The organism is Streptomyces sp. NPDC051684 (genome assembly GCF_044453445.1).
In the GTDB taxonomy this organism is placed as follows: Bacteria; Actinomycetota; Actinomycetes; order Streptomycetales; family Streptomycetaceae; genus Streptomyces.
In genome coordinates this window covers 168,644-221,320 of the sequence record NZ_JBITCS010000011.1, presented here as the reverse complement: position 1 = coordinate 221,320, position 52,677 = coordinate 168,644, and the positions used below count along the sequence as shown (strand labels likewise).

Sequence of the window (52,677 nt, the reverse complement as noted above, 5' to 3'; positions counted from 1 at the left end):
CGACGACGCTCCGCGTCGCCTCCCTCCTCCGCCTTGCGATCGCACGCACCAGGCCCCGCTCCCTGATCCGGCCTGATCCAAACGACAAGCCCTAGTTGGTGACCATCACCTTGAGGGCGGCGCGCTCGTCCATCGCCTTGTAGCCACCGGGCACGCCCTCGATGTCGACCGTCATGTCGAAGACCGGCGACGGGTCGATGGACCCGTCCAGGACGTCGGGCAGCAGCTCGGGGATGTACGTGCGGACGGGCGCGACGCCGCCGCGCAGCGCGATGTTGCGGTCGAACATGACGCGCAGGTCGACTCCGGTGCCGCTGCCGTGCGGGACACCGACGAAGCCGATGGCGCCGCCGTCGCGGGTGATGTTCACGGCGGTGTTCATGGACTGCTCGGTGCCGACCGCCTCGATCACGGCGTGCGCGCCCTGGCCGCCGGTGAGTTCGCGGACCGCCGCGACGGCCGCCTCGCCGCGCTCCGCGACGACGTCCGTGGCACCGAAGCGGCGCGCGATGTCCGTACGCACCTGGTGGCGGCCGAGCGCGATGATCCGCTCGGCGCCGAGCCGGTGGGCCGCGAGGACTCCGCACAGGCCCACGGCGCCGTCTCCGACGACGGCGACGGTCGAGCCCTCGCGCACGCCCGCGCCGAGCGCCGCGTGGTGGCCGGTGCCCAGCACGTCGGACAGCGTCAGGAGGGCGGCCAGCAGCCGGTCGTCCGAGGCGGCGTCGGCCGGCAGCGCGACGAGCGTGCCGTCGGCGTACGGGACGCGCACGGCCTCGCCCTGGCCCCCGTCGTGGCCGACCGCCCCCCAGAATCCGCCGTGCTCGCACGACGTGGTCAGGCCCTCGCGGCAGTAGTCGCACACCCCGTCCGACCACATGAAGGGCGCGACGACCAGGTCTCCGCGCTTGAAGACGGACACCTCGGAGCCGGTCTCCTCGACGACGCCCAGGAACTCGTGCCCGATGCGCTGCCCGGCCTGTCGCTCGGCCTCGCCGCGGTAGGCCCACAGGTCGCTGCCGCAGATGCAGGCGCGCAGGACGCGCACCACGGCGTCCGTGGGCCGCGCGACGGCGGCGTCGGGAACGTCCTCCACGCGCATGTCGAACGGGGCGTGGATGGTGGTGGCGCGCATGGGGGTTCCTTTGTGCGGGTCCCGCAATCGATGCAGGTCAGTGAGCGATGCGCCGGGTCGCGGCGCGTCCTTCACCGTACGCCCGCGACGGCACGGCCCGCTCGCCGAGCACCCCGCACGCGATCAGGTACTGCGCCGCTACGTAGGTGCCCATGACCCAGAAGTCGGGGCGCGGCAGGGCAGGCCAGTCGGCGATGCCGGTGGCGATGAGGGAGTCCGAGAGCAGGAACAGTGCCCCGCCCACGCCCGCCGCCGCCCCGAGCCGCGAGGAGGCGAACGCCATGCAGGTCAGCAGCACGCTGTACGCGGCGACGGGCCCGCGCATGTCCGGCGGCAGATCGGGCCACAGGGCGACCACGGTCACGACGAGCGCGACGCCGTACGCGGCCCCGAGCAGCGCACCACGCGCGCGTACCGTCCCGTGCCGCTTGAACAGCACCAGGTAGCAGACGTGCCCGACGGCGAAGGCGCCCATCCCTGCGAGGAACACGAGGTCCTGGTCGAACAGGAGCAGCACGTCGCCGCACCACCCGAACAGCAGGGCCACGCACAGCAGCCGGGGGCCGCGGCAGGCGATCACGTAGGCCGCGAGCAGCGGCATGAGCAGCGGCTTGAGGACGACGTGCGCGCCGTCCGCGCCCAGGAGCAGCGCGACGAGGTCGGCGGCGCAGGCGCCGAGGAACAGCGCGCGCCACACCGGCGCGGAGGGCCTCACGCGGCCCCCTCCGTGACCTTCTGCGGGGCGTTCGGGGCCCCGGCGGGCTCCGGCTGCCACCCCGGCCCCCGGAAGACCCTCCCGGCCCGCTCGCGCCAACTGGCTGCCGCCCTGAGGTCCTTGGCGATGGCGGCGTACTCGTGGGTGGCGACGCGCAGCGGGTTGTACGTCGCGATGTTCTTGGTGAGCCCGAACTCGGGGCGCTCGACCTCCGCCACCCACGACCCGAAGAGCCGGTCCCACAGGATGAGGATCCCGCCGAAGTTCCGGTCCAGGTAGCCGCCTTGGGAGGCGTGGTGGACGCGGTGGTGGGAGGGCGTGTTGAAGACGAACTCGAACGGCCGCCACATCTTGTCGATGCGCTCCGTGTGGATCCAGAACTGGTACACGAGGTTGACCGACGAGCAGAACGCGAGCGCCGCGGGGTGCACGCCGAGCGCGATGAGCGGCACGTAGAACGGCCACACGGTCAGGCTCGTCCAGGGCTGCCGCAGCGCCGTGGTGAGGTTGAACCTGCGGCTGGAGTGGTGCACCACGTGGCACGCCCACAGGATGCGGATCACGTGGTGCCCGCGGTGCGACCAGTAGTAGAAGAAGTCCTGCCCGAGCAGCATCAGCGGGATCGTCCACCACAGGACGGGCACGCGCAGCGGCGTCAGTTCGTAGACCGCCGTGTAGATCGCGACGATCGGGATCTTCCACAGGAAGTCGAAGACCAGGCTTCCGAGCCCCATGGTGACGCTGGTCGCCGCGTCCTTGGTCTCGTAGCCGGCGGCATCCTCGTCGGGGTGGATCCGGACGCTGACGATCTCCACGATCGTGAGCAGCACGAAGGCGGGGATCGACCACAGCACGGCGTCGGGCAGGTTCGAGGACGGCATGCGTGCACCGTAAGCGCCCCGCACTGCCCCCGGCTATAGGTAGTTACCGACAAGTATTACCGCCGGTAGGGGGTCAGACTCCGGCGGCTCCCAACAAAGATCCCGCCGCATACGTGACGGCCATCGCGAGCGCTCCCCCGCCCACGTTGCGCCACACCGCGGGCCGCACCGCCGCGCCGCCCATCCGGGCGCTGCTGTAGCCGGTGAAGGCCAGCGCCACCAGCACGGAGCCGACCGTGACGGGCAGCCGCCACGCGGAGGGCGGCAGGACGATGGCGAGCAGCGGCAGCAGGGCGCCCGCCGTGAAGGCGAGGAAGCTGGCCCAGGCGGCGTGCCACGGGTTGGTGAGGTCGTCGGGGTCGATGCCTAGCTCCACGCGCGCGTGGGCGCGCAGCGCGTCCCGCTCGGTGAGCTGCACCGCGGCCTCGCGGGCCACCTCCCGGCTGAGCCCGCGCTCCTCCAACAGGTCGGTGAGCTCCTTCAGTTCGGCGTCCGGCTGCTCCTTCAGCTCGCGCTTCTCCATGGCGATGGCCGCCTTCTCGGAGTCGCGCTGCGTGGACACGGAGACGTACTCGCCGGCCGCCATGGACATCGATCCGGCGAGCAGCCCGGCGAGCCCGGCCGTGAGCAGCGCGGAGCGGTCGTCGGTGGCGCCCGCGACGCCGACGACGAGTCCCGCGGTGGAGACCACGCCGTCGTTGGCGCCGAGCACGGCGGCGCGCAGCCAGTTGAGCCGCGAGCCGAGCGCGCCGCCGTGGGATTCGTCATGGGTGGATTGCACTGCGGATTCCGTCACGCGGTGAGCATGACACCCGCGACATCAACGCGAAGAGCGTGACACCCGCCGGCGTCACCACACCCGTACCGACGCCCCCGGTGCGAACACCGGGCTGGTCGCGTCGGCGGGCGGCTCCTTCAGCGGCTCGTCGATCTCCGCGACCGTGGGGCCCACGCGGGCCGCGATGGGGTCGAGGAGGCCGAGGTCGAAGCCGTAGACCCGGGCCGCGTTGCCGCCGACCATCGCGGCGATCTCGTCCTTCGGGAGCCCCGCGTAGGCGATGCGCAGGCCCTCGCGCGTGTACGGGTGCGTCCCCTCGTCGTGCGGGTAGTCGCTGCCCCACATGATCTTGTCGAGGCCGATCCGGTCCCGCAACGGCACTTCGTGGGGGCGCATGAAACTCGCGCCTACGTAGCAGTTCTCGCGCCACACCGTGGAGGGCCCCTTGCCCATCGAATCGGCGAGCCCGGCACCGAACTTGGCCTCGGCCGTGTTCGCCTTGGTGGCCGCCCTGACCAGGCGCGCGTGGTAGTAGTCCAGCATGTCCAGGACGCCGGGGATCCAGCCCGAGCCCTGCTCCGTGAGGACGAGCCTGAGGTCGGGGTGCTTACGGAAGGCCCCTCCGAACACGAGGTGCCACAGGGCGCGGTGCGAGAACCACGTCGTCTCGACCATGAACACCGCACGGGCGGCCGGTTCCTCGCCGAGCGGCGGGGACGCGGAGCCCGCGTGGTGGTTGACCGGGACGCCGAGTTCGGCGCAGGTCCGCCAGATCGGGTCGTACGTCGAGGAGTACAGCTCGGGCAGTCCGGAGCCCGGCGGCGTGCCGGGCAGCAACAGGCCGCCCTTCAGGCCCGCTCCGGCCGCCCAGCGGATCTCCTTGACGGCCTCGTCGACGTCGTTGAGGAGGATCTGGAAGACGCCCGCCCTGCGGCCGGGGGCGGCGGCGCAGAAGTCCGCGAGCCACCGGTTGTGGGCGCGCAGCCCCGCCCAGCGCTGCTCGAACTCCTCGCGGGTGGGCGCGGGCGCCATCAGCGAGGCGGACGGGAAGAACGGCGGGATGGTGTTCGGGAAGACGACCTCGGCGACGATGCCGTCCTGCTCCAGCTCCGCGACGCGCCGGTCGGAGTTCCAGTTCCGGTCGGCGGTGTCGGCGAGCAGGTCCGCGTAGGGGTTCACATAGCCGGCGGCCCAGGTGTCGAACGCGTCGTGGTGCCGCGCCTCCAAGTACGGCTTGTAGTCGAGGAGATCGGCGCCAGCGTGGCAGTCGGCCGAGATGACGGTGTAGCGCTCGCCCTGTGTCGTCATGGCGTCACCCCGATGTGCGGGAAGTCGTTCTCCGTCAGCCAGTGCCGCCCCACCTCGCGCGAGCGCGCCCAGGACGCCTCCACGGCGCTCTGGTCGGCGTCCTGACCGAGGTCGGCCGGGGTCGGTCCGATGCGGGCGGCGAGCGGCGCCAGCTTCGCGGTGTCGAAGCCGAACACCTCGGCGGCGGACAGGCCGAGCATCCGCCGGGTCTCGGAGACCGGGATGTCGTGGAAGGTCTTCCTCAACCACGCGCGCGTGTCCGGCCAGGTCCCTTCGGGGTGCGGGAAGTCGCTGCCCCACAGGATGTTGTCGACGCCGATCTCGTAGCGCTGGGCGAGTTCGCGGCGCTTGGTATTGGTGGCGCAGACGAAGACCTGCCGGTCCAGGTACTCCGCCGGGGAGCGCTTCAGCTCGGCGAACGGGGACAGCTTCTTGCCGCCGTGCGCGCCGAGGTAGAGGCGGTCCATGAACCACAGCAGGTTCGGCAGCCACCAGCAGCCGGACTCGGCGACGCCGAACTTCAGCCCCGGATGCCGCTCGAAGGCACCCGACCAGAGCAGGAACCACAGGGGCCGGGCGGGCCACCACGTCACTTCACTGACGTAGATGCCCAGATGGTCGCCGTACTCGTGGCGCGGCGCCGCCCCGGAGTGCGTCACCACGGGCATCTCGCACTCGGCTGCCGCCGCCCACACGGGGTCGTAGCGGCGCGCGTGGTACGGGTCCTGGTCGACCCACATGGACGGGATCATCAGGGCGCCGAGCCCCGACTCCTTGGCGCGGTGGATCTCCGCGACGACCTTGTCCGGGTCGGCGGTGACCGGCAACAGGGCGACGCCGCAGTGCCGTTCGGGGTTCTGGGAGACGAACTCGGCGAGCCAGCGGTTGTGGGCCTGCGCGCCCGCCATGCCGAGCTCGGGGTCCTGGTCGCCGGAGAGCCCGAGCCCGACGCCGAAGGGCGCCGCCGTCTGGCTGTCCACGGCGTCCGCGTCGGGGAAGACGACCTCGGCGGCCACCCCGTCGCCGTCGAGCTCCTTGAGGCGCTGCGCGGAGTCCCAACCGCCGCGCAGGCCCTCCTCGTTGTCGTGGAACCACTTCTCGGCGAACGCGTCGTTGCGGATGCCGAGCCGGGTCGCCTCCTCGCGGCGCTTGTCCCGCTCGCCGAGGAACGCGTCGAACTCGCGATGGAAACGGCTGTCCAGGTAGGGCCGGTACTCCTCGGTGGGAAGGCCGGCGTGGCAGTCGGAGGAGATGATCAGGTAGGGGTCCTGGTTGCTCATGGTGCGTCCCTCCTCAGTCGAGAATGAAGCTCTCCAGGTACGCCGGGTTCGCCCGGTCCAGCATCGATCGGGACCGCGCCCGGATCTGCCGGTCGCTGTGCTCGCTCGGCGGAAGGATCCAGAACCGGTCCGCCGCGATGCCCTCGGCGACGAAGTCGGCGACCTCCTCGACGGGCGTGAACGCGATCTCCTTGCCGGCCTCCTTCATGGCGGCCTCCCACTGGTCGAGGCTGCGGTACGGCGTCTTGCGCGGCCGCTCCTTGGCGAACCGGTCGGGCCGGTTGCGGTGCGACTCCCACAGCCCGGTGCGCAGCATGTGGGGGCCGGGGAAGAGGACGGACGCGCCCACGCGCGCGTGCTCCGCCTTCAGATGCGCGTACAGCGACTCCGTCATGGTCACGACGGCCGCCTTCGTCACCGCGTACACGGACGCCGTCGGCAGGGGCGCGATGCCGCCGTCCCCGGAGGACGTGTTGACGATGTGGCCCGGCTCGCCGCCCTCGATCATGCGCGGCACGAAGGCCTGGATGCCGTGGAAGACGCCCCACACATTGACGTTGAACGCCCATTTCCAGTCGTTCGGTTCGTGCTGCCACATGCGGCCCTCGGCGCCCGAGCCGACGCCCGCGTTGTTGCACAGCACATGGCAGGCACCGAACGTCTCGTACGTGTCCGCCGCCAGGTCCATGACCTGCTCGCGCTCGCCGACGTCGACCACGCGCGCGTGCACGGTCGCGCCGGTGCGCCGCAGTTCCTCGGCGGCGCTCTCCAACGCGCCCTTCTCGACGTCCGCGAGCACGACCTTCAGGCCGTCCGCCGCGAACCGCCGCGCCATGGCAAGACCGATCCCGCTCGCCGCGCCCGTGACGACGGCGACCTGTCCCTCGCGCAGCTCCATGTCAGGCGCTCCCCTCGGGCGGCCCGTCGTGGATCTGCTGCGGATCGTCGTAGCGCTGATGGATGTACGGCAGCAGGGCCTGCGCGCTGACCCGCTCGACGACCTTGCCCTTCTGGTCGGTGGTCTTCTCGCCGATGGTGATCTCCACCAGGGTCCGCACCGGAAGGTCGGCCACCGGGTCGAACATGGACTCCCGAAGGACGACGTCCCCGGTGATCCGCTCCAGCTTCCTGACCTTCTCGTTGCGCAGGCAGTGCACGAGCACCGGCTCCGCGTCGAAGCCCGAACCGTCCACGCCGGGAAGGAACTTGAAGTAGAAGTCCGTCTTCTGGGAGGGCTCGGGCAGCGGCAGGCTCTCGCTGACGGCGCCGCGCACCTCCACGAAGGCGATGCCGTGCCGCGCGAGCGCCGCCGTCACGACGAGCCCTTCGCGCTCGACGGTGACCTCGCCCAGTTTCTTCGGTTCGCCGAAGACCTCGCGCCCGCCGATCAGCGCCCGCTCGTGGGTCATCGGCATGACGAGCGGATACCAGCCCTCCACTCCTCCGTGCTCGGCCGCGACGGCCACCGAGCCCGCGCCCAGCGGATAGCCCGGCAGGTCGACCTTGCTGATGTTGGCCCGCACCAGGGGCCGTCCGGTGGGCTTCAGCGGCGGCGGAAGCACCGCGGCCACCGCATCCGGGTCGGACTCCCACACCGCGACCACTCCGGTCGACCAGATGTCGGGAAGCTTGCTGCTCGCCGAGCGCGAAGCGGCGATCTCCGCCTCACTGCGCGCTCCGTACCGTACGCGTGCCATGTCGTACCACCCTTCGAACGAGACGTGATGGGGGTCGTTCGGTCGTGCGGTCAGTCGTGCGGTCGTTCCGCGAGGCGCCTGTAACACAGTTACACCGGAGGCGATGAAGGGTAAAGACATGTGCACAGGACAGGGACGGGGAGGCGCAAAGTGACCGCACGCGCACCGCTCACCCGCGAAGAGGTCGTCGAGGTCGCCGCCGACCTCGTCAAGCAGCACGGCCCGCAGGCGCTCACCATGCGCAAGCTCGCGGCCGAACTGGGCACGGCCGTCACGTCGATCTACTGGCACGTCGGCAACCGCGAGTCCCTGCTAGACGCCCTCGTCGAACGCACGGTCGCCGACCTCGGCGGCTTCCGGCCGCGCGGGGCCACGCCGCAGGACCGCGTCATCTCCGTGGCCCGCACGCTGCGCCGCCGGCTTCGCGCCCACCCGCACCTGATCGCGATGGTCCACGAACGCGGGCTCACCGAGCGGATGTTCCTGCCCGCGCAGCAGGCCCTGGTGCACGAGGTGCACGCCGCCGGGCTGCGCGGGGCGCCCGCCGCCGAGGCCGTGCGCGCGGTCCTCTTCCAGGTCGTCGGCCACGTCCTCGTCGAGCGGAACCGGGAGCGCGCTCCGGCCCAGCACCCGCGCGAGGAGGAACTGTGGGGCGCGCGCACCGCGGAGGAGGACCGGGTGCTCGCCCGCGCGCTCGCCGCGCCCGCCGACCCGGAGCGGATCTTCACCACATCCGTACGCGCCCTGGTGAAATCGCTCCTGGACCCGCCCACTTGAGCCGCGACGTGATCCGCGACACGGCTCGCGGGGCAGGCGCCGACGGGAGTGTCAGTCCCGGCCCGTATCCTCTGGGACCATGCTCGAAGACCATCCGACCGCAGCGTCCGCAGCCTCCTGGCCGGCCGCGTATCCGAAGGGATACGCGGTCGTCGACGTGGAGACCACCGGCCTGTCCCGGGACGACCGGATCATCTCCGCCGCCGTCTACCGCCTGGATGCGCGGGGCGATGTCGAGGACCACTGGTACACGCTGGTCAACCCGCAGCGCGACCCCGGCCCCGTGTGGATCCACGGCCTGACGACGGACGTGCTGACGACCGCCCCGCTGTTCTCGGACATCGCCGAGGAGTTCGCCGCCCGCCTCGACGACCGCGTCCTGGTCGCGCACAACGCCGTGTTCGACTGGTCGATGATCGCTCGCGAGTACGCGCGCGCGGAGCGCACCGCCCCGGTCCGCCAGCGCCTGTGCACCATCGCGCTCTCCAAGGAGCTGGGCCTGCCGCTGCCCAACCACAAGCTGGAGTCCCTCGCGGCACACTTCGGCGTCGTACAGGAGCACGCGCACAACGCGCTGGACGACGCGCGCGTGCTCGCGGAGGCATTCCGCCCGAGCCTGCGCACGGCGGCGGCGGGGAACGTGCGGCTGCCGCTGCTCGAATGCCGCCCGCTCACCGAGTGGTCGGAGGCCTCGGTGCCGCGGCAGCCCGGCTCCTCCTCCTACCGGGGAGGTGGCGGTGGCACCTGGCGCGCCTCCCGCAAGCGCCCCGCCTGCCCGTATCCGAACCCCGGCCGCTACGAGCCGGACAAACCGCTCAAGCAGGGCATGCGGGTGGCGTTCTCCGGGGACACGTCGGTCGACCGTGAGCTCCTGGAGGACCGGGCGATCGACGCGGGCCTCCATGTGGCGACGAGCCTGTCCCGGCTCACCAGCCTCCTGGTGACCAATGACCCGGACTCGTACACGTCGAAGGCCGTGAAGGCGAAGCAGTTCGGCACGCCGGTCGTCGACGAGGCGGCGTTCGGGCAGCTGTTGCAGGACGTGACCCCGGCGGACGCCAAGTAGGACGGGCACCCCGCCTTCGCGGACGCCAAGCAGGACGGGCATCCCCGCCTCCGCGGACTCCTCGCAGGAGGGGCAGACGGGTGAACGCGGGGCGACTCGCCCCGCCACCGCTCGCCCCGGCACCGCCCGGACACCCACCCTGTGGCGCATGGCACGTTGTGAGGTCTGCGGAAACGACTACGGCATGTCCTTCGAGGTGCACGCGCAGGGCGCGGTGCACGTCTTCGACTGCTTCAGCTGCGCCATCCACCGTATGGCGCCGATCTGCGAGCACTGCCGGTGCCGCATCATCGGGCAGGGCGTCGAGGTCGACGGGCACTGGTTCTGCGGGGCGCACTGCTCCCGCGCGGAGGGGAAGGTGGGCATCGTCGACAACGTCTGAACCCTTCGGCACACGCCCGCCGCAATCGGGCGCACCCCACTGAAAGCACCCCATGCCCCCCGCTGTACGGTCATGGGGTGTACCGCTTCCTGTTGACCCGGCAGTGGGTGATCCTCACCCTGGTCGCCCTCGTCCTCATCCCCACGATGATCCGGCTGGGCATCTGGCAGATGGACCGCTACCACGAGCGCGACGCCAGGAACCAGCTGGTCACGAACGCGCTCAACGCGAAGTCCGTGCCCGTGGAGGACCTGGCGTCCCCCGGACACGTCGTCAACAGCCACGAGCGGTACCGCTCGGTCACCGCGAAGGGCCGCTACGACACCGACGACGAGGTCGTGGTGCGGCGCCGCGTCAACTCCAACGAAGAGGTCGGCTTCCACGTCCTGACCCCGTTCGTCCTGAACGACGGCAAGGTCCTGTTGGTCAACCGCGGCTGGATCCCGGCGCCCGGCGCCCAGACCTCCTTCCCGAAGGTCCCCGCCCCGCCGCGCGGCGAGACCACGGTCACCGGCCGGCTGATGCCGAACGAGACGACCGAGGCCAGCGGCATCAAGGACCTCAAGGACCTGCCCGAGCGGCAGATCATGCTGATCAACAGCAAGGAGCAGGCGGAGCGGCTCGGGAAGACGGTGCTCGGCGGGTACGTCGCCCAGACCGCGCCCAACCCGAAGGGCGGCACGCCCGAGCTGGTCGGAGCCCCCGGCAAGGAGGACTCCGCGCTGAACTACGCGTACGCCATCCAGTGGTGGCTGTTCGCCGCCGCGGTGCCCGTGGGCTGGGTGGTGCTGGTGCGGCGTGAGCTGCGGGAGCGGCGCCGCAAGGAAGAAACGCCCACGGAAGAGGCCGGGACGCCGGCCGCCGTCGGCTGACCGGTACACGGCGCACGACCCGCAGCACGCGATACACGGCCCGCGATACACGACCCGCAACACGCGGCGCCGCCGCACGCGCGGAAATCGACGTGCAGCACCACGCCTCTGACGGGGAACCCATGGCGTGTGCGCCCACATATCGAGGACTACGCCCTCATCGGTGACCACCAGACCGCCGCTCTCGTCGGCAGGGACGGGTCGATCGACTGGCTGTGCCTGCCCCGGTTCGACTCCCCCGCCTGTTTCGCCGCGCTGCTCGGCGGCGAAGAGAACGGCCACTGGCGGATCGCCCCCACAGGAGCGAAAGACTGCACCACGCGCGCGTACCGCCCCGGCTCCCTCGTGCTCGACACCGAGTGGCAGACCCCGGACGGCGGCGTCCGCGTCACCGACTTCATGCCGCAGCGCGACAAGGCCCCGGACGTCGTCCGCATCGTCGAGGGCCTCAGCGGCCGCGTCACGATGCGCGGCACACTGCGCCTGCGCTTCGACTACGGCTCCGTCGTGCCGTGGATGCGCCGCTCCGACGGGCACCGGGTCGCCGTCGCGGGCCCGGACTCGGCATGGCTGCGCAGCGAACCGCCCGTGCACACGTGGGGCGAGGACTTCGGCACCCACTCGGAGTTCACGGTCGAGGAGGGCGAGACGGTCGCCTTCGTCCTGACCTGGCACCCCTCGCACGAGCGGCGCCCGCCGCTGATCGACCCGCACGAATCGCTGCGGCACAGCCTGGAGGACTGGCGGGCCTGGACGGACCACTGCACCTACGAAGGCCCGCACAGGGAAGCCGTGCTCCGCTCCCTGCTCACCCTCAAGACCCTCATCTACGCGCCGACCGGCGGCATCGTGGCCGCCCCCACCTCCTCGCTCCCCGAGGAGATCGGCGGCGTACGGAACTGGGACTACCGGTACTGCTGGCTGCGCGATTCGACCCTGACGCTCGGCGCGCTGCTCTCGGCCGGCTATCTCGACGAGGCCGAGGCCTGGCGCGACTGGCTGCTGCGGGCCGCCGCGGGCGATCCGGCGGACCTGCAGATCATGTACGGCCTCGCGGGTGAGCGGCGCCTTCCCGAGCAGGAGCTCGGCTGGCTGAGCGGATACCGCGCCTCCCGTCCCGTGCGCGCGGGCAACGACGCCGCGCACCAGCTCCAGCTGGACGTGTACGGCGAGGTCGTCGACTCCCTCGCGCTCGCCCGCCGCGCGGGCCTGAAGGCCCAACCGCACTCCTGGCGACTCCAGTTGGCACTGCTCGACTTCCTCCACGAGGCGTGGCGCGAGCCCGACGAAGGGCTGTGGGAGGTACGCGGTCCACGCCGGCACTTCGTGCACTCGAAGGTGATGGTGTGGGTCGCCGCCGACCGCGCCGTGCGCGCCATGGAGGACGACCCGAGCCTGCCCGGCGACCTCGACCGGCTGCGCAAGCTGCGCGACGACGTCCACCGGGATGTGTGCGAGCGCGGCTTCGACGCGGAGCGCGGCACGTTCACCCAGTTCTACGGCTCGTCCGAACTGGACGCGGCCCTGCTGCTGATCCCCCGCGTCGGCTTCCTGCCACCGGACGACCCGCGCGTGATCGGGACGGTCGACGCGGTCCGCGACGAACTGTCGTACGAGGGTCTGCTGCGTCGCTACAGCTCCGACGGGGCCGGCGTGGACGGGCTGCCAGGGCAGGAGAGCGCGTTCCTGGTCTGCTCGTTCTGGCTCGCGGACGCGCTGCACATGACGGGGCGCACGAAGGAGGCGCGCGAGCTGTTCGAACGGCTCGTGGCGCTCCGCAACGACGTGGGGCTGCTCGCCGAGGAGTACGACCCCGTGGCGGGCCGGCAGCTCGGCAACTTCCCGCAGGCGTTCAGCCACATCGGCCTGGTGGGCACGGCGCTGACCCTGTTCGGCACGGCGGACGCGGGAGGGGGAGGATAGGGCCATGGATCTTGGACTGAAGAACCGTGTGTACGTAGTCACCGGCGCGACGCGGGGCCTCGGCAACGCGGCCGCGCGCGAGCTGGTCGCCGACGGCGCGAAGGTCGTCATCAGCGGGCGCGACGAGCAGAAGGCCAAGGAGGCGGCGGCCGAGCTCGGCCCGAACGCGTACGGCGTCGCCGCCGACAACGCCGACCCGGACGTCGCCGAGCGCCTGATCGGTGCGGCCCGCGAGCAGTTCGGTGCCTTCGACGGGATTCTGGTGAGCGTCGGCGGGCCCGCGCCCGGCTTCGTCGCCGACAACACGGACGAGCAGTGGACGGCCGCGTTCGAGTCCGTGTTCCTCGGGGCGGTGCGGCTCGCGCGGGCCGCGGCGGAGCAGCTGGAGGAGGGCGGCGTCATCGGGTTCGTGCTGTCCGGCTCCGTGCACGAGCCGATCCCCGGCCTCACGATCTCGAACGGGCTGCGCCCCGGGCTCGCCGGTTTCGCGAAGTCCCTGGCGAACGAGTTGGGGCCGCGCGGCATCCGCGTGGTCGGGCTGCTCCCGGCGCGCATCGACACGGACCGCGTGCGCGAGCTGGACGGGCTGGCCGCGGACCCGGAGGCGGCGCGCACGGCGCAGGAGTCCCGTATCCCGCTGCGGCGGTACGGGACCCCTGAGGAGTTCGGCCGGACCGCGGCGTTCTTCCTGTCCCCCGCCGCGTCCTACCTCACGGGTGTGATGCTGCCGGTGGACGGGGGATTCCGGCACGGATTCTGACGGCCGGGCGGGCGCTCAGCTGACGCGCTCCGCCCGGTGCTTGACCGCCCGCAGCCGGACCTCCGTCGGCAGCTCCGCAAGACCCGCGGACTCCCTCGCCTGCTTCAGGGAGTCCTGGCTCAGCAGGCGCAGGGCCTCGCCGGGGACAGCGTGCGACTCCAGGGTGAGGGTCGCGCGGGCCTGCGGGGTGGAGCGGCGGCCGGTCAGCCGGACGCCGGCCCGGTCGACCCCGTCCAGCGACTCCGCGCCGCTCACGAGGACGTTCTCCAGGGCCCGGCCACGCAGCAGCGCCCCCTCGCCGTCGCCGCTGTCGACCAGCACCTCGGCGAGCCTGCGGCGCCGCAGCTGGGCCACCAGCCACCACAGGGCGAGCAGCACGACGACGCCGAGCACCGCGATCACCGTCGGCCAGAACCAGCCCTCGTCGTGCCAGCGCGCCCGGTCGGCGTCGCTGACCAGCACGTCGTGCGGGCCGTCGTGGATCCACCACGACGGCGGGTCCGCCCCGAGCCCCACGGCGAGCACCGAGCCGCCGCCGAGCACGAGGACGAGTCCCAGCAGCCCGAGCACGATCCGGTTGACGGTCCTGAGCACGCCGCTCACCCCTTCTTCCCCGGCCGCGCGACCCGCACGGACAGGCCCGGCGCCTTGCCGAGCCCCAGTTCCTTGATCCCCTCGCCGAGCGTGGCGTCCAAGTCGGCCCGTACGTCGTCGAGTTCACGGAAGTGCGAGAGCGCCCGCACGTCCACCTTGGAGCGCTTCATACGCACCCGTACGGACTGCACGCCCGACACCTCCATGGCCCGGTCGCGCAGCACCATCGCCGCGGCGTCCCGGTGCAGCACCGCGCGGACCTCGGGGTGGGTGCGGCGCATCGGCAGCAGCGCGCGCAGCCCCGGCGTCACCGCGAGCACGATCAGCCAGAGGCCGAGCGCGGCGGCGACGCCCGCGCCGACGAGCACGGCGGTGTCGTCGAGGGGGCGCGTGGAGAGCTCGTCCGCGAGCGTCTGCCGCCACTGCATCGACTCGCGGCCCGCCCGCACCGCGGCGACGTCGTAGAGCAGCAGCCCCGCGGCGGCCAGGATCGCCAGGGCCACGAGGGCCGCGGGGACCCGCCGCCCCGACCAGAAGCGGCTCGCCTTCGGCTCGCTCTCCAGCGTGGGGTGCGGTTCGTACGAGGCGGCGGACGCCGACTGGTCGAGCGTGCTGCCGTCCCGCTCGACCACCGGAATCGGCCGGGTGGGTTCACTCATCGGATCCTCCCCCGGTCCGTGCCACGGGTGTGCGCCGAGTGCAGACGCTCGACCTGGACGGCCACCTCGGGCACCTCCATTCCCGCCAACTCCCTTACCCGCCGGGAAACTTGACGACGCACCGCGCCGCACTCGCGGCCGATGTCCGTCGGGTACTCCAGCTCAAGGCTGATCCGGACCCGCGCGCTGTCGTGCCGCACGGTGACCGTGGCATTGGGCGCCGCCCCGTCCTCGGGGATCCGCGTCAGTGCCTCTCGTGCCGCGTGCGCGGCGATCTTCGCGACGACCCGGTCGGCGATCCGGGTCGCGCCGCGCTCGGCCGGCGCGACCTGTGCCGCCATCGGTCACCCCCGCCGATCGCCGCGCGAACGGAAGAACTCGCCGACTTCCAGGTCCCCTTCCAGGAACCGGCCCGCGACGAAGCCGATGGCGCCGAGCGCCGCCACCAGCAGGAAGGCCCCGAAGCCGCCGAAGTATCCGGCGAATCCGAGGGCCATGCCGGCGATCATGCCGACCACGGCCAGATTCATCGTGCGCTCCTCCTAGGGAAGCCCGTGGCTGTGCCGACGGATCTCACTGGAGCCGGGACTCCGGCTCCTCGTCCTCCTCGTCCGGCAGCTTCACGTCGCTGACGGCGATGTTGACCTCGACGACCTCGAGCCCGGTCATGCGCTCGACGGCGACGATCACGTTCTCCCGCACGGCGCGCGCGGTGTCCGCGATCGACACGCCGTACTCGACGACGATCTCCAGATCGAGCGCCGTCTGTACCTCGCCGACCTCGGCCTTCACGCCGCGCGACACGGACTTGGCGCCACCGGGGACCCGGTCGCGCACCGCGCCGAACGTGCGGGACAGGCCGCTGCCCATGGCGTGCACGCCGTCGACGTCGCGCGCCGCGAGGCCCGCGATCTTCTCGACGACGCCGTCGGCGATGGTGGTACGCCCCCGGCCTGCGGGGTCGCCGCCGCCCCGCTTGGTCACATTGGTCTTCGCTGCGGCGGGACCGGGCGTCTCGCCCGGCTTCTGCGCGGTGTCACTCATCGGGCCGTCCCCTCGGTGAGGTGCGATCTCGGTGGGATGCTGCTTTCTTTTGCCCACATTAAGTCGGGTTACGCGAAGGCGCGCTCGCTATGCGGCAGCCTGGGGCAATGACCGCTGATGGATGGACACAGGCAGTGCGCACGCAGTTGGGGCTGGGCAGATTGCTGCCGCTCGGGGGACCGCAGGACGGCGCGTGGGTCACGGAACCGGCGGCCGCGGCCGCGCTGCGCCGTGCGGTGCAAGGGGTGCACGGGGTGCGCCTCGGCGCGCTGCGGATCGTCCTCGCCGACCCCGACTCGGTGCCGGAGCCCATGACTCCGGCCCCGCCGAGCGCCCTGCCGCCGGGGGAACTGCGGCTCACGGCGGACTGCGCGGCGACGGCTCAGGAACCGCTGCCGGTTGCCGCCGATCGGCTGAGGGAGGCGCTCGCGGGGGCCGCCGAGCGGGTGGGTCTGGTGGTGACCGAGGTGGATCTCCAGGTCACGGCGCTGCTCGACGAGGCGGAGCGGGAGACGGACCCCGGTCCCGCGGACGAGCCGACCCCCGCGGCGAAGCCGGCCGCCGCCTCCTCCCACGCGGAGCGGGCCGCCGCCGCGGCGCTCGGGGTGCCGGGGGTGACCCGGCTGACGGGGGCGCTCGGCGGGCTGGGGCGCGCGGTCCACATCGAGGAGCGGCCCGGCGGGGCGGCGCTCCCCCGCCGGCACGTGCGGGTGGAGTTGGCGGTGGCGGCGGAGGTGCGCGCGATCAAGGTGACCGGGGCCGTGCGGGCGGCCGTGGCGCGGGCGGTCCCGGGCGAGCCGACCGTGGCGGTGCTGGTCACGGAGATCGGCGGGTAGTCCGCCGCCCGCCGGGCGCTCAGTCGCCGATACCGGCGAGGTCGCGCAGACGGCGGCCCTGGGCGGCGCGTTCCGCGGCGCGCTGCTCGTCGAGGGTGCGGCCAGTGACGCCCTGGAGCAGCGCCTTCGTCTCGATGACGGCGTCGCGGGGCGCGGCGACGAGGGCCGCGACCAGGTCCTGGGTGGCGTCCGCCAGCTCGTCGGCCGGTACGGACACATTGGCCAGTCCGCTGCGTACGGCCTCGTCGGCGTGGACGTAGCGGCCGGTGACGCAGATTTCGAGGGCGCGCGCGTAGCCGACCAGCGAGACGAGCGGGTGCGTGCCCGTCAGGTCCGGCACCAGGCCGAGGCTGGTCTCGCGCATGGCGAACTGCACGTCGTCGGCGACGACGCGCAGATCGCAGGAGAGGGCCAGCTGGAACCCCGCCCCGATGGCATGCCCCTGCACCGCGGCGACGGTCAGGATGTCGCTGCGCCGCAGCCAGGTGAACGCGTCCTGGTACTCGGCGATCGTCGAGTCGAGGACGTCGTCGTCACCGCGCGCCAGATCGATGAAGGACGGCTCGCCGTCGAAACCCTCGGGCGTGAAGGCCTGACGGTCGAGGCCCGCGGAGAAGGACTTGCCCTCACCGCGCACCACGACCACCCGCACGGACCCCGGCAGAGCACGCCCGGCCTCGCCCAACGCCCGCCACAGCGCGGGACTCTGGACATTGCGCTTGTCCGGGTTGGTCAGGCTGACCGTGGCGATCGCATCGTCGACGGTGAGCCGGACGCCGTCCTTGTCGAGCAGCGGTGCGGGCAGATTCATCTGGGCCTCCGGGTCTGCGCAGCCGTACGGCACGTAGTCGTACGAGACGTAAGTGACTGCACAGTAACCACCCGGCCGGACAGCGGACCGACCGGGTGGTCAGTTGGACCCAGTGAGCCGAGCGAGCCCCGCGAGGGTCAGGCCGACGCGGCCTTCTTGCCTCGCGTGGCCCCGCCGCGACCGCGCAGCGTGACCCCGGATTCGCTCAGCATCCGGTGGACGAAACCATACGAGCGACCGGTCTCCTCGGCCAATGCCCGAATGCTCGCACCGGAGTCGTACTTCTTCTTCAGGTCTGCCGCGAGCTTGTCGCGCGCGGCGCCGGTTACCCGGCTGCCCTTCTTCAGAGTCTCGGCCACCCGTGCCTCCTCATGGGAAGTGCGCTCTGGATTTCCCATGATCACCCCTTGCGGCGTTCCTGGCCACCCATTCGGCAAGGTCCATAGACCCCCAATTCCGGGCTCGACGGGGATCCACACGAGTGGAATCCGGAATTCCGGCGGGGTTTCACGGCCCTCGAATGCGCCCGCGCGAAAGAAGCGCCAGGTCAGCCACGGGCCAGGCGCCGCAAGGGCGCCATGGACGACGCGGCCCCGAATTCCGTGCACGACACACCTGGGTACGAGGCGATCTCACCCAGATGAAGGATCACGGATCGGCCGAATGATCCAGATGGAGTGGATCAGTCAGTGGATCAAGCAGTGGATCAGTCGGTGATCTACGAGTGGATCACCGACCGGCCACCGTTCGGATCACGCGAGAGCCACGAGATCCGCGTACGTCTGGCCCCACAGGTCCTCGATTCCGTCCGGAAGCAGAATGATCCGCTCCGGCTGGAGGGCGTCCACGGCGCCCTCGTCGTGCGTGACGAGGACGACGGCACCCTTGTACGTGCGCAGCGCGCCGAGGATCTCCTCGCGGCTGGCCGGGTCGAGGTTGTTCGTGGGCTCGTCGAGGAGCAGCACGTTCGCGGACGACACGACGAGCGTGGCGAGCGCCAGACGGGTCTTCTCGCCGCCGGAGAGCACCCCGGCCGGCTTGTCGACGTCGTCGCCGGAGAACAGGAACGAGCCGAGCGTCTTGCGCACCTGGATCAGGTCCAGGTCGGGCGCGGCGGAGCGCATGTTCTCCAGGACCGTGCGCTCCGGGTCGAGGGTCTCGTGCTCCTGCGCGTAGTAGCCGAGCTTGAGGCCGTGACCCTCGATGACCTGGCCCGTGTCGGGCTTCTCGGCGCCGCCGAGGAGCTTGAGCAGGGTCGTCTTGCCCGCACCGTTGAGGCCGAGGATGACCACGCGCGAGCCCTTGTCGATGGCCAGGTCGACGTCCGTGAAGATCTCCAGGGAGCCGTAGGACTTCGACAGGCCCTCGGCCATGAGCGGCGTCTTGCCGCACGGCGAGGGCTCGGGGAAGCGCAGCTTGGCGACCTTGTCGGACTGCCGGACCTCTTCGAGGCCGGCGAGGAGCTTGTCGGCGCGCTTGGCCATGTTCTGCGCGGCGACGGTCTTGGTCGCCTTGGCGCGCATCTTGTCGGCCTGCGCGTTCAGCGTCGCGGCCTTCTTCTCGGCGTTCTGCCGCTCGCGCTTGCGGCGCTTCTCGTCCGCCTCGCGCTGCTGCTGGTAGAGCTTCCAGCCCATGTTGTAGACGTCGATCTGGGAGCGGTTGGCGTCCAGGTAGAAGACCTTGTTGACGACCGTCTCGACCAGTTCGACGTCGTGGGAGATCACGATGAAGCCGCCGTTGTACGTCTTCAGGTAGTCGCGCAGCCAGATGATCGAGTCCGCGTCGAGGTGGTTCGTCGGCTCGTCGAGGAGCAGCGTGTCCGCGTCCGAGAAGAGGATGCGGGCCAGCTCGATACGGCGCCGCTGACCGCCGGAGAGCGTGTGCAGGGGCTGGCCGAGCACGCGGTCGGGGAGGTTCAGGGCGGCGGCGATGGTGGCGGCCTCGGCCTCCGCGGCGTACCCGCCCTTGGTGAGGAACTCCGTCTCCTGGCGCTCGTACTGCCGCAGGGCCTTGGCCTGCGTGGCGCCCGAGCCGTTCGCGATGCGCTGCTCGTTCTCGCGCATCTTGCGCATCAGGACGTCGAGGCCGCGGGCGGAGAGGATGCGGTCGCGGGCCAGCACGTCGAGGTCGCCGGTGCGCGGATCCTGCGGCAGGTAGCCGACCTCGCCGGAGCGCGAGATGGTGCCGCCGGCCGGCTGGCCCTCGCCCGCCAGGCACTTCGTGAGGGTCGTCTTGCCCGCGCCGTTGCGGCCTACGAGGCCGATGCGGTCGCCCTTGGCGACACGGAAGGAGGCGTTCTCGATGAGGATGCGCGCGCCGGCGCGCAGTTCGATGCCCGATGCGGTGATCAAGGGAGGTACTCCAGGACAGGATTAACGGCTGGTTGACAGGGCGGGGGCCAATCAGCGCCGCTAATGCACCCAGAGAAGGAACGTCATACGAACCAGTTTACCGGTGACGTGCAAGCGCTTTTCCCAGGCGTCCGCGTCCCCCGTTCGGCCCTCGGATCCGGCCGCGCTGACCAGGGACGTAACAGGATGAGGGGGTCGATGCCCGGCGAGAAGGCGGTGCGCATGCAGTTCGACGACGACGCGCGTCTGGACACCTCTGAGGTCCAGGACGCGCGCGGCAGCCGGCTTCCCGGCGGGAGGGCCACCATGGGCGGTGGCCTCGTGGGGGTGATCGCGCTCGTCCTGGGGCTGCTCTTCGGCACGGACCAGTTCGGGCTCTCCGACGCGACCACCGGCGCCCCGGCGGCGCAGATGTCCAGCGAGGCGCAGGTCCAGGAGCAGTGCCGGACGGGCTCGGACGCGAACAGCAGGCAGGACTGCAGGACCGTCGCCGTGGTCAACAGCGTGCAGGACTTCTGGGGCGCCGAGTTCGGGCGCAGGAGCGCCGCGTACACGCCCGCCTCTACGGTGTTCTTCACCAACCAGGTCGCCACCGCCTGCGGCTCGGCGACCTCGTCGGTCGGGCCGTTCTACTGCCCCGGCGACCGGCGGGTCTATCTCGACCTCGGCTTCTTCGACGAGCTGCGCACGAAGTTCGGTTCGAGCGGCGGGCCCTTCGCGCAGGCGTACGTCGTGGCGCACGAGTACGGGCACCACGTGCAGAACCTGATGGGCACGCTGACCCGCGCCCAGGACGGGCGCACAGGCGAGAACAGCAACGCGGTCAAGGTCGAGCTGCAGGCGGACTGCTACGGAGGCGTGTGGGCGCGGCACGCGACGCGCACGCCCACCGAGTCCACCGGCAGGCCGCTGATCACGAGCCTGACCGACGCGGACATCCGCGACGGCCTGGACGCCGCCGCGGCGGTCGGCGACGACCGGATCCAGGAGCGGTACCAGGGCCGGGTGACGCCGGAGACGTGGACGCACGGCTCGGCCGCCCAGCGCCAGCAGTGGTTCTACCGGGGCTTCGAGAGCGGCGACATGGCCCAGTGCAACACCTTCCGGTGAGCCCGGGCCACTGACCTCCTACGCCCCGCCGGTGTGCACCTGGAAGGCCGCCCTGCGGACCGCCTTCGCGAGCGCCGGGTCGGGGTGCGCGGCGGCGAGCGCGACGAGCACCTGCACCGTGCGCGGATGCCCGACGGCGCGCACCTCGTCGATCAGCGCGGGCACCGTCGGCTGCACCGCGGCCTCCAAGTGCCGTACGAGGAGGGGGGCTTCGCCGTGGTCGGCGACGGCGGCGGCGGTGTCCACCCACAGCCAGGTCGCCTCCTCGCGGCTGAGGACCGTGTGCACGTCCTCGGGGTCGGCGCCCTCGTACTCGGCGAGCCACAGCAGGGCGTAGGGGCGCAGGTGCGGGTCGTCGGCGGCGCGGCGGACCTCGGGCTCGGCGGGGGCGCCGACGACGCGCAGCGCCTCGAAGGCGAGTCCGCGCAGCAGGGCGTCCTCGCCGCGCGCGGCGTCGAGGAGGTCGGTGACGGCGGTGCCGATGTCGCGGGCGGCGAGCCAGGCCCGGTACTCGTCGCGCGCCGCTTTGGGGCGCAGGCGGGCGCAGCCGCGCAGCATGTCCTCGGCGGACACCTCGATGTTCCCCGCCGGGGACTGGGCGGCGACGCAGATCTGCTCCAGCTTCACCCACACCGCCCAGCTGCCCAGCGGGGTGAGGGTGGCGTGCCCTTTCTCGTACGTGAGCGCGCCGACGGCGGCGAGGCCGCGCAGGGACCAGTCGAGCAGCGGGAGGAGCGGGGTGTCCTGCGGCGGAGTCGGTTCGGAATCGACAGGTGCGTCGCGCGGCGACTCGTCTGAAGGGGGGCGGCGGGTGACGGGCGGGACGAAGGGGATCTCGCAGCGTTCGGTGCGCAGTTCCGTGACGCGCTGGTCGAGGAGGTCGAGGAGCTGGGCGACGGCGACCCGGTCCGCCATCAGCTGCAGGAAGCTCAGCAGTTGCGGGACCGCCTCGACGACCTCGGCCACCGCGGCGGGGCCGACCCCGTCCGGGGCCGGGTGGACGAGCGACCAGGCGTCGAACAGGGCGACCCAGCCGCGCAGCACGGCGGTGTCGTCGCGGTCCCAGGCGCGCAGCCGCCAGCCGGGGCGGGCGCTGGCTCCGTGCACCTCGACGAGTCCCGCGAGGCGGGCGGTGTCCCAGTGCGCGCGGACCTGATCGACCGTCATCCCCAGGTCGTCGGCGGCGCGCAGGGCCGTCGCGTCGGAGAGCGTCCCCTTGCCGTCGCGGGCGGCCACGTCGTTGCCCGGGCCGATCTCCGAGTCGGCCCAGCGGGCCACACGGACGGCGTCGGCGAGGCCGCGGCGCGCGTCGTGGGCGAGTACCGCGGGGGGTGGAGTGCCCTCGGGCGGGCGGGGCGCCGGGCGGCGTGCGGCGACCGGCCGCGGGGTCGGGGCGGCCAGGGGCTGGCGGCGCGGGCTGACGAGTCGGAGCCGGGAGTCGCGCGGGGTACGGGACGTCACGAAGGGCAGTCTCCCGGTTGACCCTGCCAATTCCCAAACGGGGGCCCTGTACTGCCGTTACATCAACGGCGTCAGGAACCGTCGCAGCGCCTCCTCGTAGCCCTTCGCGTCCGCGTTCCACATCGCGTTGTGCGGGGCCTCGTCCACCTCGTGGAGGGTGACGAGGTCCGGGCGGCGGTCCGCCAGGCGGCGGGAGAGCACCCACGGGGACACCTCGTCACCGGGGCCGTGGATCAGCAGCGTGGGGACCTTGAGGGTGCGCGGGTCCGCGGCCTCCGAGAGGCGGTCGCCGGTCAGGCCCGTGCGGCCCTGGGCGGCGCGGACCGCGAGCGGGAGCAGCGGGCCCGGGGTGCGGCGGGCGCGGGCCAGGGCGCGCAGCGTGACCTCCCAGCCGAGCACTGGCGAGTCGAGGACCAGGCCTTTGATCCGGTCGCGCAGCGCCGAGTGGGCCGCCGCGTGCAGGGCCATCGCGGCGCCCGTCGACCAGCCGAGCACGATGACGTCGCGGGCGCCGTAGCGCACGGCGTAGCGGATCGCCGCGTCCAGGTCGCGCCACTCCGTCTCGCCGAGGTGGTTCAGGCCGTCGGGCGAGCGGGGCGCGCCGAGGTCGCCGCGGTAGGCAAGGTCGAGCACCGGGAACTGGTGGTGGTGCAGGAACTCCATGAGGTTCATGGGGTGTTCGCGGGTGGTGCCGAGTCCGTGCACGGCGATCACCCACGTGTCGCGGGAGCCGGGCAGGAACCAGGCGGGCAGCGCGCCGAGTTCGCCGGGCACGTCGACGTCGGCGTGGTCGAGGCCGAGCGCGGCCTTGGGGTCGCCGATGTGCACCTGGGGCGTGAGCCAGGCCTTGGCGCCGGGTTCCAGGGTGCCGTGGGTGACCCGCTCCAGGCGGCGTACGACGGTGTCGGCGGAGGTCGTGGCCGATTCGACGACCGGGCCGACCACCGCGTGGTAGCCGTCGCCCTGCAGCCCGTACCTGCCGGGGCGCAGCGAGGCCAGGTCGCGGGTCAGGGTGACCTGGCCCGCGGCGGTGGCGTGCACGGTGAGTCTCGGCTCGGTGGGCAGCGGACGGCCCGCGGGCGCCTTGAGCGCGGCGTCGCTGGCCAGGCGGCCGGCGGCGATGGCGGCGGCCGAGGCCCCGAGGGCGGCGGTGACGGCAGCGGCCGTCGCTTTGGCGGTGCGCACCCGTCCAGTGTCGGGGCCCGCGCCCGCCCCGGCCAGTGGGGCGACGGCCACAGGTGACGCGAACGGCGCGTACCGGTCAGCCGGCGTCCTGCTGCCCGTACCCGCCAAGGCGCTCCCCCACCTCGCGCAACTGCTCTTCGGTGAGCAGCGAGGGGGTGCGGCCGGGGACGGAGTGGGCGGTGAGCCACAGGCGGCACATCCACTCCAGTTGGGCGGTGCGGTCGTAGGCGGCGGCGAGGGTGGCTCCGTATGTGAGGGCGCCGTGGTTCCGCAGCAGGCAGCCCGTGCGGTCGGCGAGCGCGAGCAGCATGTTCTCGGCCAACTCCCGCGTTCCGTACGTGGCGTAGGGGGCGACGCGGACGGGGCCGCCGAGCGCCGCCGTCATGTAGTGCACGGGCGGGAGCTCGGACACGAGCGTGGAGACCGCGGTGGCGTGCACGGCGTGGGTGTGCACGACGGCGCGGGCATCGGTGTTCCGGTAGACGGCGAGGTGCATGGGGAGTTCGCTGGTCGGCTTCAGGGTGCCGGCCCGCCGCTCGCCGTCGAGGCCGAAGGCGACGAGATCGTCCGGGCCGAGCTCCTCGTACGGGACGCCGGTCGGGGTGACGAGCACGGTGTCGCCCACCCGCGCCGAGACATTGCCCGAGGTTCCGACGACCAGGCCGTCGGCCACCGTCCGGCGGGCGGTCGCCACCAGTTCCTGCCATGCCGCGTCGAGTTCCGGGAGGTGTGTCATGGCGCGCATCCTGCCAGCCGCCGGGCGGCGGAGCGGGCGCGGACCGGTGCGGAGCCCGATCTTCCGTCATCCCCCATATGGGCATTGATCGGTCTCAGGTGTTATTTGGCCGAGCTTGGCCGGGTAATTGATGATCTCTCGCTACTCTCTGGGGGTTCCCTGGAGATTTGTCATGCACGTCGTCACTTTCGGGGGGTATCCATGGCTCTCAGCCGCACCGCGTCCCCGCGTCGGCACCGCGTCGCCGCGCTCACGTCCGTCGCCGCACTGACCATCGGCGGCACCCTGCTCGCGGAGCTGCCGGCCCAGGGCGCGGGCAAGCCGCGCGGGCACGACGTCTCGTCGCACCAGAAGAACGTGAACTGGCAGAAGGCGAAGAACAAGGGCGCCCGGTTCGTCTACGTCAAGGCGACCGAGTCGACGAACTACCGCAACCCCTACTTCTCCCGGCAGTACAACGGCGCCCGGAAAGCGGGCATCATCCGCGGCGCCTACCACTTCGCGCTGCCGCACAAGTCCTCCGGCGCGACGCAGGCCTCGTACTTCGTGCGCAACGGCGGGGCGTGGCGGCGGGACGGCTGGACGCTGCCGCCCGCGCTCGACATCGAGTACAACCCGTACGGCAAGGGCAAGCACCCCTGCTACGGGCTGCGGAAGTCCACCCTGGTCTCCTGGATCAAGTCCTTCAGCGACCAGATCGTGCGCAGCACCGGCCGCCGTCCGGTCATCTACACCAACGCGCGCTGGTGGAAGCAGTGCACCGGGAACAGCCGGGCCTTCGCCGCCGACCACGCGTTGTGGCTCGCCCGGTACGACGAGCGCGCGGGCGCACTCCCGGCAGGCTGGAACTACTGGACGTTCTGGCAGTACGGCGAGAGCGGCCGGCTGCCGGGTGATCAGAATCTCTTCAACGGCTCGACGGCCCAGCTCAAGCGGTTCGCGCGGGGGTAGCCGAAAGGCCCTGCCGAAGGTCCCCGGAGCCCGTGGTTCCGGGGCCGAGGGCGCCTCGAACCGGAACCGGCGGCACCACCCCGCGACAAGCGGAGCGAGAGCACTCCGGTTCGGGTCACCGGGGCGCCCGGCCCAGTTCATCTTCCGTTCACTCGGGCTCTTTACGTTCCAAGTGCCACTGACGTCCAACCGAAGCCTGGGTAAATGGAACACATCACGCTGCTCCTGGCGATCGTGATCGTTACCGCGCTGGTCTTTGATTTCACCAACGGTTTCCACGACACAGCCAACGCGATGGCGACGACCATCTCGACTGGCGCCCTCAAGCCGAAGACGGCGGTGGCCATGTCCGCCGTGCTGAACCTCGTCGGAGCGTTCCTCTCCGTCGAAGTGGCGAAGACCATCTCCGGCGGCATCATCAATGAGGACGGCCTCAAAACGGAGGTCATCTTCGCGGCGCTGGTAGGCGCCATCCTCTGGAATCTGCTGACCTGGCTGCTCGGCCTGCCGTCCAGCTCCTCGCACGCACTGTTCGGCGGCCTCATCGGCGCCGCGGTCATGTCGATGGGCTGGTCCTCGGTCAACGGCGGCACGGTCGTCACCAAGGTGCTGCTGCCCGCGGTGGCCGCGCCGCTCGTCGCCGGCATCGCCTCGATGCTGGCCACCCGCCTCACGTACCGCATCAGCAAGAAGACGGACGAGAAGGCGACCGCCAAGGGCTACCGCGCCGGGCAGATCGCCTCCGCTGGCCTCGTCTCCCTCGCGCACGGCACGAACGACGCGCAGAAGACGATGGGCATCATCACCCTCGCCCTGATCACCGGCGGTGTCATCGCGCCGCACGCCGACCCGCCGATGTGGGTCATCGTCTCGGCCGGTCTGGCCATCGCGCTGGGCACGTACCTGGGCGGCTGGCGCATCATCCGCACCATGGGCAAGGGCCTCACCGAACTCGCGCCGCAGCAGGGCTTCGCGGCGCAGACCAGTGCGGCGACCGCGATCCTCGCCTCCTCGCACCTGGGCTTCTCGCTCTCCACCACGCAGGTCTGCTCCGGCGGTGTGATGGGCGCGGGCCTCGGCCGCAAGGGCGGTGTCGTCCGCTGGTCGACCGCCTCCCGGATGTTCATCGCGTGGGGTCTGACCCTGCCGGCCGCCGGACTGGTCGGCGCGGGCGCCGAGTTCCTGACCAAGCAGGGCCCGTGGGGCATCGGCCTCACCGCCGCGCTGCTCGTGGCCGGTTCCGGGATCATCTGGAAGCTGTCGCGCCGCGACTCCATCGACCACACCAACGTCACCGCGGACGACCCGCACGCCACCCCCGCGCAGGAGGCCCCGGGCGTCGTGACGACCGCGATCGCCTCGGTCACCCCGCCGCCGGTGGGCACGGTCGAGACGTTCGAGTCGGAGGCGAAAATACCCGCCCAGCCAAAGGCCGGTGCGGTGAACGACCCCGCGCGCCCCGCCGGCGCCACGCTGTAAGGAAGCAGGACCGGTATGAAGATCGACTGGGCGGCTCTCGGCTCCGTCTTCGGTGTCTCCCTCGTGGTCACCGTGGCCCTCGTCGGCCTGTTCACCCTCGGCATCGTGGGTCTCTCCAAGCGGGAGTCGGCGGCGCGTGAGGGCGGCTCGGCGACCGTCGCGACCTCCGGGGCGTACGTCTGCTTCGCGCTCTGCCTGGCGGCCGTGGCCTACGGGATCTACCTGATCGTGGCCTGACCCGGCACAGGGCATACGAAGGCGGGGTGCGGGACGTTCGGCGTCCGGCACCCCGCCTTCGTGCGCCTCAACAGCAAGTTGACGTGCCAACTCGGAGCGTGGTGGACTTCCCCCGCCATATACGGCAGCAGTTGAGGAAGCCGGTGCGAATCCGGCGCGGTCCCGCCACTGTCAGCCCCCCCCTTCTCCAAAGGGGCGAGCCAGGAACTCTCGCTGCCGGTCTCGTCGAACCAGGGCGTGGACACCCTGAGTGAGGACACCTACCGCCATGCTTGCCCCACGCGGCAACTGGCGGCGCGAGCGCGTGTATGCGTGCGGTGCCGCCGCCGGGATCTTCGCCGACCTTCTGTTCGGCGATCCGCGCCGTGGGCATCCCGTCGCCGGATTCGGGCGCGCCGCCGCGGCCGTCGAGCGGACACTGTGGCGCGACCACCGTGGCACGGGCGCCCTGCACACCCTCGTGTGTGCCGGAGGCGCCGCCGCCCTCGCGGCCGCCGCCTCCCGTGTCGTACGCCACTCCCCCGCCGCATCCGTCGCGCTGATGGCCGCCGCCACCTGGGCCGTCGTCGGCGGCACCTCGCTCGGCCGCGAGGCGCGCGGCGTCGGGTCCGCCCTGGAGGCCGGCGACGTGGAGCTGGCGCGGGAGCTGCTGCCCCGGCTGTGCGGCCGTGACCCGCAGGGGCTCGACGCCGACGGAATCGCGCGCGGCGTCGTCGAGTCCGTCGCCGAGAACACCTCCGACGCCGTCGTGGGCGCGCTCGTGTGGGGCGCGCTCGGCGGGGTGCCGGGCCTGGTCGCCTTCCGCGCCGTGAACACGCTCGACGCGATGGTCGGCCACAAGTCCGCGAGGTACCGGCGGTTCGGCTGGGCCTCGGCCCGCCTCGACGACGTGGCCGGCTGGCCGGGCGCCCGGCTGACCGGCGCCCTCGCGGTCCTGGCCGGTGGCAGGCACCGGCAGTCCCTCGACGCGTGGCGGGCGGACGCGCGGCGCCACCCCAGCCCGAACGCCGGCGTCGTCGAGGCGTCCTTCGCGGGGGCCCTCGGGGTGCGGCTCGGCGGGACGCTGGCGTACGGCGGCCGGGTCGAGGACCGGCCGGTGCTGAACGCGCCGGGGCGCGCGGTCGAGGTGCGTGATGTGGATCGGGCCGTGCGCTTGTCACGGCGGGTGTCTCTGTTGGCGTTGGGAGTCTGTGTGGGTGCGCGACTGATACGAGCGCAGGGGCGGCGATGACGGGCGGCGGACTGCTCGTCGCGGGGACCACCTCCGACGCGGGCAAGAGCGTCGTCACCGCCGGGATCTGCCGGTGGCTGGTGCGCCAGGGCGTGAAGGTCGCGCCGTTCAAGGGCCAGAACATGTCCCTGAACTCGTTCGTGACCAGGGAGGGCGCCGAGATCGGGCGGGCGCAGGCCATGCAGGCGCAGGCCGCGCGGGCCGAGCCGAGCGCGCTCATGAACCCCGTCCTGCTCAAGCCGGGCAGCGACCGCAGCAGCCAGGTCGTCCTCATGGGCAAGCCCGTGGGCGAGTTGAGCGCGCGGGGCTACCACGGAGGGCGGCAGGCCTCGCTGATGGACACCGTCGTCGGGTGCCTGGAGGAGCTGCGGGCCACCCACGACGCCGTGATCTGCGAGGGCGCCGGATCGCCCGCCGAGATCAATCTGCGGCGCACCGACATCGTGAACATGGGGCTCGCGCGGGCGGCGCGGCTGCCGGTGCTCGTCGTGGGCGACATCGACCGGGGCGGGGTCTTCGCCTCGTTCTTCGGGACGACGGCGCTGCTCGCCCCCGAGGACCAGGAGCTGCTCGCCGGGTTCCTCGTGAACAAGTTCCGGGGCGATGTCAGCCTGCTCGAACCGGGCCTCGACATGCTCAAGTCCCTTACCGGGCGCGACACTTACGGCGTTCTGCCGTTCCAGCACGGCCTCGGCATCGACGAGGAGGACGGGCTCCGGGTGTCCCTGCGGGGCGCCGTACGCGAGTCGGTCGTGGCGCCGCCGGTCGGCGAGGACGTACTGCGGGTCGCCGTGTGCGCGGTGCCGCTGATGTCGAACTTCACCGATGTGGACGCGCTGGCCGCCGAGCCGGGTGTCGTCGTGCGGTTCGTCGACCGGGCAGAGGAGCTCGTCGACGCCGACCTCGTCGTGGTGCCGGGAACGCGCGGCACGGTGCGGGCGCTCGACTGGCTGCGCGAGCGCGGGCTCGCGGACGCCCTTGCACGGCGCGTGGCCGAGGGGCGTCCGGTACTCGGCATCTGCGGCGGCTTCCAGGTGCTCGGCGAGACCATCGAGGACGACGTCGAATCGCGGGCCGGGACCGTCGACGGGCTCGGGCTGCTTCCCGTACGCGTGCGGTTCGAGACCGGGAAGACCCTCGCGCGGCCGGTCGGCGAGGCGCTCGGCGAGTACGTCGAGGGGTACGAGATCCATCACGGCGTCGCCGAGGTGCTCGGCGGAGAGGCCTTCTTGGACGGGTGCCGGGTCGGGGCCGTGTGGGGGACGCACTGGCACGGGTCCCTTGAGTCGGACGGGTTCCGGCGGGCGTTCCTGCGGGCCGTCGCCGAGGCGGCCGGGCGGCGGTTCGTGCCGGCGCCGGACACGTCGTTCGAGGCGCTTCGCGAGGAGCAGCTCGATCGGCTCGGGGATCTGATCGAGCGGAATGCGGACACGGATGCGCTGTGGCGGTTGATCGAGGGGGGTGCGCCGGCGGGGTTGCCGTTTGTGCCTCCCGGGGCGCCGTGATGGGAAGTCGCCCCCGCCGCCCCTTCCCGTCCCGTCCCCGGGGGCTGCGCCCCCGGACCCCCTGGAAGATTGCGCAGTTCCCCGCGCCCCCAAGCAGCCTCACCGAGCTGGAGGATGACGTTCGATGACCACCCCCTATCCGTTTACCGCCGTCGTCGGGCAGGACGATCTGCGGCTTGCTCTGTTGCTCAACGCCGTGTCGCCCGCCGTGGGCGGTGTGCTCGTGCGCGGGGAGAAGGGGACCGCGAAGTCCACCGCCGTACGGGCCCTGTCCGCGCTCATGCCGGGCGTCGACGTCGTCGCCGGGTGCCGGTTCTCCTGTGATCCGGCGGCGCCCGATCCGCAGTGCCCCGACGGGCCGCACTCCGACACCCCCGGCTCCCAACGGGACGCACGCATGGTCGAGTTGCCGGTCGGCGCGTCCGAGGACCGGCTCGTGGGCGCGCTCGACATCGAGCGGGCGCTCTCCGAGGGCGTGAAGGCCTTCGAGCCGGGGCTGCTGGCCGACGCCCACCGCGGGATCCTGTACGTCGACGAGGTCAACCTGCTCCACGACCACCTGGTCGACCTGCTCCTCGACGCCGCCGCCATGGGCGCCTCGTACGTCGAGCGCGAGGGCGTCTCCGTGCGGCACGCCGCGCGCTTCCTCCTCGTCGGGACGATGAACCCGGAAGAGGGCGAGCTGCGGCCGCAGTTGCTCGACCGGTTCGGGCTGACCGTGGAGGTCGCGGCCTCGCGCGAGCCGGAGCAGCGGGTGGAGGTCGTCAAGCGGCGGCTCGCCTACGACGACGACCCCGAGGGCTTCGCGGGCCGGTGGGCCGAGGACGAGGCCGAGGTGCGGGCCCGGATCGTCGCCGCGCGCGAGCTGCTCCCCCAGGTCCGGCTCGGCGACCGGGCGTTGACGCAGATCGCGGCGACGTGCGCGGCCTTCGAGGTGGACGGCATGCGCGCCGACATCGTGATGGCGCGCACGGCCACCGCGCTCGCCGCCTGGGCGGGGCGCGAGGACGTACTGGCGGAGGACGTACGGCAGGCCGCGCTGCTCGCGCTGCCGCACCGCAGGCGCCGCAACCCCTTCGACGCGCCGGGCCTCGACGAGGACAAGCTCGACGAGACCCTGGACGAGTTCGGGCCGCAGGAGGAGCCGGAGGGCCCGGACGGGGACGACGATCCCGACGGGCCGGGCGGCGGCCCGGACGGCGGCGGTCCCGGTGGCGGTGTGCCGCCCCAGCAGGACGGCCCGCACGACGCTCCGCAGGAGAGCGGCGACCCGCAGGACACGCGGGACCCGCAGGACGCCCCGGCCGGCGACGACCGGGAGGACTCCCCCGAGGTGCCCGCCGCCGCCCCCGCGTCCGGCGGCGCCCCCGAGCAGAAGCCCGTGGCGGCCGGTGAGCCCTTTCGCACGAAGATGCTGAGCGTGCCCGGACTCGGTGAGGGCGCGGCGGGGCGGCGGTCCCGGGCGCGTACCGAGCACGGCCGCACCACGGGGGCGACGCGGCCCCGCGGCGCCCTGACGAAGCTGCACCTGGCGGCGACCGTGCAGGCCGCCGCCCCGCACCAGCGCGCGCGTGGTCGTTCGGGCCGGGGGCTCGTCGTCCGCCGTGACGATCTGCGGCAGGCGACCCGCGAGGGGCGCGAGGGGAACCTCGTCCTGTTCGTGGTCGACGCCTCCGGGTCGATGGCGGCGCGGCAGCGGATGACCGCCGTGAAGGGCGCCGTGCTGTCCCTGCTGCTCGACGCGTACCAGCGGCGGGACAAGGTCGGGCTCGTGACCTTCCGGAAGTCGGCGGCCGAGGTCGCCCTGCCGCCCACGTCGAGCGTGGACGCGGCGGCGAGCCGCCTGGAGTCGCTGCCGACCGGCGGGCGCACCCCGCTGGCGGCCGGGCTCCTGAAGGCGCACGAGGTGCTGCGCGTGGAGCGGCTGCGGGATCCGGCTCGGCGGCCGCTGATGGTCGTCGTGACCGACGGGCGCGCGACCGGCGGCCCCGAGCCGGTGCGGCTCGCGGGCCGGGCGGCCGGGCTGCACGCCGCCGAGGGCACGGCGAGCGTCGTCGTCGACTGCGAGACCGGCATGGTGCGGCTCGGGCTCGCCGGTGAGCTGGCCGGACGGCTCGGCGGCACCGCCGTCACGCTGGACGAGCTGCGGGCGGACTCGATCGCCGGGCTCGTGAAGGACGTCACCGGAACACAGAACACCACCAGGAGGGCCGCTTAAATGCCGCAGGGACAGCCGAGCGTCGTACCGAACGACGGGCTGACGACACGTCAGCGCCGCAACCGCCCGCTGGTGTTCGTGCACACCGGCATCGGCAAGGGCAAGTCCACGGCCGCGTTCGGGCTCGCACTGCGCGCCTGGAACCAGGGGTGGCCGATCGGGGTGTTCCAGTTCGTCAAGTCCGCGAAGTGGAAGGTCGGCGAGGAGAACGCGCTCAAGACGCTCGGCGCGAGCGGCGAGGGCGGCACCGTGGCCTGGCACAAGATGGGCGAGGGCTGGTCGTGGGTGCAGCGCGACGACCAGGCCGACAACGAGGAGAAGGCCCGGGAGGGCTGGGAGCAGGTCAAGCGGGACCTGGCCAACGAGACGTACAAGCTGTACGTGCTCGACGAATTCGCCTACCCGATGCACTGGGGCTGGATCGACGTGGACGACGTCGTCGAGACGCTGCGCAACCGTCCCGGGCAGCAGCATGTCGTCATCACCGGCCGCAACGCCCCCGAGAAGCTGGTCGAGTTCGCGGATCTCGTCACCGACATGTCGAAGGTGAAGCACCCGATGGACGAGGGCCAGAAGGGCCAGCGGGGCATCGAATGGTAGGTACGCAGGCCGTGGACGTGCCGCGGCTCGTCGTCGCCGCGCCCGCCTCCGGCACCGGCAAGACGACCGTGGCGACGGGCCTGATGGCGGCGTTCGCCGAGCGCGGGCTCGCCGTGTCGCCGCACAAGGTGGGGCCCGACTACATCGACCCCGGCTACCACGCGCTCGCGACCGGCCGCCCCGGGCGCAACCTCGACGCGTACATGTGCGGGCCCGAGCTCGTCGCTCCGCTGTTCGCGCACGGCTCGGCCGGGTGCGAACTCGCCGTCGTGGAAGGCGTGATGGGGCTGTTCGACGGTGCGTCGGGGGAAGGGGAGCTGGCGTCCACGGCGCATGTCGCGAAGCTGCTCAAGGCGCCCGTCGTGCTCGTCGTCGACGCCTCCTCGCAGTCGCGGTCGGTGGCCGCGCTCGTGCACGGTTTCGCCTCCTTCGACCCCGAGGTGCGCCTCGCGGGCGTCATCCTCAACAAGGTCGGCTCCGACCGGCACGAGGAGCTGCTGCGCGAGGCCATGGAGGAGGTCGGGGTCCCGGTGTACGGGGCGCTGCGGCGGGCTCCGCAGGTGGCGACGCCCTCGCGGCACCTGGGGCTTGTGCCGGTGGCCGAGCGGAGTGCGGAGGCGGTGGACTCCGTCCGGGCCGCGGCGGAGATGGTGCGGGAGGGGTGTGACCTGGAGGGGTTGTTGGGGCTTGCCCGTAGCGCGCCGGCTCTCCGTACGGATGTGTGGAGTCCCGGTGCCCCGGAGGCTCTGGGCGGCATCGGGGATGCGGCCGCGGGGCTCTGCCCCGGACCCCGCTCCTCAATCGCCGGAGGGGCTGAAAATGTCGGCTCTGGCCGACCGATTGTCGCGGTTGCTGGGGGTGCTGCGTTCACCTTTTCGTATGCCGAGCACACGGAGTTGTTGCGGGCTGCGGGGGCCGAGGTCGTCGCGTTCGATCCGCTGCACGACGAGCAGCTTCCCGAGAACACCGCGGCCGTCGTGATCGGTGGCGGGTTCCCCGAGGTGTACGCGCCCGAGCTGTCCGCCAACGAACGGCTGCGCAAGGCCGTGGCCGAGTTGGCGCGGTCCGGTGCGCCGGTGGTCGCGGAGTGCGCGGGGCTGCTGTACCTGTCGCGGTCCCTCGACGGGCAGCCGATGTGCGGGGTGCTCGACGCCGACGCGAAGATGTCCGGTCGGCTCACCCTCGGCTACCGGGACGCCGTCGCCGTGTCCGACAGCGTGCTCGCCCCGGCGGGCGCCCGGCTGCGCGGTCACGAGTTCCACCGGACCACCATCGAACCGGGCGCCGGGCCCACCCCCGCGTGGGGCATGCGGCTGCCGACGCCGCGCGTCGAGGGCTTCGTACAGGGCGGTGTGCACGCCAGCTATCTGCACACGCACTGGGCGGCGCTGCCGGACATCGCGCGGCGCCTCGTCGAGCGGTGCTCCGCTCCGTGAACCGGTCAGCCCGCGATGCCCACCACGAGCCAGATGAAGGCCGCACCCGCGACGGTGCACAGCAGCGTCGAGCGGGCCGGGTGCTCGTGGTGGGCCTCCGGGAGGATCTCGGCGGCGGCCAGGTAGAGCAGCACGCCGCCGAAGAAGCCGAGATAGCCGCCGAGCAGTTGCTCCGGAATGGTGAACAGGAGCGTCGACGCGGCGCCCACGACGGGCGCCGCCGCGTCCGCGAACAGCATGATCAGCGCCTTGCGGCGGGCGTTCCCGTACAGCCGGGTGATCGTGTACGTGTTGAAGCCGTCGGCGAAGTCGTGGGCGACCACGGCGAGCGCCACGGCGGCGCCCATGCCGCCGCCGATCTGGAAGGCGGCGCCGATCGCCATGCCGTCCATCAGGCTGTGCCCGACCATCGCGGACGCCGCCGTGATCCCCACCTCGGGGGCCCGGCCGTTCGTGCCCTCCTCCGCCCCGTGGGCGGCCTGGCGGCGGGCCAGCAGGTGCTCCATGATGTGCGCGCCGAGGAATCCGGCCACGAACAGCAGCAGCGCCGTCGGCACCCCGTACAGCTCGCTGTCCAGCGCCTCCAGGGCCTCGGGCAGCAGGTCGAGGCCGACCACGCCGAGCACCAGGCCGCCGGCGAGGCCGAGCACCAGGTGGCGCCGGTCGGTGACCCGCTGCGCGGTCCAGCCGCCGACCAAAGTCATCAGGAAAGCGCTCAGCGCCACGATCACGGCCATGGCCCCTTGCTAACCCATCCGGGGGCCTCCCCGCACATCCTGCGCGGCGTGGTGGTCGGTGTCGGCGCCCGGTCCGGCGTGTCCGCGGACGAGGTCCTCGGGCTCGTCCGGGCGGTGCTGGCCGAGGCGGGCGCGGTGGAACTTCTGGCGCTCGCGACGGTCGAGGCGAAGGGCCGGGAGCCGGGCGTCGTCGCGGCGGCGGAGGCGCTGGGCGTGCCCCTGGAGACGTACGACGCCGAGCGGCTCGCCGCCGTCCGCGTGCCGCATCCGTCCGCGCGGGCCCGCGCCGCCGTGGGCACCCCTTCGGTCGCCGAGGCCGCCGCGCTCGTACGCGGTGGTGAACTGCTCGTCCCGAAGCGGACGTCGGCCGGGGCGGGCGGGGGCCCGGGCCGGGTGACGTGTGCGGTGGCCCGGCCCGGGTAGGGACCGGCCCGGCTTCTCCTTCCCACTGGATTCCCCTCTCGATCTCCTGCAAGGAGCCCGCCCCCATGCACACCCCTCCCCCGGCCCTGCTCGCCGCTCTGGAGCAACGGCTCGACGACGTTCTCGGCGGCGGCCCACGGACACCCCGCGACCGGGCCGATGTGACCGTGCTGCTCGTCGGGGCCGGCTCGGCCGACTCCGCGGCCAACGCCGAACTCGCCGCTGCCGCACGGCTGTTGTGGGAGGGCAGCGGCTACGCGGGCGTGGAGCCGGCGTATGTGTCGGCGGCGCCCGACGTGCCCGCGGGGCTCGACCGGTGCGCGGCGCTCGGCGCGCGGCGGGTCGTCGTGCTGCCCTACGGGGCGCTGCCGCCGGAGCGGTTCCACGCGCAGGCCGTGGGGTGGGCCGCGGCGCATCCGGAGGTCGACGTGCGCTGCGCGGCCGCCCCGGCCGTGGCGGATCCCGCCGGCGGGCCCGATCTGCGGCACCACGGGGACGCCGAAGTCCGCGACGACGGCGAGAAGTTGACGGATCTCGCGGTGAACGTGCGCACGGGCACGCCGCCGGTCTGGCTGCGCGAGCACATCGCCGGGTCACTTGAAGGGCTCGCGGCGTATCCGGACGGGCGGGCCGCGCGGGCCGCGGTGGCGGCGCACCACGGGGTGCCGGTGGAGCGGGTGCTGCTCACCGCCGGGGCGGCGGAGGCGTTCGTGCTGCTCGCGCGGGCGCTGCGGGTGCGCAGACCCGTCGTCGTGCACCCGCAGTTCACCGAGCCCGAGGCGGCTCTTGAGGATGCCGGGCATGCGGTGGGGCGGGTGCTGCTCCGCGAGGAGGACGGGTTCCGGCTCGATCCGGCGCGGGTGCCGCACGAGGCGGATCTGGTGGTCGTCGGCAACCCGACCAATCCGACGTCCGTGCTGCATCCGGCGGATGTGGTGCGGCAGTTGGCGCGGCCGGGGCGTTTCCTGGTGGTCGACGAGGCATTCATGGACGCCGTGCCGGGCGAGCGGGAGTCCCTGGCGGGGCGGACGGACGTGCCGGGGCTCGTGGTGCTGCGGAGCCTGACGAAGACGTGGGGCCTGGCCGGGCTGCGGGTCGGCTATGTGGTGGCGGAGCCGGAGGTGGTGGCGGCGCTCGAGCGGGCGCAGCCGCTGTGGCCGGTGTCCTCGCCCGCGCTCGCCGCCGCGCAGGCGTGTGTGTCCACTCGCGGGGTGGCGGAGGCGGCGGACGCGGCGGTTGCCGTCACGGCGGACCGGGAGCATCTGGTGGGCCTGTTGCGAAGGTTGGCGCCGTACGGGGTGGCGGTGGCCGGGCCGGCGGAGGGGCCGTTCGTCCTCGTCCGGGTCCCGGGGGCCGGGGTGGTGCGGGAGCGGTTGCGTTCGGCCGGGTTCGCGGTGCGGCGCGGCGACACGTTCCCGGGGCTCGGGGCGGACTGGGTCCGGGTCGCGGTCCGGGACCGGGCGACGAGCAACACGTTCGCTGCCGCGTTGGCCGGGGTTCTTGAATCAAGCCCCTGCGGCGATTGAGGCAAATTCAAGCCCCGGCGGCGGATGAGGCAATTCAAGCCCCTGCGGCGATTGAGGCGCGGGGTCCGGGGCAGCGCCCCGCGACCGTGCGCCCCTGCGGCGTTGCGGCCTCGGGGCTCCGCCCCGGACCCCGCTGCTCAATCGCCGCAGGGGCTTGAATCGGTCACCCGAAGGGTTACGCCCGGTTGCGGCCCCGGCGGGCCATCGCCACCGCGCCGCCGCCCGCCGCGAGGAGGACGATCGCGCCGCCCGCGATGTACGGGGTCATCTCATTGCCACCCGTCTCCGCCAGGTCCTGCTTGTCGGACGCGGGCTGCGCCTGCGTCTTCTCGACCGGGACCTCACCCTTCTCGCCCTGAGGCTTCGGCTTCGGCGCGGGCGCCTCCGCCGCCTTCGGCGTCTCGCACGTGGCCTCCGCGAGCGTGACCTCGCCGTCGACCTCGGCGACGTTGAGGTTCAACGGGTTGACGTGGACCTTGAGTTGGAGCGCAGAGGCCGCCGCCGTCGTGTCCGTCGTGGAACGGTTGGAGAGGCCGAGGGTCACCTCGCCGACCTGCGGGACCTTGATGGACGTCGTGCCGCCGGTCGACAGGGTGACCTTCTTGCCGAGGACAGTGACGCCGCCCAGCAGGTTCGACTCGGCGACCGGCTTCTCGCCCGCCACGCACAGCGCCCTGGACGTGACCTGGTCGACCTCGATGAGGGAGAGCAGCGGAAGGCCGGGGACGTGCACCTTGGCGTGGGCGAGCCGGGTGAGCCCCTCCGCCTTCCCGCCCTCGACCGTGGCCTTCGTCCGCGCCACGTCCGCGCGCAGCACGCTGAACGGCTTTCCGCCGTCGACCCCGTCCAACTGGGCGGTCAGCGCGGTCCTGTCGGCGCTCTTGGGCGCCTGCACCTCGTTGAGCGAGACCTTGAGCGGGACATTCACGGTCTTGTTGAGGAGCGATACGTCGAGTCCCGTGCGGAGCACGACGGCGCCGGCCTTGCCGCCGCTGTGCTCGGTGGCCGCGGCGGGGCCCGCGGTCGCGAGCACGGTCGGGCCGAGGGCGAGCGCGGTGGCGGCGGCGGTCGCGGCGAGGCGACGGGCGGGCGTGCGCAGGACGGTGTTCAGGGCGGAGCTGGGCATGCTGATGGGACCCCCACAGAGAGCAGAACCGGGACAGTGCGCCGGGACGGGACGGTCCCGACTGGTCATCGTTGAGGGGAATCTTTACGCACTGAGAGTGAACGGTCAGCAACCAGGCGTCAGTTCACCCCAAAGGGGCGTTTCCGCGCACACCTTCGAATCCTGAGGCTCGTCCGTTCCCATCCGCCCCGCCGATGTCGCCCGCACCGCGGATGCGCCCGCGGTGCGCGGCGCGACCGCGCGGGCGCCACCGGAGGGTGCCAAACGAGCACCGGGGCGCGGCGGTGACGCTGCGTCAACCCACCACGTTGCCCCGCAACACGATCCTGCGCGGCGCCGCCAGCGCCCGGACGTCCTCGCGCGGGTCCGTCGCGTAGACGACGAGGTCGGCGGAGGCGCCCTCGTCGAGGCCGGGGCGGCCGAGCCAGGACCGCGCGCCCCATGCCGTCGCCGAGAGCGCCTCGACGGGCGGGATGCCGGCCTTCACCAGCTCCTCGACCTCGCCCGCCACCAGGCCGTGCGCGAGGGCGCCGCCCGCGTCCGTGCCGACGTAGACCGGGATCCCGGCGTCGTAGGCGTCGCGGACGGTGTCGTAGCGACGCTCGTACAGGCGGCGCATGTGCGCGGACCAGTCGGGGAACTTGCTCTCGCCGCCCGCGGCGAGGTCCGGGAACGTCGCGATGTTCACGAGCGTCGGGACGATCGCGACGCCGCGCTCGGCGAAGAGCGGAATGGTGTCGTCGGTCAGGCCGGTGGCGTGCTCGATGCAGTCGATGCCCGCCTCGACCAGATCGCGCAGCGAGTCCTCGGCGAAGCAGTGGGCGGTGACGCGGGCGCCGAGCCGGTGCGCCTCGGCGATGGCCGCCTCGACGGCCTCACGGGGCCAGCAGGCGCTCAGGTCGCCGATACCGCGGTCGAGCCAGTCACCGACGAGCTTGACCCAGCCGTCGCCGCGCCGGGCCTCCTGGGCGACGTACGCGACGAGGTCCTCGGGCTCGATCTCGTGGGCGTAGTTGCGGATGTAGCGGCGGGTGCGGGCGATGTGCCGGCCGGCGCGGACGATGCGCGGCAGGTCCTCGCGGTCGTCGATCCAGCGGGTGTCGGACGGGGAGCCGGCGTCGCGCAGCAGCAGCGTGCCGTGGTCGCGGTCGGTGAGCGCCTGCTTCTCCGCGGTCTCGGCGGGGACCGGGCCGTGCGCGTCGAGGCCCACGTGACAGTGCGCGTCGACCAGGCCGGGCAGCGTCCAGCCCTCGACGGTGGTGACGTCGAGCCCCGCCGTCACCGGCCGTTCGTAGGTGATCCGGCCGTCCACCACCCACAGCTCGTCGCGTACGTCGTCGGGACCCGCCAGGACCCGGCCCTTCACGTGCAGCACCCCGCCAAGACTCATGCCCGAAGCCTATGAGGCGATGGGTACGCTCGACACCGGTACCCGTACGAACCCGTGAGCGAAGAGAGCCCCACCGTGACGCACCCGTTTCTCGACCTGGCCCCGTTGAGCGCCGAGCATTTCGCCTCCATCGAGGACCGTGTGGCCCGGCTGATGGACACCTCGCAGGACGTCGTGATCATGCAGGGTGAGGCGCTGCTTCCGCTGGAGGGCGCGATCCGCGCCGCCGCGGGGCCCGGCACCGTGGCACTGAACGTGATCACCGGTCCGTACGGGCAGACCTTCGGCGACTGGCTGCGCGACTGCGGCGCCACGGTGCACGACCTCGCGGTGCCCTTCCACACGGCCGTCACCGCCGAGCAGGTCGGGCAGGCGCTCGCCGAGCACCCGGAGATCGACTTCGTGTCCCTGGTGCACGCGGAGGCGGCGACCGGCAACACCAACCCGGTCGCGGAGATCGGTGAGGTGGTGCGGGCGCACGGGGCCCTGTTCTACCTGGACGCCGTCGCGTCGATCGCCGCGGAGCCGGTACTGCCCGATGCGTGGGGCGTCGACCTGTGCGTGATCGGCGCGCAGAAGGCGATGGGCGGCCCGGCCGGTGTCTCGGCCGTCTCCGTGAGCGCGCGGGCCTGGGAGCGGATGGCCGCCAACCCGAACGCGCCGCGCCACTCCTACCTCTCGCTCCTCGACTGGAAGCAGCGGTGGGTGGACGGCGGCCGCAAGGCGCTGCTGCACGCGCCGGCGCAGTTGGAGATGCTCGCCCTGGAGGCATGCGTGGAGCGCATCGAGAGCGAGGGGCTCCCGTCGCTGATGGCGCGGCACGCCTCGGCCGCCGCGGCCACGCGCGCCGGGACGATCGCGCTGGGCGGTGGACTTGAGCCATACGTTCACGAAGCCGGTGACGCCGCTCCTGTCGCCACTACACTGCGCGCTCCGGCCGGCACGGACGCCCGTGAGCTGGTGGCGCGGGCGCTGGCCGTGGACCCGGTCCTCCCGCTGGTCGCGGGTGGTGGCGCCCTCGCTCAGGAGATGATCCGGGTCAACCACTACGGACCGCAGGCGACCCGCGGCGTCGTGCAGTCCTCGCTCGCCGCGCTCGGCGGGGCGCTCGCGGAGGCCGGGTCCGAGGTCGATCTGGAAGGGGCGCGAAAGGCGGTCGCGGCCGCCTGGGAATAAGCACCCCGGCGCACGAACCGGCGCACTCAGCTCTAGGCGCCGCCCTATTTCCGGGCGGCGCCTTTTCCTTTATCCAAGAATTGTTCAGGCAGAATTGTCCCGCACTTTATCGGGGCCATCCGGCGAAGCTTCCTGTACTGCTTCTGCCCGCTTCCCCGCGACGTAAACACTGAGATTTCATCAACGGGAACCTACGTAATTCGGACGCGTCTCATGGAGATTACGCCACTGTGACGTACTCCACACCAATTCGTTTCCGACCGTTTTGCCCCCAGTAAACCGGGACATATCGCCGGGATTTCGTGCGCGCACCCACCTGCGCGCGATAACACACAACGCCTCGCTACGTAACCCCTTCCGCGGGTGCAATCCCGAAAATTGCTCGGTAAATTCAATTTGCATGACCGCCGCACAAGCGCAATTCCTGGAAGTCGCCGAAGTGGCCCCGGTCCCCGACGGACTGAAGATCGTCCACCCAGAGGTGGCCGACGGAGCCGCGATCTGGCGTATCGCCCGCGACTCGAAGGTGCTCGACCTCAACTCCTCCTACAGCTACCTGCTGTGGTGTCGCGACTTCGCCGCCACGTCGGTGATCGCACGCGACGAGAAGGGTGGGGTGGCCGGTTTCATCACCGGTTACGTACGTCCCGACCGACCCGACATCCTCGTGGTGTGGCAGGTCGCCGTGGACGCTGCGCACCGCGGGCGCGGCCTCGCCGCCGCGCTGCTCGACGGGCTGGCCGCGCGAGTGGCGGCGGCGCGTCCGGTCACCACGCTGGAGACGACCATCACGCCCGACAACGCCGCGTCCCAGGCCCTGTTCACCTCGTTCGCCCGCCGGCACCGCGTCGGTGTGGCACGCACGGTGCTGTTCGACGCGGGCCTGTTCCCGGACGACGGGCACCTGCCCGAGGAGCTGTACCGCATAGGCCCGCTGGCCTGAGCGCGCCCTCGCCCCACTCACCCCGAACCCCCCTCAACTTTCCCTCCCTAGAGGAGTTTTTGCTGTGACCATCACCCAGCCGGACCTGAGCGTCTTCGAGACCCTTGAGTCGGAGGTGCGCAGCTACTGCCGCAGCTGGCCCACCGTCTTCGACCGGGCCCGGGGCAGCCGTATGTACGACGAGGACGGCCACGAGTACCTGGACTTCTTCGCCGGTGCCGGTTCGCTCAACTACGGCCACAACAACCCGGTCCTGAAACGCGCCCTGATCGACTACCTGGAGCGCGACAGCGTCGTGCACGGGCTCGACATGTCGACCTCGGCCAAGCGCAACTTCCTGGAGTCCTTCCAGAACATCATCCTGCGGCCGCGCGACCTGCCCTACAAGGTCATGTTCCCGGGCCCGACGGGCACCAACGCCGTCGAGTCCGCGCTGAAGCTGGCCCGCAAGGTCAAGGGCCGCGAGTCCATCGTGTCCTTCACCAACGCCTTCCACGGCATGTCGCTCGGCTCGCTCGCCGTGACCGGCAACGCCTTCAAGCGGGCCGGCGCCGGCATCCCGCTGGTGCACGGCACGCCGATGCCGTTCGACAACTACCTCGACGGGCAGACGCCGGACTTCATCTGGTTCGAGCGCCTGCTCGAGGACTCCGGCTCGGGCCTGAACACCCCGGCCGCCGTGATCGTCGAGACGGTCCAGGGCGAGGGCGGCATCAATGTCGCCCGTGCCGAGTGGCTGCGCAAACTGGCGGATGTCTGCGAACGTTGGGACATGCTCCTGATCGTCGACGACATTCAGATGGGCTGCGGCCGCACCGGCGCCTTCTTCTCGTTCGAGGAGGCGGGCATCACGCCGGACATCGTGACCGTTTCGAAGTCCATCAGCGGGTACGGGCTTCCCATGTCCCTGTGCATGTTCAAGCCGGAGCTGGACGTCTGGGAGCCCGGCGAGCACAACGGCACGTTCCGCGGCAACAACCCCGCGTTCGTGACGGCCGCCGCCGCCCTGGAGACGTACTGGACCGACGGCGCGGCCATGGAGAAGCAGACCCTGGAGCGCGGCGAGCAGATCGACGAGGTGCTCGGCGCCCTGCGCACCGAGTACTCCGAGGAGATCGTCGAATACCGCGGCCGGGGCCTGGTCTGGGGCATCGAGTTCCGCGACAAGGACCGGGCCGGCAAGGTCGCCAAGAGGGCGTTCGAGCTGGGCCTGCTCATCGAGACCTCCGGCCCCGAGAGCGAGGTCGTCAAGCTGCTTCCGGCGCTGACGATCACGCGCGAGGAGCTGGACGAGGGGCTTCGCACGCTCACCCGAGCCGTGCGCGAGACCGTCTGACCAGCACAACCAAGTTACGAGGAAAGGCAGCAACTCACCGTGATTGTCCGTTCGTTCAAGGAGATAGAGAACACCGACCGGCACGTGAAGTCGGCGACCGGCACCTGGGAGAGCAAGCGCATCGTGCTTGCCAAGGAGAAGGTCGGCTTCTCTCTGCACGAGACGATCCTCTACGCGGGCACCGAGACCGACATGTGGTACGCCAACCACATCGAGGCCGTGCTGTGCGTCGAGGGCGAGGCCGAGCTCACCAACCGGGAGACCGGTGAGACGCATTGGATCGAGCCAGGAACGATGTACCTCCTGGACGGCCACGAGAAGCACACCATGCGCCCGAAGACCGACTTCCGCTGCGTCTGCGTGTTCAACCCTCCGGTGACCGGACGGGAGGACCACGACGAGAACGGCGTCTACCCGCTGCTGACAGAAGACGAGGAGGCCTGATCCCGATGACGACCGCACCCGACATCACGGACCTGTACCCGACGCGAGGCGCCTCCGAGGTGGCCACGCCGCGTGTCGACCCGGTCGTCTGGTCGGCGGAGGGAGCGCGAGGGCCGATCCGCCAGTCGGACCTCACCTCCTTCGAGCGGGACGGCTTCCTCGCCATCGACGAGCTGATCGGCCCGGACGAGATCGGCACCTACCAGGCCGAGTTGAACCGTCTGGTGACCGATCCGACGATGCGCGCCGACGAGCGTTCCGTCGTCGAGAAGCAGTCGCAGGAGATTCGCTCGGTCTTCGAGATCCACAAGATCAGCGAGGTCTTCGCCAACCTGGTGCGCGACGAGCGCATCGTCGGGCGGGCGCGTCAGATCCTCGGCTCGGACGTCTACGTCCACCAGTCGCGGATCAACGTCAAGCCCGGTTTCGGGGCTCGGGGCTTCTACTGGCACTCGGACTTCGAGACCTGGCACGCCGAGGACGGGCTGCCGAACATGCGGACGGTGTCCGTCTCCATCGCGCTGACGGAGAACTACGACACCAACGGCGGGCTCATGATCATGCCCGGCTCGCACAAGACGTTCCTCGGCTGCGCGGGTGAGACGCCGAAGGACAACTACAAGAAGTCGCTGCAGATGCAGGACGCGGGCCTGCCCTCGGACGAGGCCCTCACCAAGTTCGCCGACGCGCACGGGATCCAGCTGTTCACCGGCTCGCCCGGCTCGGCGACGTGGTTCGACTGCAACGCCATGCACGGCTCCGGCGACAACATCACCCCGTACCCGCGCTCGAACGTGTTCATCGTGTTCAACAGCGTGGAGAACACGGCGGTGGAGCCGTTCGCGGCGCCGGTGCGGCGTCCGGAGTTCATCGGGGCGCGGGACTTCACTCCGGTGAAGTGATCCTCGTACGCAGATGAGTTGGGGCGGGACCGATTGCCGGTCCCGCCCCAACCGCTGTTCCGGGGGCTACCGCGTGGGGTAGTCCGTGTAGCCCTTCTCGGTGCCGCCGAAGAAGGTCGCCGGGTCCGGGGCGTTGTACGGGCCCTCGCTCCCGAGGCGGGCCGGCAGGTCCGGGTTGGCGAGGAAGAGGGCGCCGAAGCTGAGGATGTCGGCTACCCCCTCCTCGACCAGGGACAGGGCCCGGTGGTCGGTCGGGCCCTCGGTGTGCGCGTTCAGGACGAAGGGTCCGCTGAACCGCTTGCGCAGATCGACGGTCACCTCGCGGCTCTGCTCGCCCACCTCCAGTACGTGCAGGTAGGCGAGGCCCAGCGGCTCCAGGGCGTCGACGAGCGCGGTGTAGGTCTCGACCGTGTCGTGGTCGCCCATGGAGTTGTACGGGTTGCCGGGCGAGAGGCGGATGGCGGTGCGCTCCGCGCCGATGGCGTCGGCGACGGCCCTGACCGCCTCGACGGCGAACCGGATGCGGTTCTGCACGCTGCCGCCCCACTCGTCGGTACGCAGGTTCGTGCCGGGCGAGAGGAACTGGTGGATCAAGTAGCCGTTGGCGCCGTGCAGTTCGACGCCGTCGAAGCCGGCCGCCACGGCGCCGCGGGCGGCCTCGGCGAAGTCGGTCACGGTCGCGCGGACCTCGTCGGCGGTCAGCTCGCGCGGGGTGGTGAAGTCCTGGAAGCCCTCGTTCGTGAAGGCCTTGCCCTCCGGGGCGACGGCGGACGGGGCGACCGGCGCGCCGCCGTCCGGCTGCAACGACGGGTGGCCGATCCGGCCCGAGTGCATCACCTGGGCGAAGATCTTGCCGCCCGCGGCGTGCACGGCGTCGGTGACCGGGCGCCAGGAGTCGATCTGCTCCGTGGTGTACAGGCCCGGCGTCCAGGCATAGCCCTGGCCCACGGCCGAGGGCTGGATCCCCTCGGTGACGATGAGTCCGGCGGAGGCACGCTGCGCGTAGTACTCGGCGGTCAGGGCGGTAGCGGTGCCGCCCTCGCCGGCCCGGCTGCGGGTCATGGGGGCCATGGCTATGCGGTTGGCCAGGCGGGTGCCGGGGAGGTCGATGGGGTCGAAAGCGGTGGTCATGGCTACTCCGATCAACGGGATGTGGCACAGGGCGACACAAGAGCGACACACGGCCGCAATAAAACATTGGTCGGCCAAGTAATCGAGCCGCCTTCACTGTAACGCATTAATTGGCCGGCCAAGGTAATCTCGTGGACAAGCCGAGAGGAGCCCCCATGTCCCCCACCCCCGACGACCCCGCCTGCACCGGTCAGCTCCCGGTCGCCGCCCGCAACGGCCCCGTCAGCCTGGCCCTCTCCCGCGTCGCCCGGCTGCACCGGATCGCCGCCGGGCAGCGGCTGCGCGGTCTTGGGCTCTATCCGGGGCAGGAGTTCGTGATGATGCACCTGTGGGACCAGGGGCCCGTGCGTCAGTCCGAACTGATCAGGACGCTCGACCTGGATCCGTCCACGGTCACGAAGATGCTCCAGCGCCTGGAGCAGTCGGGCCACGTGCGCCGCACCCCCGACCCGAGCGACCGCCGCGCCTCACTCGTCGAGGCGACGGACCGCAGTTGCGGCCTCCTGGAGGACGTGGCCGGGGTGTGGGGAACGCTGGAGGAGCAGACCCTGGCGGGGCTCTCCGAGCGGGACCGGGCGGAGTTCGCGCGGCTCCTTGGCCTGGTCGAGGGCAATCTGTGCGCGCAGGCCGACGCGGAGGAGTGTTCCTGACGGCCGGCGTTCACAGGCTCTTAGAGCCAGGCCAGTTGTGCCGCCCGGTCCAGGAGGGTGCGGGCCGCCCGCGGGTCGCCGGTCCCCGGCGGGAGGGTGTCGGGGGCGGCGCGGCCTCCGACGAGGAGGCAGAAGTCGACCGGATCGAGGGTGAGTTCCGCGCGGACCGGCTCGTCCTCCGAGCCGAGGACCCACTCCGTGGAACCGTTCGCGTCCGCCACGGTCAGGGCGACGGGCGTGGCCCGCGGGCCGAGCGCCTGGCCGAGGATCCGCACGGCGAGCCGCACCAGGCGCCACAGGTGGCCGGCGGGCGGCGGGGGCACGGGGCGGTCCAGGGCGCGGCCGATGTCCTGGCTGTGGATCCACGTCTCGAAGGCACGGACCAGAAAGTGCTCGGCGACGGGGAGCCGCGCACCCATCAACGTGGCGGCCTGCGCGGCGAGTTCGGCGTCATGAGCGGCCGGGGCCGCGAGCAGTTCGGCGGCCCGGGCGCGCCAGACGGCCACGGTGGCGTGCGGGTCGCGCGCGCGTTCGTGGGCGATGACGGTGCGGGTGCGGGCCACCCAGGCCGTGTGCCAGTCGCCGCCGTTCGGCACGTCGACGGGCGGCTCGTGGCCCGGCAGGCCGAGGTGGACGGCCAGCGGCTCGTCCGCGGCGATGAGGTGCGCGACCGTGTCACGCACCGTCCAGCCGTGCACCACCTGCGTGGACCACGCGTCGTCCGCCTCCGCGAGCAGCGCCTGGAGGGCGGCGACGGCGGCCGCGTAGGGCTGGGCGTGCGGGGCGGTGTCGGACGGGGCCCGGGGTACGGGCGGGCGGCTCGCCAGGGCGGCGGCGAGGGGCCCGGCGCCGGTACGGAACGGGTGACCGGCCGCGCCGTGCTCGTTCGACCCGCTTCCGGCCGCGCCGCTTCCGGCTGCCCCGTGCTCGTTCGGCCCGCTCCCGTCCCGCCCGTCTCCGTTCGGCCCATCGCCGTTCGGCCCGTTAAGGGACCGTACCGTCGCCCGCAGGCGTTCCGCCTCGGCCGCGCACTCCTCGCAGTCCGCCAGGTGCGCGGGGACGGCGCGCTGCTCGTCGGCGGGGAGGGCCTGCAGGGCCCAGGCGCCGAGGAGTTCACTCACCGCCGCGTGGTCGCGCGCGTCCGTGGCCATCAGACACCCCTTTCGTGAGCCTCGAAGTCCGGCTCCGCCGGGTCCGCCAGGGTTTCGGCCAGGCGGTGCAGTGCCGTGCGCAGACGGGTCTTGGCGGTCCCCTCCGGTATGCCGAGTTCCGCTGCCGCCTGACGGTACGTCCGACCCGCGAAGTACGCCAGATGCAGCAATTGCCGCTGCGGCAGCGGCAGTTGGGCCACGGCCGAGTGCAGGAGCAGCGAGCGCTCACGGTCGACGACCCGCTCGTCGGGCCCCGGATCCGCGGCCGGGATGGCGTGCAGCGCCGCGTCGTCCGCGGTCACGGCCTTGCGGTGGCGGGCCTCGCTGCGCACCCAGTCGACCGCGCGGCGGTGCGCCAGCATGGTGAGCCAGGTACGCAGCGTGCCGCGCCGCGCGTCGAAAGCGTAGGGCCGCGCCCACAGATGCGCGAAGACCTCCTGCGCGACGTCGTCCGCCGCTCCCGCCGAGCGGGTCACGCGCACCGCGACACCGCGGACGAGGCCGCTGTACACGTCGTACGCCTCGGAGAGCGCGGCCTCGTCGCCGTAGACGAGGCGGTGCAGCTCGGCGTCGTCCGCGGCCCGGTCCTTGGGGTCGTACGCATCCGTACGGGCCACCGGCACCACCACCTCGTACTGCCTTCCTAGCGTCCTGGGGAGCGGGACGCCAGAGAGCGGCCGGACTTCAGGCGGAGAGCGCGCCGAGGAGGCGGTCGACGTCGGCGGGCGTGTTGTAGAGGTGGAAGGAGGCCCGCAGATTGCCCGCCCGGTTGGAGACCTCGATGCCCGCGCGCCGCAACTCGTCCTGCTTCACGCCGAGTTCGGGGACGGAGACGATCGGGGACCCGGGCGAGGGCACCGGCTCGTACCCCGGCCGTGCGAGTCCCACCCGGAAACGGTCGGCGAGCGCCAGGTCGTGGGCGCGGATCGCCTCCGGGCCCAACTCCTCGATGACGGCGAGGGATTGGCGGGCCCCGGTGTACGCGACGAGGCTCTGGGTCTCGTCGAACCGGCGGGCCGAGCGGGCGGGTTCGGTGACGGGCCCGTAGCAGCTGCCCCAGGGGTCCTCGCCCGAGACCCAGCCGCCGAAGACGGGCGCGAGCGCGTCGAAGCCCTCGGGGTCCGCGGGGCCGACGAAGAAGACGGCGCCGCGCGGGCAGGTCAGCCACTTGAAGGCGACGGAGGCCAGATAGTCGGCGTCGGCCGCGTGCGCGGCGACCGGGTACCAGCCGGACGCCTGCGAGACATCGACGTAGAGCCGGGTGCCGTGCGCACGCGTGGCGGCGCGCAGAGCGGGCACGTCGGCGATCCTGCCGTCGGCCGACTGGGCCGCGCTCACCGCGACGAGCGCGGTGCCGGGACGTACGGCGTCGGGGAGCGCGTCGAGCGGCACGGCACGGATCTTGAGGTCGCCGCGTACGTGGAAGGGGTTGACGGTCGAGCTGAAATCGCCCTCCGCCGTGAGGACTTCGGCGCCCGCGGGCAGCGAGGCGGCGATGAGGCCGCTGTAGACGGCGACGGACCCGCCGGTCGCGACCCGGTCCACCGGGACGCCGGCGATCCGTGCGAACGCGGCGCGCGCCTCCTCCACGTCGGCGAAGAGCGAGTCGGGGGAACGCCCCTCGGCCATGTCGTCGATCGCGGACCGCATCGCGTCCGCGGCCCGCGCCGGGAGCAGTCCGGAACTCGCGGTGTTCAGGTAGGTGGTGGCGGGGGCGTACTGCGCGCGGACCAGCTCCGCGTCGAGGACCTGGGCCTGAGCCCGAGCATGCTCCTGGGCCTGGGCCTGAACCTGGTGGTCACCGGATGTCTCCATGGCACCCACTGTGCCCCGCCGCCAACTGCGCGTCCATTGCGAATAATTACGGAGTACGCCTAAGCAGCGCTTATGTGCGCAGGTCAGGCCCGCGGCACGGCGCAGCCGTCGGGGCCGCAGGCGTCGCCGCCGTCCGCGCTGTCGATGACGGTGAGCGGGGAACGGTCGGCCCACGCCTGGGTCAGGGCCTGCGTGAACACCTCGGCGGGCTGGGCGCCGGAGACGCCGAACTTGCGGTCGAGGACGAAGAACGGGACACCGTTCGCGCCGAGTTCGGCGGCCTCGCGCTCGTCGGCGCGCACCGCGTCCGCGTACGCGTCGGGGTCGGCGAGCACGGCCCGCACCTCGGTCTCGTCGAGGCCGGCCCCGACGGCGAGCCGCACGACGGCCTCCGTGTCGCCGAAGACGGAGGTCTCCTCGGCGAAGTTTCCCCGGTACAGGGCGTCGATCATGGCGTCCTGCACGCCCCTGTCCAGGGCGAGGTGGAGCAGCCGGTGCAGGTCGAAGCTGTTGCCGAAGTCCCGGCCCTCGGTGAGGTAGGGCAGGCCGAGGGCGCCGGCCTGCTGGCCGAGGCCCTGCTCGTTGGCGGCGGCCTGGGCCTCGCTGATGCCGTACTTCTTGGCGATGTACGGCACGACGAGGCCGGTCTCGCCCGGCTTGGCGTTCGGGTCGAGCTCGAAGGACCGGTGCACGACCTCTACGTCGTCCTTGTGCGCGAACCCGTCGAGCGCCTCCTCGAAGCGGGCCTTGCCGATGTAGCAGAACGGGCAGTTGATGTCGGTCCAGATCTCGACGCGCATGGGGTTCTCTCGGTCTCTCGTTCCGGGGGTGCGGAGCGTGTACGGGTATACGGGGGTACGGGTATGCGGGTATGCGGGTATGCGGGTATGCGAGGGCGTACGGCTACGTGTGTGTGGCCGCGCGGGGCGGGGTGGTGCTGGGTGGTACTGGGTGGTGCTGCCCCTGCGCTCCGCTACAACCGGACGGAGCCTCCGCTCATTCCCCGACGGGTGTGAGGCGCATCCGGCGGTGCGTGCTCCCGCGGCCCTCCGGGCCCTCGTCGATCCAGCCGTGGCGGGCGTAGAACGACTGGGCGCGAGTGTTGTCCCCGTGCACGATGAGGTGGACCTCGGCGACGCCGTCGACCCGCCACTGCTCGACGCAGGCCGCGTGCAGCTCCGTGCCGACGCCGCGGCTCCAGTGGTCGGGGTCGACCTGGAACTGATACAGCACGGAGGCGTCGGCCGGGGCCTCGTCGGGCCGCCGGAAGGAGGCAAGTCCGACGACGACGCCGTCCCTGACACAGACGAGTACGTGCCCGTGCGGGCGGGCTATGGCCACCTCCCACCGCTCGACCCACGCGCCCGGGTCCCCGTCGTCCGGCATCCCCTCCCGGTAGTAGGTGGCACGGGCCCTGCGGTGCAGGGCGGCGAGGACGGGGGCGTCGGCGGCTACGGCGGTGCGGATCATGCCCCAAAGGACGCGGTTCGCCTCCGGCGGGGTTTCGCCGTGGGGGGTCGGGCGGCGTGATTTGTGCGGGTGGGTGGGGTGGGGGTGGCGGGGAGGTGGTGTGACGGGCGCGGGGGGCTGGCCTGGGCCGGGCCGGGGTGAGGGGGGGTGTGTGACCGGTCCACCGGGGGTGGGACTTTCCCACCCCGCCGGGGCGGCCGATCGCTCCGGCGGGGTGGGGTCGGCCGCCGGGGTGGGTCCGGTGGGCGCCAGGCCCCAACCCCGGTCGGACCCAAGCCCCGGAGCGGGCGGGCTGGTGGGAGATGGGCGAGGAACGGGGCCTGAGCGCCGGGCACCGTAAGCAGGCATTGGGCCACGGTCTCTGGGCAACCGGCGCCGACCCACGGGCCTTGGGCCCCCGCCCCGCCGTCACAGCCGCGCGCAGCGTCTCGTCGGGGACGTGGAGCGGGTGGCCGGGCCGCGCCGAGAGGCTCCCCGCCTCGGCCCGGTCCCGGCGGAGCCGACCGTCAGGAGCCGTCCCGGAGGCCCTTCGGCCAGGTGGGGCGGTGTTCGATGTGGTCGTAGGTGACGACGCAGCCCTCCCCCACCGGGGACTGCGCCAGGAAGCCGACCAGCGCCGAGGACGCGGACTTCTCGTCGCCGAGGGAGAAGATGCGGATGAACGTCCACGTCTCGCCGTCGGTCGAGGCGTGGAACGCGAACGCCGAGCCCGTCCGGCTCACACGGAGCCACACCGAGGAACCCGGCACCACGAACGCGTTCGCGTCGTCGGAGTGACCGCGGGTGACGACCGTACAGATCGTCGGCTCGTCCGGGGACCGCTCGAAGCAGAGCTTCGCCCACTCCCGGTCGCCCACATGAACGTAGAGCACCCCCGCGTCGAAGGCCGCGGCGAAGCCGACCGTGACGCGGGCGATCAGCTGGAAGTCACCGTCGGGTGCGCCGAGGAGCCGCGGCGCGTCCGACGCCGGTTCCTGCGAGGAACCGGTCGGCGGCACGAAGCGGTCCTGGCGGGGCCCCGCCCACCCGGTGAGCACCCCGTCCTCGTACGACCAGTGGCCGTCGGGTCCGTACGTGCGCAACGGGAAGGGCAGGGGCGGTATTTCGAGGTCCATGCCGTCAGTCTCGCAGGGGCCCGCGGGCCCCGTCCGGTCGGAGCCTCAGTTCTCCAGGCGGCCGTTGAAGCGGCGCGGCAGGCCCAGCGGGTTGTCGTCGCGCAGCTCCTGCGGAAGGAGCGCCTCGGGCGTCGTCTGGTACGAGACCGGGCGCAGCCAGCGCTCGATCGCGGTGCCGCCCACCGACGTGGACGTCGACGTCGTCGCCGGGTACGGGCCGCCGTGGTGCTGGGCGGGGGCGACCGCGACACCGGTCGGCCAGCCGTTGACGAGGACGCGGCCCGCGATGGGCGTCAGCTCGGCGAGGATCTCGGCGCCCCGGCCCTCGCCCGCGGCCTCGCCGGACGACAGCTGGACCGTCGCCGTGAGGTTGCCGGGCAGCCGGTTCAGCACCGCCGTGATCTCGTCGGCCGTCTCGTAGCGGGCGACGACCGTCACCGGGCCGAAGCACTCCTCCAGGAGGAGGTCGTGCGCGCCGCCCTCGGTCGTGAGGCGCGTGGCCGGGACCGTGAGGAAGCCGGGCGCCACCGTGTGCTCGCTGCCCGCGCCGGGGGTCACCGGGGCTTCCACGTCCGGGAGTTCGGCGCGCGCGGCGACACCGGCGACGAAGTTGTCGCGCATGCGGTGGTCGAGGAGCACGCCGGACGCGGTGTCGCTCACCGCGGCCGTGAGGGACTTGACGAGGGTGTCGCCCGCCTCGCCCTTCGGCGCGAAGACGAGACCCGGCTTTACGCAGAACTGGCCGACGCCCAGCGTCATGGACCCGGCGAGCCCGGTGCCGATCTGGTCGGCGCGCTCGGCGGCCGCGGCCTCGGTAATGACAACCGGGTTCAGCGAGCCCAGCTCGCCGTGGAACGGAATCGGCACCGGACGCGAGGAGGCGGCGTCGAAGAGCGCGCGGCCGCCGCGTACGGAACCGGTGAAGCCGGCCGCGGACACCAGCGGGTGCTTGACCAGCTCGACGCCCGCGTCGAAGCCGTGCACCAGGCCCAGCACGCCCTCCGGGATGCTGTGCTCCGCGGCGGCCCGCCGGATGGTGGCGGCGACCAGCTCGGAGGTGGCCGGGTGGTCGGGGTGCGCCTTGACGACGACGGGGCAGCCGGCGGCGAGCGCGCTCGACGTGTCGCCGCCGGGCACGGAGAAGGCGAACGGGAAGTTCGAGGCCGCGTAGACGGCGACGACGCCCAGCGGGATCTTGTAGCGGCGCAGGTCCGGGATGGGCGGCGTCGCCGTGTCGTCGGGGTGGTCGATGACGACGCCGAGGAACGCGCCCTCGTCGACGATGTCCGCGAACTTCCTCAACTGGAAGCAGCTGCGCGCGAGT

54 protein-coding genes, 1 pseudogene and 1 riboswitch (1 of these 56 running past the window's edge) are annotated in these 52,677 nt (G+C 72.3%); of the genes and pseudogenes, 25 read left to right on the top strand and 30 right to left on the bottom strand.

What is annotated here, in order from left to right:
- Positions 1-91: 91 nt before the first annotated feature.
- The 8 genes from ACIA8D_RS16365 to ACIA8D_RS16330 all read right to left on the bottom strand — a co-directional run bounded on the left by ACIA8D_RS16365 (position 92) and on the right by ACIA8D_RS16330 (position 7,794).
- Positions 92-1,135, bottom strand: a complete 1,044-nt coding sequence (locus ACIA8D_RS16365) for a zinc-dependent alcohol dehydrogenase family protein (RefSeq protein WP_399232574.1) — start codon at positions 1,133-1,135, stop codon at positions 92-94.
- Positions 1,136-1,172: 37 nt separating this feature from the next.
- The gene (locus ACIA8D_RS16360) at positions 1,173-1,850 is read right to left on the bottom strand and encodes a lysoplasmalogenase (protein ID WP_399232572.1); all 678 of its coding nucleotides are present in this window, start codon (positions 1,848-1,850) and stop codon (positions 1,173-1,175) included.
- The gene (locus tag ACIA8D_RS16355) at positions 1,847-2,731 is read right to left on the bottom strand and encodes a sterol desaturase family protein (protein WP_399232570.1); all 885 of its coding nucleotides are present in this window, start codon (positions 2,729-2,731) and stop codon (positions 1,847-1,849) included. Before ACIA8D_RS16355 ends, ACIA8D_RS16360 begins: the two co-directional genes overlap by 4 nt.
- A 73-nt stretch (positions 2,732-2,804) precedes the next feature.
- Positions 2,805-3,527, bottom strand: coding sequence for a VIT family protein (locus tag ACIA8D_RS16350; RefSeq protein ID WP_399232568.1), 723 nt, complete (start codon positions 3,525-3,527; stop codon positions 2,805-2,807).
- Between the two features lie 54 nt (positions 3,528-3,581).
- The gene (locus tag ACIA8D_RS16345; RefSeq protein ID WP_399232567.1) at positions 3,582-4,817 is read right to left on the bottom strand and encodes an amidohydrolase family protein; all 1,236 of its coding nucleotides are present in this window, start codon (positions 4,815-4,817) and stop codon (positions 3,582-3,584) included.
- Entirely contained in the window at positions 4,814-6,097 is a 1,284-nt protein-coding gene (locus ACIA8D_RS16340) for an amidohydrolase family protein (protein ID WP_399232565.1), read from the bottom strand. The genes ACIA8D_RS16345 and ACIA8D_RS16340 overlap by 4 nt, the downstream gene beginning before the upstream one ends.
- A gap of 13 nt (positions 6,098-6,110) precedes the next feature.
- On the bottom strand, positions 6,111-6,995 hold the full coding sequence (locus ACIA8D_RS16335; RefSeq protein WP_399232564.1) for an SDR family NAD(P)-dependent oxidoreductase: 885 nt from the start codon (positions 6,993-6,995) through the stop codon (positions 6,111-6,113).
- Between the two features lies 1 nt (position 6,996).
- Positions 6,997-7,794 (bottom strand): acetoacetate decarboxylase family protein, encoded by a 798-nt coding sequence (locus ACIA8D_RS16330; RefSeq protein ID WP_399232562.1) that lies wholly within the window; start codon positions 7,792-7,794, stop codon positions 6,997-6,999.
- A 150-nt stretch (positions 7,795-7,944) separates the two neighbouring features.
- On the opposite strand from ACIA8D_RS16330, the gene ACIA8D_RS16325 reads away from it, so the two are divergent.
- The 6 genes from ACIA8D_RS16325 to ACIA8D_RS16300 all read left to right on the top strand — a co-directional run bounded on the left by ACIA8D_RS16325 (position 7,945) and on the right by ACIA8D_RS16300 (position 13,574).
- Complete coding sequence (locus tag ACIA8D_RS16325) at positions 7,945-8,571, top strand: TetR/AcrR family transcriptional regulator (protein WP_399232560.1); 627 nt, start codon at positions 7,945-7,947, stop codon at positions 8,569-8,571.
- A 79-nt stretch (positions 8,572-8,650) separates the two neighbouring features.
- Positions 8,651-9,637 carry a DEDDh family exonuclease gene (locus tag ACIA8D_RS16320; RefSeq protein WP_399232558.1) on the top strand — a complete coding sequence of 329 codons (987 nt, stop codon included), beginning with the start codon at positions 8,651-8,653 and terminating at the stop codon, positions 9,635-9,637.
- Between the two features lie 148 nt (positions 9,638-9,785).
- A complete protein-coding gene (locus ACIA8D_RS16315; RefSeq protein WP_266721084.1) occupies positions 9,786-10,019 on the top strand; it encodes a hypothetical protein in 234 nt (77 codons plus the stop codon).
- Positions 10,020-10,096: 77 nt separating this feature from the next.
- Entirely contained in the window at positions 10,097-10,891 is a 795-nt protein-coding gene (locus ACIA8D_RS16310) for an SURF1 family protein (RefSeq protein ID WP_399232556.1), read from the top strand.
- A 129-nt stretch (positions 10,892-11,020) separates the two neighbouring features.
- Positions 11,021-12,814 (top strand): glycoside hydrolase family 15 protein, encoded by a 1,794-nt coding sequence (locus ACIA8D_RS16305; RefSeq protein WP_399232554.1) that lies wholly within the window; start codon positions 11,021-11,023, stop codon positions 12,812-12,814.
- Positions 12,815-12,818: 4 nt separating this feature from the next.
- Positions 12,819-13,574 carry an SDR family oxidoreductase gene (locus tag ACIA8D_RS16300; RefSeq protein ID WP_399232552.1) on the top strand — a complete coding sequence of 252 codons (756 nt, stop codon included), beginning with the start codon at positions 12,819-12,821 and terminating at the stop codon, positions 13,572-13,574.
- 15 nt (positions 13,575-13,589) lie between these two features.
- On the opposite strand, the gene amaP is transcribed toward ACIA8D_RS16300, so the two are convergent.
- Genes amaP through ACIA8D_RS16275 form a run of 5 tightly spaced genes read right to left on the bottom strand, consistent with a single transcriptional unit; the run spans position 13,590 to position 15,871 of the window.
- Positions 13,590-14,177: an alkaline shock response membrane anchor protein AmaP gene (gene amaP / locus ACIA8D_RS16295; protein ID WP_399232550.1), complete on the bottom strand. Its 588-nt coding sequence runs from the start codon at positions 14,175-14,177 to the stop codon at positions 13,590-13,592.
- Entirely contained in the window at positions 14,174-14,827 is a 654-nt protein-coding gene (locus tag ACIA8D_RS16290; RefSeq protein WP_399232549.1) for a DUF6286 domain-containing protein, read from the bottom strand. The genes amaP and ACIA8D_RS16290 overlap by 4 nt, the downstream gene beginning before the upstream one ends.
- Positions 14,824-15,168 carry an Asp23/Gls24 family envelope stress response protein gene (locus ACIA8D_RS16285; protein ID WP_399232548.1) on the bottom strand — a complete coding sequence of 115 codons (345 nt, stop codon included), beginning with the start codon at positions 15,166-15,168 and terminating at the stop codon, positions 14,824-14,826. Before ACIA8D_RS16285 ends, ACIA8D_RS16290 begins: the two co-directional genes overlap by 4 nt.
- Before the next feature lie 3 nt (positions 15,169-15,171).
- Positions 15,172-15,357: a hypothetical protein gene (locus tag ACIA8D_RS16280; RefSeq protein WP_266721070.1), complete on the bottom strand. Its 186-nt coding sequence runs from the start codon at positions 15,355-15,357 to the stop codon at positions 15,172-15,174.
- A gap of 43 nt (positions 15,358-15,400) precedes the next feature.
- Positions 15,401-15,871 carry an Asp23/Gls24 family envelope stress response protein gene (locus ACIA8D_RS16275; RefSeq protein WP_399232546.1) on the bottom strand — a complete coding sequence of 157 codons (471 nt, stop codon included), beginning with the start codon at positions 15,869-15,871 and terminating at the stop codon, positions 15,401-15,403.
- A 107-nt stretch (positions 15,872-15,978) separates the two neighbouring features.
- Here ACIA8D_RS16275 and ACIA8D_RS16270 point away from each other — a divergent pair, with 107 nt between their 5' ends.
- Positions 15,979-16,707: a nucleopolyhedrovirus P10 family protein gene (locus ACIA8D_RS16270; RefSeq protein WP_399232544.1), complete on the top strand. Its 729-nt coding sequence runs from the start codon at positions 15,979-15,981 to the stop codon at positions 16,705-16,707.
- A gap of 19 nt (positions 16,708-16,726) precedes the next feature.
- Here ACIA8D_RS16270 and ACIA8D_RS16265 read toward each other — a convergent pair whose 3' ends face one another.
- The 3 genes from ACIA8D_RS16265 to ACIA8D_RS16255 form a co-directional block, all read right to left on the bottom strand.
- Positions 16,727-17,518, bottom strand: coding sequence for an enoyl-CoA hydratase/isomerase family protein (locus ACIA8D_RS16265; RefSeq protein ID WP_399232543.1), 792 nt, complete (start codon positions 17,516-17,518; stop codon positions 16,727-16,729).
- A 137-nt stretch (positions 17,519-17,655) separates the two neighbouring features.
- Complete coding sequence (locus ACIA8D_RS16260; protein ID WP_006123601.1) at positions 17,656-17,877, bottom strand: helix-turn-helix domain-containing protein; 222 nt, start codon at positions 17,875-17,877, stop codon at positions 17,656-17,658.
- A gap of 393 nt (positions 17,878-18,270) precedes the next feature.
- Positions 18,271-19,869, bottom strand: coding sequence for an ABC-F family ATP-binding cassette domain-containing protein (locus ACIA8D_RS16255; RefSeq protein ID WP_399232541.1), 1,599 nt, complete (start codon positions 19,867-19,869; stop codon positions 18,271-18,273).
- A gap of 222 nt (positions 19,870-20,091) precedes the next feature.
- Here ACIA8D_RS16255 and ACIA8D_RS16250 point away from each other — a divergent pair, with 222 nt between their 5' ends.
- Positions 20,092-20,979, top strand: a complete 888-nt coding sequence (locus ACIA8D_RS16250) for a neutral zinc metallopeptidase (protein ID WP_399232589.1) — start codon at positions 20,092-20,094, stop codon at positions 20,977-20,979.
- Between the two features lie 18 nt (positions 20,980-20,997).
- On the opposite strand, the gene ACIA8D_RS16245 is transcribed toward ACIA8D_RS16250, so the two are convergent.
- The 3 genes from ACIA8D_RS16245 to ACIA8D_RS16235 all read right to left on the bottom strand — a co-directional run bounded on the left by ACIA8D_RS16245 (position 20,998) and on the right by ACIA8D_RS16235 (position 24,361).
- Positions 20,998-22,440 carry a hypothetical protein gene (locus ACIA8D_RS16245; protein ID WP_399232539.1) on the bottom strand — a complete coding sequence of 481 codons (1,443 nt, stop codon included), beginning with the start codon at positions 22,438-22,440 and terminating at the stop codon, positions 20,998-21,000.
- A gap of 57 nt (positions 22,441-22,497) precedes the next feature.
- Positions 22,498-23,625: an alpha/beta hydrolase gene (locus ACIA8D_RS16240; protein WP_399232537.1), complete on the bottom strand. Its 1,128-nt coding sequence runs from the start codon at positions 23,623-23,625 to the stop codon at positions 22,498-22,500.
- Between the two features lie 76 nt (positions 23,626-23,701).
- Positions 23,702-24,361: a class II aldolase/adducin family protein gene (locus tag ACIA8D_RS16235; protein WP_399232535.1), complete on the bottom strand. Its 660-nt coding sequence runs from the start codon at positions 24,359-24,361 to the stop codon at positions 23,702-23,704.
- A 201-nt stretch (positions 24,362-24,562) separates the two neighbouring features.
- On the opposite strand from ACIA8D_RS16235, the gene ACIA8D_RS16230 reads away from it, so the two are divergent.
- From ACIA8D_RS16230 to ACIA8D_RS16195, 8 genes are all read left to right on the top strand, one after another.
- Positions 24,563-25,312, top strand: a complete 750-nt coding sequence (locus ACIA8D_RS16230) for a lysozyme (RefSeq protein WP_399232533.1) — start codon at positions 24,563-24,565, stop codon at positions 25,310-25,312.
- 204 nt (positions 25,313-25,516) lie between these two features.
- Positions 25,517-26,791 carry an anion permease gene (locus tag ACIA8D_RS16225; RefSeq protein ID WP_399232531.1) on the top strand — a complete coding sequence of 425 codons (1,275 nt, stop codon included), beginning with the start codon at positions 25,517-25,519 and terminating at the stop codon, positions 26,789-26,791.
- Between the two features lie 15 nt (positions 26,792-26,806).
- Entirely contained in the window at positions 26,807-27,028 is a 222-nt protein-coding gene (locus ACIA8D_RS16220; RefSeq protein WP_399232529.1) for a hypothetical protein, read from the top strand.
- An 84-nt stretch (positions 27,029-27,112) separates the two neighbouring features.
- Positions 27,113-27,259: riboswitch (cobalamin riboswitch) on the top strand.
- A 37-nt stretch (positions 27,260-27,296) separates the two neighbouring features.
- Positions 27,297-28,259, top strand: coding sequence for a cobalamin biosynthesis protein (locus tag ACIA8D_RS16215; RefSeq protein ID WP_399232527.1), 963 nt, complete (start codon positions 27,297-27,299; stop codon positions 28,257-28,259).
- Entirely contained in the window at positions 28,256-29,764 is a 1,509-nt protein-coding gene (locus tag ACIA8D_RS16210) for a cobyric acid synthase (RefSeq protein WP_399232526.1), read from the top strand. The genes ACIA8D_RS16215 and ACIA8D_RS16210 overlap by 4 nt, the downstream gene beginning before the upstream one ends.
- 124 nt (positions 29,765-29,888) lie before the next feature.
- Entirely contained in the window at positions 29,889-31,982 is a 2,094-nt protein-coding gene (locus tag ACIA8D_RS16205; protein ID WP_399232524.1) for a putative cobaltochelatase, read from the top strand.
- The gene (cobO, locus tag ACIA8D_RS16200; protein ID WP_399232522.1) at positions 31,983-32,582 is read left to right on the top strand and encodes a cob(I)yrinic acid a,c-diamide adenosyltransferase; all 600 of its coding nucleotides are present in this window, start codon (positions 31,983-31,985) and stop codon (positions 32,580-32,582) included.
- Entirely contained in the window at positions 32,576-34,018 is a 1,443-nt protein-coding gene (locus tag ACIA8D_RS16195) for a cobyrinate a,c-diamide synthase (RefSeq protein ID WP_399232520.1), read from the top strand. Before cobO ends, ACIA8D_RS16195 begins: the two co-directional genes overlap by 7 nt.
- 5 nt (positions 34,019-34,023) lie before the next feature.
- On the opposite strand, the gene ACIA8D_RS16190 is transcribed toward ACIA8D_RS16195, so the two are convergent.
- Positions 34,024-34,755, bottom strand: coding sequence for a ZIP family metal transporter (locus ACIA8D_RS16190; protein ID WP_399232518.1), 732 nt, complete (start codon positions 34,753-34,755; stop codon positions 34,024-34,026).
- Between the two features lie 6 nt (positions 34,756-34,761).
- Here ACIA8D_RS16190 and ACIA8D_RS16185 point away from each other — a divergent pair, with 6 nt between their 5' ends.
- The 3 genes and pseudogenes from ACIA8D_RS16185 to cobC all read left to right on the top strand — a co-directional run bounded on the left by ACIA8D_RS16185 (position 34,762) and on the right by cobC (position 36,704).
- Positions 34,762-35,178 (top strand): cobalamin biosynthesis protein, encoded by a 417-nt coding sequence (locus ACIA8D_RS16185; protein ID WP_399232515.1) that lies wholly within the window; start codon positions 34,762-34,764, stop codon positions 35,176-35,178.
- A 65-nt stretch (positions 35,179-35,243) separates the two neighbouring features.
- Positions 35,244-35,525: pseudogene (locus ACIA8D_RS16180) on the top strand (CbiX/SirB N-terminal domain-containing protein); the annotation flags it as partial.
- Positions 35,526-35,606: 81 nt separating this feature from the next.
- Positions 35,607-36,704 (top strand): Rv2231c family pyridoxal phosphate-dependent protein CobC, encoded by a 1,098-nt coding sequence (gene cobC / locus ACIA8D_RS16175; RefSeq protein ID WP_399232587.1) that lies wholly within the window; start codon positions 35,607-35,609, stop codon positions 36,702-36,704.
- 175 nt (positions 36,705-36,879) lie between these two features.
- On the opposite strand, the gene ACIA8D_RS16170 is transcribed toward cobC, so the two are convergent.
- On the bottom strand, positions 36,880-37,830 hold the full coding sequence (locus ACIA8D_RS16170) for an SCO1860 family LAETG-anchored protein (RefSeq protein WP_399232513.1): 951 nt from the start codon (positions 37,828-37,830) through the stop codon (positions 36,880-36,882).
- Positions 37,831-38,125: 295 nt separating this feature from the next.
- Positions 38,126-39,220, bottom strand: coding sequence for an amidohydrolase family protein (locus ACIA8D_RS16165; RefSeq protein WP_399232511.1), 1,095 nt, complete (start codon positions 39,218-39,220; stop codon positions 38,126-38,128).
- A gap of 75 nt (positions 39,221-39,295) precedes the next feature.
- On the opposite strand from ACIA8D_RS16165, the gene ACIA8D_RS16160 reads away from it, so the two are divergent.
- The 5 genes from ACIA8D_RS16160 to thpD all read left to right on the top strand — a co-directional run bounded on the left by ACIA8D_RS16160 (position 39,296) and on the right by thpD (position 44,021).
- Entirely contained in the window at positions 39,296-40,396 is a 1,101-nt protein-coding gene (locus ACIA8D_RS16160) for a pyridoxal-phosphate-dependent aminotransferase family protein (protein ID WP_399232509.1), read from the top strand.
- 400 nt (positions 40,397-40,796) lie between these two features.
- Entirely contained in the window at positions 40,797-41,339 is a 543-nt protein-coding gene (gene ectA, locus ACIA8D_RS16155) for a diaminobutyrate acetyltransferase (RefSeq protein ID WP_399232506.1), read from the top strand.
- Between the two features lie 64 nt (positions 41,340-41,403).
- On the top strand, positions 41,404-42,675 hold the full coding sequence (ectB, locus tag ACIA8D_RS16150; protein WP_399232505.1) for a diaminobutyrate--2-oxoglutarate transaminase: 1,272 nt from the start codon (positions 41,404-41,406) through the stop codon (positions 42,673-42,675).
- A gap of 39 nt (positions 42,676-42,714) precedes the next feature.
- Complete coding sequence (locus ACIA8D_RS16145) at positions 42,715-43,119, top strand: ectoine synthase (protein WP_266721029.1); 405 nt, start codon at positions 42,715-42,717, stop codon at positions 43,117-43,119.
- Positions 43,120-43,124: 5 nt separating this feature from the next.
- Complete coding sequence (thpD, locus tag ACIA8D_RS16140) at positions 43,125-44,021, top strand: ectoine hydroxylase (protein ID WP_399232503.1); 897 nt, start codon at positions 43,125-43,127, stop codon at positions 44,019-44,021.
- 66 nt (positions 44,022-44,087) lie between these two features.
- On the opposite strand, the gene ACIA8D_RS16135 is transcribed toward thpD, so the two are convergent.
- Positions 44,088-45,152 (bottom strand): alkene reductase, encoded by a 1,065-nt coding sequence (locus ACIA8D_RS16135; protein WP_399232502.1) that lies wholly within the window; start codon positions 45,150-45,152, stop codon positions 44,088-44,090.
- 155 nt (positions 45,153-45,307) lie between these two features.
- Here ACIA8D_RS16135 and ACIA8D_RS16130 point away from each other — a divergent pair, with 155 nt between their 5' ends.
- Positions 45,308-45,802: a MarR family winged helix-turn-helix transcriptional regulator gene (locus ACIA8D_RS16130; RefSeq protein WP_399232500.1), complete on the top strand. Its 495-nt coding sequence runs from the start codon at positions 45,308-45,310 to the stop codon at positions 45,800-45,802.
- 20 nt (positions 45,803-45,822) lie between these two features.
- Here the strand turns inward: ACIA8D_RS16130 and ACIA8D_RS16125 are convergent, their stop codons facing one another.
- The 7 genes from ACIA8D_RS16125 to ACIA8D_RS16095 form a co-directional block, all read right to left on the bottom strand.
- Entirely contained in the window at positions 45,823-46,953 is a 1,131-nt protein-coding gene (locus ACIA8D_RS16125; RefSeq protein WP_399232498.1) for a maleylpyruvate isomerase family mycothiol-dependent enzyme, read from the bottom strand.
- Positions 46,953-47,582: a sigma-70 family RNA polymerase sigma factor gene (locus ACIA8D_RS16120; protein WP_399232496.1), complete on the bottom strand. Its 630-nt coding sequence runs from the start codon at positions 47,580-47,582 to the stop codon at positions 46,953-46,955. The genes ACIA8D_RS16125 and ACIA8D_RS16120 overlap by 1 nt, the downstream gene beginning before the upstream one ends.
- Positions 47,583-47,637: 55 nt before the next feature.
- The gene (locus tag ACIA8D_RS16115; RefSeq protein WP_399232495.1) at positions 47,638-48,768 is read right to left on the bottom strand and encodes an aminotransferase class V-fold PLP-dependent enzyme; all 1,131 of its coding nucleotides are present in this window, start codon (positions 48,766-48,768) and stop codon (positions 47,638-47,640) included.
- Positions 48,769-48,851: 83 nt separating this feature from the next.
- Complete coding sequence (locus ACIA8D_RS16110; protein ID WP_399232493.1) at positions 48,852-49,568, bottom strand: DsbA family oxidoreductase; 717 nt, start codon at positions 49,566-49,568, stop codon at positions 48,852-48,854.
- 196 nt (positions 49,569-49,764) lie between these two features.
- Positions 49,765-50,238 (bottom strand): GNAT family N-acetyltransferase, encoded by a 474-nt coding sequence (locus ACIA8D_RS16105; RefSeq protein ID WP_399232491.1) that lies wholly within the window; start codon positions 50,236-50,238, stop codon positions 49,765-49,767.
- Positions 50,239-50,744: 506 nt separating this feature from the next.
- A complete protein-coding gene (locus ACIA8D_RS16100) occupies positions 50,745-51,353 on the bottom strand; it encodes a DUF1349 domain-containing protein (RefSeq protein WP_399232488.1) in 609 nt (202 codons plus the stop codon).
- A gap of 45 nt (positions 51,354-51,398) precedes the next feature.
- Positions 51,399-52,677 carry the 3' portion of an aldehyde dehydrogenase (NADP(+)) gene (locus ACIA8D_RS16095; protein ID WP_399232486.1) on the bottom strand. The gene runs 254 nt beyond the window's last position, so the window shows 1,279 of its 1,533 coding nt (coding positions 255-1,533); its start codon lies beyond the right edge, outside the window; the stop codon is at positions 51,399-51,401.

Bases quoted from the DNA above. Each gene is read 5' to 3' on its own strand.
- ACIA8D_RS16365 (WP_399232574.1), bottom strand. From the start codon at position 1,135: ATGCGCGCCACCACCATCCACGCCCCGTTCGACATGCGCGTGGAGGAC.
- ACIA8D_RS16355 (WP_399232570.1), bottom strand. From the start codon at position 2,731: ATGCCGTCCTCGAACCTGCCCGACGCCGTGCTGTGGTCGATCCCCGCC.
- ACIA8D_RS16345 (WP_399232567.1), bottom strand. From the start codon at position 4,817: ATGACGACACAGGGCGAGCGCTACACCGTCATCTCGGCCGACTGCCAC.
- ACIA8D_RS16340 (WP_399232565.1), bottom strand. From the start codon at position 6,097: ATGAGCAACCAGGACCCCTACCTGATCATCTCCTCCGACTGCCACGCC.
- ACIA8D_RS16335 (WP_399232564.1), bottom strand. From the start codon at position 6,995: ATGGAGCTGCGCGAGGGACAGGTCGCCGTCGTCACGGGCGCGGCGAGC.
- ACIA8D_RS16330 (WP_399232562.1), bottom strand. From the start codon at position 7,794: ATGGCACGCGTACGGTACGGAGCGCGCAGTGAGGCGGAGATCGCCGCT.
- ACIA8D_RS16320 (WP_399232558.1), top strand. From the start codon at position 8,651: ATGCTCGAAGACCATCCGACCGCAGCGTCCGCAGCCTCCTGGCCGGCC.
- ACIA8D_RS16315 (WP_266721084.1), top strand. From the start codon at position 9,786: ATGGCACGTTGTGAGGTCTGCGGAAACGACTACGGCATGTCCTTCGAG.
- ACIA8D_RS16300 (WP_399232552.1), top strand. From the start codon at position 12,819: ATGGATCTTGGACTGAAGAACCGTGTGTACGTAGTCACCGGCGCGACG.
- ACIA8D_RS16290 (WP_399232549.1), bottom strand. From the start codon at position 14,827: ATGAGTGAACCCACCCGGCCGATTCCGGTGGTCGAGCGGGACGGCAGC.
- ACIA8D_RS16285 (WP_399232548.1), bottom strand. From the start codon at position 15,168: ATGGCGGCACAGGTCGCGCCGGCCGAGCGCGGCGCGACCCGGATCGCC.
- ACIA8D_RS16280 (WP_266721070.1), bottom strand. From the start codon at position 15,357: ATGAATCTGGCCGTGGTCGGCATGATCGCCGGCATGGCCCTCGGATTC.
- ACIA8D_RS16275 (WP_399232546.1), bottom strand. From the start codon at position 15,871: ATGAGTGACACCGCGCAGAAGCCGGGCGAGACGCCCGGTCCCGCCGCA.
- ACIA8D_RS16270 (WP_399232544.1), top strand. From the start codon at position 15,979: ATGACCGCTGATGGATGGACACAGGCAGTGCGCACGCAGTTGGGGCTG.
- ACIA8D_RS16265 (WP_399232543.1), bottom strand. From the start codon at position 17,518: ATGAATCTGCCCGCACCGCTGCTCGACAAGGACGGCGTCCGGCTCACC.
- ACIA8D_RS16250 (WP_399232589.1), top strand. From the start codon at position 20,092: ATGCAGTTCGACGACGACGCGCGTCTGGACACCTCTGAGGTCCAGGAC.
- ACIA8D_RS16235 (WP_399232535.1), bottom strand. From the start codon at position 24,361: ATGACACACCTCCCGGAACTCGACGCGGCATGGCAGGAACTGGTGGCG.
- ACIA8D_RS16230 (WP_399232533.1), top strand. From the start codon at position 24,563: ATGGCTCTCAGCCGCACCGCGTCCCCGCGTCGGCACCGCGTCGCCGCG.
- ACIA8D_RS16225 (WP_399232531.1), top strand. From the start codon at position 25,517: ATGGAACACATCACGCTGCTCCTGGCGATCGTGATCGTTACCGCGCTG.
- ACIA8D_RS16220 (WP_399232529.1), top strand. From the start codon at position 26,807: ATGAAGATCGACTGGGCGGCTCTCGGCTCCGTCTTCGGTGTCTCCCTC.
- ACIA8D_RS16215 (WP_399232527.1), top strand. From the start codon at position 27,297: ATGCTTGCCCCACGCGGCAACTGGCGGCGCGAGCGCGTGTATGCGTGC.
- ACIA8D_RS16210 (WP_399232526.1), top strand. From the start codon at position 28,256: ATGACGGGCGGCGGACTGCTCGTCGCGGGGACCACCTCCGACGCGGGC.
- ACIA8D_RS16205 (WP_399232524.1), top strand. From the start codon at position 29,889: ATGACCACCCCCTATCCGTTTACCGCCGTCGTCGGGCAGGACGATCTG.
- cobO (WP_399232522.1), top strand. From the start codon at position 31,983: ATGCCGCAGGGACAGCCGAGCGTCGTACCGAACGACGGGCTGACGACA.
- ACIA8D_RS16195 (WP_399232520.1), top strand. From the start codon at position 32,576: ATGGTAGGTACGCAGGCCGTGGACGTGCCGCGGCTCGTCGTCGCCGCG.
- ACIA8D_RS16190 (WP_399232518.1), bottom strand. From the start codon at position 34,755: ATGGCCGTGATCGTGGCGCTGAGCGCTTTCCTGATGACTTTGGTCGGC.
- ACIA8D_RS16170 (WP_399232513.1), bottom strand. From the start codon at position 37,830: ATGCCCAGCTCCGCCCTGAACACCGTCCTGCGCACGCCCGCCCGTCGC.
- ACIA8D_RS16165 (WP_399232511.1), bottom strand. From the start codon at position 39,220: ATGAGTCTTGGCGGGGTGCTGCACGTGAAGGGCCGGGTCCTGGCGGGT.
- ectA (WP_399232506.1), top strand. From the start codon at position 40,797: ATGACCGCCGCACAAGCGCAATTCCTGGAAGTCGCCGAAGTGGCCCCG.
- thpD (WP_399232503.1), top strand. From the start codon at position 43,125: ATGACGACCGCACCCGACATCACGGACCTGTACCCGACGCGAGGCGCC.
- ACIA8D_RS16135 (WP_399232502.1), bottom strand. From the start codon at position 45,152: ATGACCACCGCTTTCGACCCCATCGACCTCCCCGGCACCCGCCTGGCC.
- ACIA8D_RS16130 (WP_399232500.1), top strand. From the start codon at position 45,308: ATGTCCCCCACCCCCGACGACCCCGCCTGCACCGGTCAGCTCCCGGTC.
- ACIA8D_RS16125 (WP_399232498.1), bottom strand. From the start codon at position 46,953: ATGGCCACGGACGCGCGCGACCACGCGGCGGTGAGTGAACTCCTCGGC.
- ACIA8D_RS16115 (WP_399232495.1), bottom strand. From the start codon at position 48,768: ATGGAGACATCCGGTGACCACCAGGTTCAGGCCCAGGCCCAGGAGCAT.
- ACIA8D_RS16110 (WP_399232493.1), bottom strand. From the start codon at position 49,568: ATGCGCGTCGAGATCTGGACCGACATCAACTGCCCGTTCTGCTACATC.
- ACIA8D_RS16105 (WP_399232491.1), bottom strand. From the start codon at position 50,238: ATGATCCGCACCGCCGTAGCCGCCGACGCCCCCGTCCTCGCCGCCCTG.
- ACIA8D_RS16100 (WP_399232488.1), bottom strand. From the start codon at position 51,353: ATGGACCTCGAAATACCGCCCCTGCCCTTCCCGTTGCGCACGTACGGA.